Below are 57,424 nucleotides of genomic sequence, written 5' to 3' on the forward strand. Positions count from 1 at the left end.
GGCGGTCGGATCGGGCTGATGTTCTTGACCTTGGTGGCAGCGAGCCCCTTTCCGGCCTGGTGGTTACCATTGCAGTCCGCGCCTTGCCATAGCAGGCCGTGCCGCTCGCATTCCTGGCCGACCCGACCGAACAGCGTGCGCACTTGGCCCCGCCACGCCATCATGGCGAACTTGTCCACGGTGGCGATCATCATCGTCGGGGGACGGTGGTAGATCTCCTCGTCAACGACCAGTACCGGAATGCCCGCGTGCGGGAGCTTGCTGGACTTGCCTTTCGAGAAGTCGCAACGGCCCTTCTTGTCGCCGCAGTAGACGAAGGTGCGCCCACGCCCCTTGTCGACCTCCACGTCGCGCCCTGGGGCGACTTCCGAGCCACACCAAGGGCAACTGGTCAGTTGCGCAGGAGACGCCGCGCCGGCGTTGTACTTACCGGGATTGCGGATGTCCTCGATGGCCCGATGACTGTCCTCGGTCGTGCCAGGGGTCACCTTGTTGCCCACCCACAGTCCGATGGTGAAGGGTTCGATGCCGAGCGATTCGTCACCCTTGGCCAGCGCCTCGCGACGCAGCACCTCCATCGCACAGATCAGTGCCGTGGCACGCTGAAACTGCTGCAGCGTCAGCAGGCGCAGGGTGTAACGCATGATCACGGCCAGACCGCGCGAGCCGTCGTAGCCGCCCAGGTTGCCCTGCATGCGCCGAATGGCCATGGTGAAGGCGGCTACACCTAGGTACGCCTCCGTCTTGCCACCGCCGGTAGGGAACCACAGCAGATCGGCATAGGCTTCGACCGGTTGCACACGATCCGGGTGCGTCGGGTTGGCCAGCGATGGGATCGACAGCAGCAGGAAAGCCAACTGGAACGGGCGCCAGCTGCGGTTCTTCAGTACGTCGAACTGGTCGACGGTGACGTCCTTGCCACGCCGGATTTCGAGGGCGTATTGGCTACGCACGCGCTGCGTGGCCATTGCCCGGTTGGCGAAACGGAAGGCCGCCAGGGCATTCGCGTCGCTCTTCAGCGTATCGATACCCTGCTGCAGGCGAGTGTGGATCTCCTGGCATCGATCCATTGCCTGTTGCGACTGCGCGTCGTAGCCAAGCACGTCGATGCCGACCCGAGCACGCTGCTCATCGATCCACGCGGCGTAATCCTTGGTCAACAGGTTGAGGGCGTCGACCAGCGGATCGATGTCCAGTGTGGCGAGGCGCTGCATGTCGAGCAGGCCACTGCTCACCATTTCCTTCATCGCCGGCCGGTCGGCGGGGTCCAGCCCCGGTGTCTCGGTGACCTGCACCTCGTACTGCGGCATGACAGTGATGCGCACCTCGGTGGCCAGCGTCACGTCATCCGCCGCTTCGGCATGGACGGCGACGCCGTGCCCCACCGCGAACTCCACCCGGTTGCGGTAGATCATCTCCAGCGATTCACGCTCCGGGTCCATACCGTCCGCATCCAGCACAGGCCGGCGGCGGAAGATTGCGCGCTTGGGTGCTTCAGCTTCCGAACGCACGATCAGCTCCGGCTGGAAGACCCAGGCGGTATCGCGGTTGGTCTCGGGTTCTTCCTGTGCGTTGACCAGGAACAGCGTCACCAAGCGATCGCCATTCGCGTTCTTGGCGCGCACGGAGCCCTGCACCCGCACTTCGGGATAGGTCTTGTCCGGCGCCTGATGAGGGATCACGCCTTCGGTGAGCGGCAGCACCAGCTTGCCGCCACAAGGGATGCGTTGCCAGACCTTGGCCTTGGTCTGCTCCTCGGCGCCGGTCTCCTTGTTCTTGCGGATGCGGAAGATCTCGTGCTCATCGCTGCGCTCGTAGCGACCCCAGCGCACCTCGATTTCGATCCGTTCGGCGTCACCATCCACACAGAAGGTCATGCCCAGGCTGCTCGGTACCAATGATTGATTGCTGGCAGCGTCGATCTCATCGGCGGCGTCAGACTCGGGCTCGACACGCCCCGTCGCGGTGCCGAACTCCGCACCGGGTTCATGCTGGCCGGGCGCCTTCGGGTCGGTGGGCTCTTCGACCTCGTCGTTCGCCAGTGGCCCTTCGAGCCCTTCGATGCCACCCTGTGCCGCCTCACGCGGGGCGAGCTTGCCCACCAGATAGCGATCCCGCACACCCATGTCGACGATGCGCTCATGAGGGCCGCCAGCCGGGCCGAGCAAGTCGTCCATCACGGCCAGTTGCAGCAGTTCGCGGATGTAGGCGAGTTCCTGCTGATGCTGGGGAGATCTGGGATCGGAACCGACCGTCGGCACTTCGGCGATGGTCTTGTGCAATGCCTTGGGCAGGGCTTCGACGAAATCGGTCCACTGGACCCGACCGATGCTGCTCGAAGACGGTGGCGTGAGTGCAGTGAGGCCGATCGAGACGGGGTCTGTGATCGACAGCAGTCGGTCGAAATAGAGCGTGGTGGTTTCGAGATCGGAACGAACCCGCAGCACACGCCCGACACGGGTGATGCTACCAACGGGGTTCAGGACCAGAGCCCAGTCGTCCTCCTCAATGGCCTGATAGAGAGAACGCTCACCCTTCAGAACCAGGATATAGGGCGCGAGCCTGTGGTCGGTGCCGAGGCCATGATCGATGGCGATCCATGCGTTGGAAGTTTTCGTCATACCTTGGTCACCTCAAATCCTGTCCACGATCTTTTCGAGCTTGTCGAGTGACTTGCTCTTCTCGATGTATGCCGAATACGCCTCTTGAGCGCCCCGAATCAAGGTGTCGTAATGGACGATGCGGCTGCCCGGTGAGATCGATGTCATCGATGACTTGAGGCGGTCGGGGTTCGATGCCTCTTCGTTGACGGTCTTGCCAAGGACGAAGATCACCTCGATATTGGGGCTGACATCGTTTTGCTCGCGCAGGATCTTTTTCAGCTTGTCGACGTAGGTCTGACCTTGCTCCACCAGTTCGAGCAATCCCATCTTGCGGCCGACCTTCTTGAGCTCGACGATGACGTGCTTGCCCGCATTGGTGCGATAGGCGATGTCGACGCGGCCCAGGCGCTCTTTCTCGGTCATGTCTTCGATCAGCACGCCTTCCGTCGTCAGGCGCGATTCCATGATCGGGCTGCCCGTGGCACGCTCCCATGCCGGGTCCAATAACCAGAGGTGATCGAACAGGTACTTCTGGAGCACCCGTTCCTTTGCGTCCTCATCGATGATGGTCTGGAAATCCCGGATGGCATCCAGACGCGATTTGACGATGTCCCGGTAGAGGGATGCCTCAAGCGAGTCTCTGTCGGCGAGCACGGCCAGCAGCCTGTCGGCACTCTCGATGCTCGTCACAAACTCCTCGGTCGAGCCGCGCAGCTTCATGCGCTCGAATGCCAGGATGCCGTGCCGGTACATGAGCTTCCGATCCTCTTCCTCATCGACCGGCAGCGCACTGAGTTTGGCGATCAGCGTCTCCGCGCTCTTTTTGTATCCCTCGGGGAGCGTATCGAGCCACTCGGCGAGGGCGGGCGATGTTTCCTTCGCTTTCTCGACCTCGTGCTTCTTGCGCCATTCCGTCCAGCGCTTCTCGACTTGCGTAAGACGTGATTTCAGGAAAGCGATCAGCTGCCCATATCGGGGGTCATCCTCCTGCACGCGCTGCCGATCGCTGGTCGCGATGTCTGGTGCGTCGTCGGCGTCTAGGAAATCGGCCTCGATCTGCCCGGTGAGGTACTTCGTGTAGAGCCGCCCGTCGTTCAGTTTGTCGAGGATGTTCTCGTGAAACAGGCGGCCACGGGCGAACACGACGATGCCATTCAGATTGCCGGCATCCTCACTATCGAGTTGCTTGGGGAATCTGGCGGTACCGATCCAGCCGCTGACCCGCCAGCCCATGTCCCAAGCATCGAAGCGGTTCGGAAGCGATTCCTTCTCCAGGAGCTGACCGGCGGGACTCAGGTCGAGTGCGTCGTCACCGAACTGCCAGAGGAACTGCACCATCGGCAGGTCGCCACGATCGGAGGGTGTGATGGGCTGCCCATCGAGATCGATCTTGAACCCGTGGGCCTCCCCGATCACAGAGAAGCGGCGCGCCAGGCGCTTGCGAAGAGCCAGCGCACCACGACCGAGCCGCTGGCGCTTGATATCGCGCAGAACGATTCGTGTTCCCTTGGTTACCGCGATCTGATCGGCGGGCAGGGACTCGGGGCTGTAGAAGGGCTCCCTCTTCTGAACCGATTCGTGGATTCCGTCCACGGTCATACGAAGGCCATGAGCTGAGCCATCTCTGGCTGACTCGACTTCGATGACGTTAGCAATCGAGAACAGCGAGAGTTTTCCCAGCCCTTTGCGGCCCATCACCGGTCGGCCCTTGGCAGTCGTCTTGCCATGCTCGAGATCTTCATCTCGCCGTCGATAACCGACCCGCAGGTACTTGCCGTTCATGTCATCGACCGACATACCGATACCGTCATCGAGGATCTCGATCCGGTTGCCGTCCGAATCGATCTTGATGTCGACGGTCTCGGCGTCGGCATCCCAGGCGTTCGCGACGGCCTCGGTCAGAACGGCGGCGATGTTGCTGTAGAGGTTGATCCCGAGGTGGTCGAGCACGTTCAGGTCGACCGTCATTCTGTATTTGTCGCTCATAGCTCTCCCTCACCGAACAGCCCGTCGAGGGTGGCGGGAGAGGCCGCCTTCGGTCTGCGTCCGCGTTTGGACTTTGTTGTTGTGGACGCGCCGCTGCTGCTACTCGCAGCTGCTTCGAAGCGTTCACGATTGAGTGCGGTCAGCCGTCCAAGGAGGTCGGCGGTGACGTCTTGCGACAGTGACCATAGCCAACGGTCATTGGCGGAGCCTCCATTGATCTCACGGAAATCGTAGGCGATCTCCAGCTCATCCCACCCATAGGCCGCTGTCACCTCGTTATCGATTACGACCAGTAACTGCCGCAGCTCGACGATCGTTGCATCCTCCTCGCCAGGGGTATGGATGGCGTTCATGACGTCGGTCAACCCGCATTCGTGCGCAGCGCCGAATGCAACCGCCAAGTCGTTGAAACGCTTTGCCGCATCGATGCCCGCCCGGGAGACTTCACTGCTCGGAACTGGGTACTTGGCGACCGACTCGCTGATGGAAAGCGATAGCGTCTCGCCCAGATTCCCACCGCTGAATCGTTCGAGCCACGCACGAAAGCCTGTGCTTAGCGAGATGGCATAGAGGTCATCCCGCTCCATTCCGATCAGAAGTACCTTGTTCGTGTAGATCCAATCGGACGGAGCGAGCATGCCAACCGGGTACTTTGTGTTCTTTGAGTAGCCGATGAAATTTCCGCGCTGCCGTATGCGCCGCATCAGGTCGGCGCGGTGGTTCCAGAATTGCCACCAACGATCGATCAAACCTTTGTAACTCTTGAGAGCGGCGACCGTGCGAGTCGGTTGCACTTCTTCGACGATGAAGCGATGGGCGATCGGCCATCGTCTGGCGATCTCGTCCAAACTGCGATCACCGATATCCAGCGCCCATCGACCGATGCGATTGAGCGCCGAGCTCGTGATGTCGTCACCTGTGATGTAAGGACGGAGCATGCTGTCCGGTTCATTCTGGAGTCGCTCAAACCAGGGGCTGTCCGGCGTGATGACGAATGCCAGACCTTTGCTGTTGTTTACACCTTCGAAAGCAAAGAGTGCATCCGGCAGGGTTTGTGGGGCCCAGACATCCGAGGCTTCTGGCTCCAGCCTCGGTCCGATGCGAGCACACTTCCGGCCATCGGCATCGCATTCGGCCGGCCATTCGCCCTTGATGAAACCAACGATGGCAACCACCACGGCTGCCGTGCCGGGCCAAGGCATGCCTTTCTTGGCGAAATAGATCATGCCGTTCTGAACCACTACACCGAGGCCGACATCGATGGCACTACCCTCGGCGATGTTGCTGGTCGCGAGCAGCCCATAACAGCCATCGGTTCGCAGCAGGTCGACGGCGCGACGATGGAAGACCACGCACAAGTCGATCTTGCCCGGAGATGCACCCAAAACCATCTGGCACTGCCATTGCAGCTTGTCACCCATTGCGCTTTTCCAGAGGCGGTTGCCCAGGAACGGCGGGTTGCCGACGAGAGCATCGAATCCGGAGAGCGATCTCGCAAAGACCTCTGGAAATTCCAGTGGCCAATGGAACGGCAAACGTCTTGTCTTTTCAGGAGGGAGATCGGCGCTCAATGCGTTGTGCGCTCGCCGAATCATGGTTTCTATCGCGTCGCGCTTACCATCGACGGCCTGCCCGGCGTGAATCGCGAGCGTGCCGACGGTACTGGACAGGACGTTGGCATTCCCTCCCGAAGAAAGCACTTCGGCGATGAACGCATCGGCGATGCGCTCCGGCACGTCGAGCTTCTGGCGTGCATCGGCATCCAGTCGCGCCATAGCCTCGACGTCACGGATGTCCCGGATGGGCATCTGGCGCAGCGCTTGCCGCAATTCGATCGCCTCGCGCACGGCTTGTTCGATGTTCTGCCCGAACAGGCGTTGCTGACCTTTCCCGGTCGGCGTCATGGTGAGTTCGGTGAGCTGATCCAGCCGATGAATACCGAGCAGGCTGTCGCCACAACGTAGGTTGTGGTCCAGAAAGCCGAACGGCCTCCCCTTGGCCAGCGTCACCAGCCAGATGGAGAGCTTGGCGAGTTCGACCGCCAGCGGATTTAGGTCCACGCCGTAGAGGCAGCGCTCGGCGATGAGGCGGCGGGCGATCACGGTGCGTGCCTCGGTGTCGCGGGGCAGAGGCTCCTTGGTGTGCGGCACATCCAGGACTTCGCCATCCACGCTCACCGGATTTCCACTGCCTTCAGCCAGTGACCAGGCCTCGACCAGGCGATCGGCCAGCCAGCGGCAGGCCTGCACCAGGAAGGCGCCTGAGCCCATGGCAGGGTCGCAGATCTTCAGGTCCAGCAGTTCGGCGGGTGACTTCAACACCCACTGCTCACGCGGGGTACCTTCGGATGGCCCTACGTACGCTATCGGCGTCAACGTCTCGGTGACGATGGTCTCGGTCAGCGATTTCGGGGTGTAGTGGGTGCCAGTCTCGCGACGGTCAGAGCCGGTGGTGACGATGAAGGCCCCGGCGGGGTAGACCAGCGGATAACCCCATGGATCGGTGCGTACCAGGTAGGCAAAAGGCTTGATGCGATTACGGAGGTTGGTGTCCCCATGGCAGGCGGCCAGCAGACGGTCGGCGAGCGTATCGTCGACAGGCTTTACCAGATCGTTGCGCACGCGGCTGGCAGAACTGCCGGAGCGCTCCTGGAGCAGTTCGGCAAGGCGTTCGGCACCGTCGAGGCGGGCGGATTCCAACTCGGCCAACTTGACCCAGGGGGCTTTGGCATTCTTGGTCCCATCCAGTTCCAGCGTGACCTCGGCGGTGCGCTTGACGGTGCGTTCCAGCAGGCCCTCGTAGACGTAACCGATCTGTTCGACGTCCAGCGCACGGTAGGACAATGTCCTGCCCTGAAACTGCTGGATGGCTTCGAGCAACAGCAGCACGGTGCGGTTGTCGATCGGCAGCGGCTTGGCCGGGTCGGTGCGCCAGTCGGAGCCCTTGGCGCGGCCCTCGAGGAAGGGAAAACGATCCGGGTCGAACAGCGAGCCGCCCAGCGCTGGAAGGCGCAGGTTCTCGTGTTCGATGCCACCAAATACGGCACGGAAGATCGCCAGCAGGCGCGACCAGGCGTCCCAGCGGCGTTCGAGAATCTCCTCTGATTCCTTGCGCAACTGCATGCGCAGCGTCGAGAGCGCGTAGTTGGCCTCGTAGCGCTCATCGCCGAGCAACAGCAAGCCGCGCTCCTCGGCGGAGAGCAGGAACACTAGCCGCATCATCACCGTCAGCGCGGCTTCGTAGAGTTCCGGCTCCTTCACGTCGCGCAGCAATTCGCGGTCGCGGTCCTGGTCGGCCTTGTCGAGCGCTTGGATCAGCACTTCGACAGCGCGACGCACCTGCTCGCCGAGGGCGTCGGTGACTTCGTCCTGATATTTCAGCGAGCGGTCGAACAGTGCCGGCAGTTGCTCGGTTTCATCGACGAAGAAGCGACGAATACCCAGCAGGTGCACGAAGGCTTGCAGGGTGATGGGTTCCTGACTCCAGATGCGGGCGTACCAGCTGGCAAAGGTGGTGACGGCACCAACTGGGGCGTCGATCAACATCCAGTGCTCGCCATTGCTCACCAGCCCGAGGCGGCAGCCGGTGGCGCGGCACAACTGAACCATGCGCTCAGCTGGAGTAGCGGCCCATCCGTCCAACTTCTGGGTGGCGTCGAGGTCGACATCCTGCCCATAGGTATGGATGAGCATCAGCGGTTTGTTGCCACGTTGCTCGTCGATGACTGCCAGATCCGGAGACAGCGTCACGCCATGCTCAGGCAGGGTGACATTCAGGTTGGCCGCACACCAGTCGGAGCGCTTCAGGACGTCGCCTTTGCCATCCTCATCGAGTTCCAGCCCGCGCGCCAGCACCTCGTCGATCCAGGCGGCGTGCAATTCGTCCAACTGCGGGTCGTCCGTCTCCAGTGCCTCGCGCCATTCCTCGTAAGCTTGACGCAGCCGCTTGCGCTTGGTTCCGTCGAGTTCTTCCAGACCTTGGGGAAAGGCCTCCTTCAGAACGGGAACGGCGAGGAACGGTCCGGAGATCTCGATCAGTGCCAGCCAGTCGTGGTGCAGGTCGTGATTGCTCATGCCGCGCCCCCATTCATGGCTGAATCGGGAAGCAGGAAGACGACGGCGACTGGGAAGGTGCGGTCATCGAGCTTGGCATAGCGGGTCTCGATGGCCTGATATTCCTGGATGCGCTCGGCCGGGATGCGCGCGAGGCGCGCCTCCAGTGCGGCGGCATCACGCCTGAGCTGGGTACGTTCATCCTCGGTGAAGAGCGACATCTGCTCGGGTTGCTGGTCCCTTTTCAGTTCACTCTGGATCGCCTTCTCCAACTCGTCGAGCACGGTACCGATGTCATCCATCTCTTGTTGCTTGCGGGTCTGCAGAGTATTGGCCAGAAACTTGAGTCGATCCTTCGAGCGGGCGTCGACCGCTTGCAGGATGGCGGGCTGGGCGCGATCGAAGCGCACCCGAATGGCATCGAGCAGCGAATCGCTTGCAGTGACTGGCTGCGCCTCGTCCAGCCACTGCTGGACACGCGTGACACCCTCTTCGCGCCGGAACGACTGATCGCGCAGGTAGCCGCCCGAGATGGTCAGTTCCTCGTGAAGTCGATGGTGGTTGCCGCCGGTGATGACCAGCCGCGAGATGACGACCACGGCCGGGCCGTCGATGCTGCCATCCGGCAATGTGCGCACGGTGATGCGATGCAGCTTTTTCACGTCGTCCTGCGCCCAGACCTCGGCACGCAACAGGCGCAGGCACATCTGCACCAGTCGATGGTTCAGGTGGACCAGCACGACATCGTCTCGTCCCTTCGCCACGGCATGGTCGAAGGTGATGGGACGTATCTGTTGGGTATGGGGGTGGCGCAAGCCTTCCAGGCAGCGCGCCCATGAGCCTGAAAGGGGTGGCATACGGAACACGCTGCCTTGGGGAGCATCTGCGAGGGCGACGGGTTCAAGTGGGGGGCGGCCTGCCAGCGCGAGGCCGGTCTTCACCGCCATTTGGATGTGATCGGGCGTGAGGTGGAAATCCTGCTGGGTGGCGAGAAGCCGTTCGTGGAGTTTGGCGACGCGCTCTTTCAGTTCACGTTCGGCGCGCACAAAGCGCCTGGCTTTGGCGATCTTGGCGTCTGCGAGGCGCGTGTCCAGATCCTTCAGCGAACCTTCGATGAGGCCGGACATCTGGGGCGCGATCACCGGATTGACGCTGCCCATGTCGGCGCGCATCGACTCCAGTTTGCGCAAGGCACGCAGGATGTCTTCGCCGTGGCCACCGACCGATGCATGGCCTTTGTCCCCGCCGTCGACCGGGTGCCAGATCAGCACCTCTTTCTCGCGTTGCCCGTGACGGTCGATACGCCCGTTGCGCTGCTCCATCACGTTGGGGTTGTAGGGGATCTCCAAGTGGATGAGGCAGTTACAGTGGTTCTGCAGGTCGATACCTTCGGAGGCCGCATCGGTGGCGAGCAGGATGCGGACAGGGGAATCCTTGGGGGATGCCTGGAAGGCGGCTTTGATGGGTTCCCGTTCATCCTGAGTGAGTCCGCCGTGGAGCAGGCCGAGACGTTCGCCGCCGAAGCCGTGGCTGGCGAGGATCTCGTGCATCCATTGGTGTGTGGTGCGGTACTCGGTGAACAGGATCACGCGGCGATCGTTCCACTGGCCGCCAGCTTTCAGGTTGGCCGAGAGCCATTCGATGATGGCCCTGGCCTTGGAGTCGGTCTGGTTCTTGGCTCGCTGCGCCCATTGCCTCAGATCGGCCAGCATCCGCTGCTGTTCCGGAGTCAGAGGCTGGGCTCGGCGCGAAGCCTCTTCGACAGCCTCCGATTGGGAGTTCTCGACCTCCTGATCGTTGGCGTAGTCCTCGTCGACCTTCAGGATGGCCTTGCGCAGGATGCGCTCGGCCATCGCGTCCTGCGCTTTGGGTTTGGCGCCATGCGATAGCGAGGCGATGTGTTTTTCGAGCGTAGAAGCGAACGCAGCGGGTGACGAGAACAGGCGCTTCTTGAGCAGTTGATTGACGAAAGAGGTGCCGAACGTGCTGCCGGTCTTCTCCGCGTCTTTCTCGCGAGAGGTGCAGTAATCGTTGAGCTTCTGGTGGATCTCCCGTTCTTCATCCGTATACGGAACCGCCAGCGCCTGTAGCTTGCGTTGGGCATACAGCGGCTTGCCGTCGGCGTCGAGCAGATCGCTCTTCAGGCGCCGGATCATCACCTGGCTCAACTGCTTTTCGTCGGGAAGGATGTTACGGGCGAAGCGCTGATCGTCTAGCAGCTCCAGCAGCGAGGTGAATGACTCGGTGTAGCCGTTGTGCGGTGTCGCCGTCAGGAACAGCCGATGCTGAAAGTGCGGGCTGATTGCACGAACAAAACGCGTGCGTTGGCTCTCCAGCGCGTAATGCGCGCCGGCGGCTGGGGCGATGTTGTGCGCTTCGTCGACGACCAGGAGATCGAACTTGCGCGGATGACCTGCATGGGGCGGAAGAACGTCGCGCATCGCGCGCAAACCCTCGCCACTCTTGACCCAGTCCATCGAGGCGATGAGTCGTGGGTGGGATGTCCACGGGTTGGCATGGATGCCACGTTCGCGCCGCAGTTGTTTGATATAGGCGGTGTCGACCACGCGGAACTCGAGGCCGAACTTCTCAAGCATCTCGACGCGCCATTTCTCCTGGAGCGAAGCGGGGCAGATGATCAAGACGGTACGGGCGCGGTGCCGGAGCAGCATCTCCTGGATGACCAGTCCGGCCTCGATGGTCTTGCCCAAGCCGACGTCGTCGGCGATGAGCAGGTTGACGCGCGCCATGTCGATGGCGCGCACCAAAGGATCGAGCTGAAAGTCCTCGATGCTGACGCCGCTACGGAACGGCGCCTGCAGAAATCCCCTGTCGGCATTGGTGGCAGCACCCCAACGGACGGCATCGAGGAAAGCTTCGAGCGTGTCCGAGTCGTCCTGACCGGTAATGGATGGCAAGCCTGCGCGCTCAATGACTTGTGCGCCGGGTTCGATCTCCCAGATGACTTCCAGTTCTTCGCCGAGGCCATCCTCGTCGATGGAAGAAAGCGTCACGCAGTTCTGCGACGCCGAAGCCGATTCCAATTTCGAGGAGGCGACATCCGCCACGACCCACTGGCGCCGGCGAACCTCGACCAGCTGGCCGGGCTCCGGACGGGTACGGTAGGTGTGGTGCTTCTGATCGTTCGAGATTTCCATGCGGTCTGCCATCTTCCTGTTCAGTTCTTCTTGTGCGCGCCAGCAGGCGATGTGCAGTGCTTCGCTCTCGCCATGGCGACCGCCTGTGCGACGGTTTCCGTGGCTTCGATCGGGGACTCGTGTTCCCAGAATCGCAGTACCGTCCAACCGACTTCGAGAAGCCTCGAATTCGTGTCGGCGTCCCTGAGGCGATTCGCCTCGATCTTCTGCCGCCAGAACTCGGCGTTCTGCTTCGGCCAGGTGGCATGCTCGGGGCACCCGTGCCAGAAGCACCCGTCGACGAAGACGGCGATCCTCAAACCCGGAAATGCCACATCTGCCACGCGGCGAGGTTTCTTCATGACCTCGTAGTCGATCCGGTAACGCAGGCCCCTTCGGTAAAGCTCTCTTCGCAATGCGATCTCGGCATCGGTTCCCTTCTGCCGAACCTTCGCCATGCGGCGACTGGTCTCGGGGGACGAGGGCTGAATGCGCGGCATCGGAAGGCCCTCATCAGCTCGTCATCGGGCCGCGACCGACGCGATATGCGTGTTGATGCTGCGCGCGATGGCACGACCGAGATCGACGGGAACCGCATTACCGATGAGTCGCCCCAGTGCCTTGAAGCTCACTTCGCCGTCATTCGGCACGAAGGCGTAGTCGCGCGGAAAGCTCTGGAGGATCGCGGCCTCCCTCAATGAGATGGCTCGATCTTGCTCCGGGTGCCCGAAACGCCCATTGCCGAAGCCGTAGCACTGCGTGGTCATGGTCGGGGCTGGCTTATCCCACTCCATGCGGCCGTAGACGCCCGGGTAGGTGCGTCCGCTCTCGGCGCGGTGACAGTCGGCGACCAGATCATCCGGCCAATCGCGCCAGGTGCCACCGGGTTTCGATACCTTGATCCGTTTGAGATTCTTTTCCGATAGCGTCGAAGTGACGTGCAATTTGTCCCTCGGAGCCGCTTCACCAGCACTCAATGGGCGCAAGCGGCCAATGGCTTGACGAACCGTCTTCGGTTTTTCGTGGGTCGGTTCGATCATCGTGATGTCACCATGTTTTGATGCCAGCAGCACCATGCGTCGCCGCATCTGCGGCACGCCATAGCGGGAGCTGTCCACGACATCAAACCAAACGTTGTAGCCGAGCCGTTTCAGCGTATCGACAAAGTCATGAAACACTTCGTGCTTCGCGACGGTAGGGACGTTTTCCATCGTGATGACATCGGGCTTGGCGCCTTTGGCGAGACGCGCGAACTCATACAGCAAGCCCCACTTGCCATCCTTTCCGTCGAGTTCGTAGCGCTGTGCGTAGGTCGAGAAAGGTTGGCACGGTGCGCAGCCCGCGAGAATCGTCAAGTCGGCGTCGCCGAACAGCGCTTTCAGTTCAGACGCGGTGACCTTGCTGATGTCACGTTCGACGAATCGGGCCTGGTTGTTGGCTTCATAGGGAAAGCGGCAGGCCGGGTCCAGATCGATACCGGCAACCACGGGCAGCCCCTCCAGCACGAAGCCGTGCGTCAGCCCGCCCGCTCCGCAGAACAAATCCACACAAGAAATCGTTGTCACATCAAATCTCCTGCTTCCACTTCGATACTTGAACGAAGTAGGCGAAACCCATGGCAAACCAGTACCTCATTCCTTGCCCTTGCTCTCGGCATCCGCCGCCCCTCCAGAACGGACCCATTCATCCACTTCTTCGGTCTTGAATTTCCACAGCCGGCCGATACGGTGAGCCGGCATGTTCCGCTTGCTGATCCATGCATAGACGGTGTCCTTGCTGACGCCGAGATACTCTGCGATCTCCTCGACCGACAACCAGCGATCTGACATGACATGAGCTTCCATCACAGGGTGGGGCGGAGTACGGGCAATGTTGAGATATTACATTAGCCGGCCCACTTGAACAGCCAAATTAGCCCGATTGGACCTGGTTTGAGCGGATTTCATCGGACTTGACGGCCTCATATCTCACCCGGGCTCAGCATGTAGACGCAGCCAGTCATGACGTGAAGCTTCGGGCCTGACATATGGAGGTGAGACCGGGAATCCGGTACGGCACCGGTTCCGATTCTTTGCAGCATGGACATCCGCTCTTCCACACCATCACGCCATTGCCTTAGCTGGAAGGAATGGCACGATGGGACAGACCAACCGCCGCGCATCCGCATGGCCTTCGCTGGTCGTGCTGCTGGCCGTGTCGCTCTCGGCCCTGCAGCCCGCCATTGCCGACGACGCTCCTGAGCGTGAGCAGCTCGCTGCGCTCGCCCGCCAACTCGACCTGATCGACCGCATCGCCGAGCACGCCGCCAGTACCGCTCCCCAGGAACGCGCCCGCTACCACTTCGACTACGCCCGGCTGCGCGCAGACTTGAAGCGCGTTCGCGCCGGCCTGCAGGACTACCTCGTGCCCCAGCGCGCCCAGCCGCGCGATCCCGTCCCGTTGGCCGGCGATTACGTCCGCCACGACCGCGCCGACGACGAGGAGCCGTCGCCATGACGCCCTCTGCCGATCAGGTCGCCGCCTTCCAGGCCAACGGCGGCTTTGCGCCTTCGGCCGTCGCTGCCGTGGTGCTGGGCGTCGTGTTCGCCGTGTTGCTGCTGTGGGGCGTGTGGGCCATGCGCACCGCCTACGTCGGCTGGGCCGAGCACCGCATCACCGAACGTCAGTTCCTCGCCGTCGTCGTGCGCTTCGTGGCGATGTACCTGGTGCTGACGTTCTTCCTCCTCTCCTGACCGTCACGAAGGGCCATACGCCATGAACACGCCAACGACATCCCATCGCATTCCGTCCCGCATCGTCGCACCGCTGCTGCCGCTGGCGCTCGCGGGCCTGCCGCTGTCGGCCTTCGCGCAGGGCCTGCCGACCATGGAGGACCCTTCGCGCGGCCAGGGCAGCGGCATCCTGCAGACCTTGCAGAACTACGGCTACGACATCGTGCTGCTGATCGCGCTGCTCGTGGTCGCCTCGATGTTCGTCGGTGTCTGCTATCACGCCTACACCCGCTACTCGGAGATCCACACCGGCCGCGCCACCTGGGGCCAGTTCGGCCTGACGGTCGCCGTGGGCGCGATCCTGCTGGTGGTCGGCATCTGGCTGCTCACCAAGGCCACCGGCGTGCTGTGAGGGCGGCAAGCGATGGCCGTCCCTTCGGAGACCCCGCGCGACACCCTGGTGACCTTCCTGCCGCACCGGCTGAACCGCCAGCCGGTGGTCGTGCGCGGGCTGACCGCCGACGAGTTGTGGATCTGCGCCGGCCTGTCGGCCGCAGCCGGATTCGTGCTCGGCCTGCCGCTGGCCTGGCTCACGCACAGCATCGCCATGGTGCCCACGCTGATCGTCGCCGGCATCGCGCTGGGCGTCTTCGTCGGCGGCGGTTTCCTGCGCGCACAGAAGCGCGGCCGGCCCGACACCTGGCTGTACCGGCAGCTCCAGTGGCGGCTGGCCCTGCGGCACCCGGCGCTGGCGGCACTCCTGGGCGGGCAGCGCCTCATCACCCGCTCGGGCTTTTGGACTACCCGGCGCAATGCCGATCGAGGTGCGCCATGAGCCGTTTCAAGAACGAGGTTGCGCACTTGCAGGCGCACGTGAAGACGCTGCGTCTGGGGGCCGGCGCGTTGTTCGTGGTGGCGCTGCTGCTCGGCTTCGGTTGGTGGAGTGCGCCGAAGAGTCTGACCATCCATGTGCCGCCGGACTTGCGCTCGGGCAGCACGCGCAAGTGGTGGGACGTGCCGCCCGAGAGCGTGTATGCCTTCTCGTTCTACATCTGGCAGCAGGTGCAGCGCTGGCCCACGAACGGCGAAGAAGACTACCCGCGCAACCTGCGCGCGCTGTCGGCCTACTTCACGCCGAGCTGCCGGGCCTTCCTGCAACAGGACTACGAGTACCGGCGCGCCAGTGGCGAGCTGCGTCAGCGCGTGCGCGGCATCTACGAGATTCCCGGCCGCGGCTACGGCGATGATCCGGCCACGCGCGTCAAGGTGCTCTCCGACCGCGATTGGATCGTCACGCTCGACGTGAGCGCGGACGAATACTACGGCTCCGAGCAGGTCAAGCGCGCCCTGGTGCGCTACCCCATCAAGGTTGTCCGGCTGGACATCGACCCCGAGCACAACCCCTTCGGCCTGGCGCTGGACTGCTACGCCAGCGCACCCCAGCGCATCGAACCGTCGCCGACGCCGACCGAGGCCGGCGTGCCCGCCAATGCCTCCGGCCATCTGCAGGGAGACTCCCCATGAAGCCCGTTAACTGGTCGGCCCTGGCCGGCGTCCTGCTGATCCTCGGTTTCGTGCCGGCCAGCCAGGCCGTGGAAATCCTGCGCTGGGAGCGGCTGCCCCTGCCGGTGCCGCTGGTGGTCGGCCACGAGCGCGTGGTCTTCATCGACCGCAATGTGCGCGTCGGCGTGCCGGCCAGCGTCGGCGACCACCTGCGCGTGCAGAGTGCGGGTGGCGCGATCTACCTGCGGGCGAGCGAGCCGATTCCGTCCACGCGGCTGCAACTGCAGGACGTGGAATCCGGCGCGCTGATCCTGCTCGACATCGCCGCCGAGCCGGCGAAGGACGGCCAGGCGCCGCTGGAGCCGGTGCGCATCGTGGAGGCGGAAGCCCCCGCGAAGCGCTACGGCGGCGGTGCAGCAAGTGGCGCGGACGAGCAGGCCGATGCGCCCGCAGACAAATCCGTTCCCCGGCGCGAAACGCCGGTATCGGTCGTGCTGACGCGCCATGCCGCGCAGAACCTGTACGCGCCGCTGCGCACCGTCGAGCCGGTCGCCGGCATCGGGCGCGTAAACCTGCGCCGCGACCTCGCGCTGGACACCTTGCTGCCGACGCTGCCGGTGCACGCGCGGGCATTGGCCGCGTGGCGCCTGGAAGACCAGTGGGTGACGGCCGTGCGCCTCACCAACACCTCGGCGCGTTGGCTCGACCTCGACCCGCGCGCCCTGCAGGGGAACTTCGTGGCGGCGACCTTCCAGCATCCGAACCTGGGGCCGGCCGGCACCCCGTCCGACACCACGGTGCTCTACCTGGTCACGCGCGGCCACGGCCTGGCCGAGTCGCTGCTGCCGGCGCTGAGCCCGATCGATGCCACCGCGAACCTGCCGCCGGCCGCCGCGGCCGGCTCGACCGGAGGAGCGCGCGATGAAAAGTAATCCGCTGCTCAAGTGGCTGCTGATCCCGATGGCGCTGCTGCTGGTGTTCGTCGGCGTCAAACTGTTCTCCGGCGCCCCCGGCGGCCAGCCCGCCCCCAAGGGCACGGCCAGTACGCTCACGCCCGAGGAGATGAAAGCCCTGGGCATCGCAGGCGACACGCCGCGCGATACCGTCGCCACGCTGGTGGCCCAGGTGAAGCAGTTGCGCACCGAGCTGCAGAGCGCGCTCGGCGACAACAAGCAGCACAAGGCCGAGAACGAGCGCCTGCGTGCCCGGGAAAGCGCGATCGACCAGCGCATCCAGAGCGCGCTGGAAGGCGAGCGCAACCGCCTGGAGCAGGAGCGCACCCAGGTGGCCAGCGACAGGCAGCAGACCCAGGGGCTGCTGCAGGATCTGCAGCGGCAACTGGACGGCCTTGCCGGCAAGGGTGGCCCGTCCGACCTGCCCGTCGGGCTGGGGCTGGAAGAGGGTGACGGCAAGCGCTTCAACCGCGGCGTCGGTGGTACGCAGTGGGTCGAGCCCGACGATGCCAAGGTCGACGCCAAGAACGGCAGCAAGGAGCCGAGCTTTCCCCTGAGCTTCGGGCCGGCCCAGAAAAGCCTGTCGGCCGCAGCGGAATCCGTCGCCGACGTCGGCAGCCGCGCGGTGGGTGCCTCCACGAAGGCGGTCTACACCGTGCCGTCGAACTCGACGCTCATGGGGTCGATTGCCATGACGGCGCTGATCGGGCGCGTGCCGATCGATGGAACGGTCAACGACCCGTACCCGTTCAAGGTGCTGATCGGCCCGGATAACCTCACGGCCAACGGCATCGACATCCCCGACGTGGCCGGCGCCGTGGTCAGCGGCACGGCCTCGGGCGACTGGACGCTCTCGTGCGTGCGCGGGCAAATCCGCTCGGTCACGTTCGTGTTCCAGGACGGCACCATCCGCACGGTGCCGGAGGACAGCGGCAAGGGCGGCAGCAGCGGCGGCAACTCGGGTCACAACGGCGCCAGCATCCAAGGCGGCCTGGGCTGGATCAGCGACCCCTACGGCATTCCCTGCGTCAGCGGCGAGCGGCGCAGCAACGCCCAGCAGTACCTGGGCAGCCAGGCACTCATCACCGCGGCCGGCGCCGGCGCGGCCTCGCTCATCAAGTCCGACAACGGCAGCGTGGCCGTGGTCGCCAACAGCAACGGCTCGCTGGGCACCGTCGGCATCAGCGGCAACGAAGCGATGGGCCGCATCCTCGCGGGCGGCGTGCGCGACATGGCCGATTGGGTCAACAAGCTCTACGGCCAGGCCTTCGCGGCGGTCTACGTGCAGCCTGGCGCCAGGGTGGCCGTGCATCTGGAGCAGCCGCTCGACATCGACTACGACGCCAAGGGGCGTCGGGTCCACCACCGCACCGGAGAAGCCCATGCCTCGGATCTGGATTGACGCGGCCGCCGTGCTGCTGGCGGCCACCCTGCTCGGCGGCTGCGCTACCAGCAAGGAGAAGCTGCTGCCGCACGGCGACAGCACCATGCTCGACATCTGGCATCGGGAGACCGGCGGCAGCGCGGGCGGCGGCCAGGCCGCGCGGCAACTGCTCGATGCGCGCCAGGGCCTGCGCCGGCCGCTGGTCGAGGCCGATGTGCAGGCGGCGCCCGGCGTGCAGGCGCGCTACACCCGTACCGCGCAGAACGAGATCTACCGCCAGTTCCACCGCCTGCCGAACCCCGACCTGGTGATGTACGTGTTCCCGCACCTGGCGGGCACCGACCCGGTGCCGGTGCCCGGCTACAGCACGGTGTTCCCGCTCTACCAGCGCGTGCAGTACGCGATGCCGGGCGAGCGCGTGGAGGACTACTGATGGCCTGGTCGCTGTCGTGGTCACGCAAGGGCGACGCATCGCCTGCTGACGCCGTGGATGCGACCGATGATGCCTGGGCACGGCACGTGGCGGCCTTGGTGGCACAGGGTGTCGCCGAGCCGGGCAGCGCGCTCGGCCGGGGCCGGCGCAGGCCGGCCACCCAGGCCGACCACGATGCGCTCTATGGCGTCGCGCCGTCGTTCGCGGACTTGCTGCCCTGGGTCGAGTACCTGCCCGGCAGCAAGTGCATGTTGCTGGAAGATGGCCAGTCGGTGGCGGCCTTCTTCGAGCTGGCGCCGGTCGGCACCGAGGGCCGCGAGATGGCCTGGCTATGGCAGGCGCGCGATGCGCTGGAGAACGCCCTGCAGGACTCCTTCGACGAGTTGGACGACAACCCCTGGGTGGTGCAGCTCTACGCCCAGGACGAGGCCGACTGGGACAACTATCTGCGCTCCCTGGCGAACTATCTGCAGCCGCGTGCGCAGGGCAGTGCGTTCAGCGACTTCTACCTGCGTTTCTTCGCCCATCACCTGCGGGCCATCGCCAAGCCGGGTGGCCTGTTCGAGGATACTGCCGTGACGCGCCTGCCTTGGCGCGGCCAGGTCCGGCGCGTGCGCATGGTCGTCTACCGCAGCACGTCCGCGGCCCCGGCCTCGCGGCGCGGCCAGTCGCCCGAGCAGGCGCTGACGACGATCTGCGACCGCCTCGTCGGCGGGCTGGCGAATGCCGGCGTGAAAGCCCGGCGTCTCGGCGCGGCGGACATCCACGCCTGGCTGCTGCGCTGGTTCAACCCGAATCCGACTTTGCTCGGCGCCACTGCCGAAGATCGGGAACGCTTCTACGCGCTGACCCGCTACCCGGGAGAGCGGGAGGAGGGCGAGATCGAACTCGCCAGCGGCACCGACTTCGCGCAGCGCCTGTTCTTCGGCGAGCCCCGTTCGGACGTGCCCAACGGCCTGTGGTTCTTCGACGGCATGCCGCATCGGGTGATCGTGATGGATCGCCTGCGCACGCCACCCGTGACGGGCCATCTGACGGGCGAGACGCGCAAAGGCGGCGATGCCATGAACGCGCTGTTCGACCAGATGCCCGAGGACACGGTGATGTGCCTGACGCTGGTCGCCACGCCCCAGGACGTGCTGGAGGCGCACCTCAACCACCTCGCCAGGAAGGCCGTCGGTGAGACCCTGGCCTCGGAGCAGGCCCGCCAGGACGTGCAGCAGGCGCGCGGCCTGATCGGCAGCGCGCACAAGCTCTACCGTGGCGCGCTGGCGTTCTACCTGCGCGGCCGCGACCTGGCCCAGCTCGATGCGCGCGGCCTGCAGCTCGTCAACGTGATGCTCAACGCCGGCCTGCAACCGGTACGCGAAGAGGACGAGGTGGCGCCGCTGAACAGCTATCTACGCTGGCTGCCGTGCGTGTTCGATCCGGCGGCCGACAAGCGCCAGTGGTACACCCAGCTCATGTTCGCGCAACATGCGGCGAACCTGGCGCCGGTCTGGGGCCGCAGTCAGGGCACGGGGCATCCGGGCATCACGTTCTTCAACCGCGGCGGCGGCCCGATCACCTTCGATCCGTTGAACCGCCTCGACCGGCAGATGAACGCGCATCTATTCCTGTTCGGCCCCACGGGTTCGGGCAAGAGCGCGACGCTCAACAACATCCTGAACCAGGTGACGGCGATCTACCGGCCGCGCCTGTTCATCGTCGAGGCGGGCAACAGCTTCGGCCTGTTCGGCGACTTCGCGGCACGGCTGGGCCTCACCGTGCATCGGGTGAAGCTCGCGCCGGGCGCGGGCGTCAGTCTGGCTCCGTTCGCCGACGCCTGGCGCCTGGTCGATACGCCGAGCCAGGTACAGACGCTGGACGCCGATGCGCTCGACGAAGACCAGACCGATGCCGGCATGGCCGTGGAAGGCGACGAGCAGCGCGACGTGCTCGGCGAGCTGGAGATCACTGCACGGCTGATGATTACCGGCGGCGAGGACAAGGAAGAAGCGCGCATGACGCGCGCCGACCGCAGCCTGATCCGCCAGTGCATTCTCGATGCGGCCCAGCATTGCGTGGCGGACAGACGCACGGTGCTCACGCGCGATGTGCGCGACGCGCTGCGCGAGCGCGCCCGCGACGCCACGCTGCCGGAGATGCGGCGCGCACGGCTGCTGGAGATGGCCGACGCCATGGATATGTTCTGCCAGGACGTGGACGGCGAGATGTTCGACCGGTCCGGCACGCCGTGGCCCGAGGCGGACATCACCATCGTGGACCTGGCCACCTTCGCGCGCGAGGGCTACAACGCCCAACTCTCGATTGCCTACATCTCGCTCATCAACACCGTCAACAACATCGCCGAGCGCGACCAGTTCCTGGGCCGTCCGATCATCAACGTGACGGACGAAGGCCACATCATCACGAAGAACCCGCTGCTCGCGCCCTACGTGGTCAAGATCACCAAGATGTGGCGCAAGCTCGGCGCCTGGTTCTGGCTCGCCACGCAGAACCTCGACGACTTGCCGAAGGCGGCCGAGCCCATGCTCAACATGATCGAGTGGTGGATCTGCCTGTCGATGCCACCCGATGAAGTGGAGAAGATCGCGCGCTTCCGCGAACTCAACGCTTCGCAGAAGGCGCTGATGCTCTCGGCGCGCAAGGAGGCCGGCAAGTTCAGCGAGGGCGTCATCCTGTCCAAGTCGATGGAGGTGCTGTTCCGCGCCGTGCCGCCCAGCCTCTACCTGGCGATGGCGATGACCGAGCCCGAGGAGAAGGCCGAACGCTTCCAGTTGATGCAGCAGCACGGCATCAGCGAACTGGATGCCGCCTTCCGCGTGGCCGAGAAGATCGACCGCGCGCGGGGCATCGAACCTCTGACGCTGGACACGCTGGCCTGACGGGAGCAACACGATGCGCATGCCTTCATTCGCCCGCCGTCATCCCTGGATCGGTCTGCTGATCGTGGTGACGATTGGGGTTGCCTCGTGGATGCTGCTGCGCGCGCCGCATCCGGCGACCGAGCCCATGTCCCTGGCCGCCGCCGGGTCCGAAGCGCCGAAACCGGCCGGCCCGCCCTGGCTGTATGGCCGTGCCGATGCGCGCTTCACGGTGGTCGGGTACGCCGACCTGGAGTGTCCGTACTGCCGGGCCTACTTCCCCGCGCTCAAGCGCTGGATCGACGCCCATCCCGAGGTGAACTGGCAGTGGCACCACCTGCCGCTGTCCATGCACGAGCCGGCCGCGACTGCCGGGGCACGCCTGGTCGAGTGCGCGGGCGAGACGGGCGGACATGCCACGTTCTGGCAGGCCGTGGCGTGGCTCTACTCGAACACCCGCGGCGACGGCCACGGCCTGCCGGAGGGCCTGCGCTATCCCGACCTCACGCCAGCCATGCAGGGTTGTCTCGACAGCGATCGCCCCGATGCCGTCATCCGCGCCCAGGCGGTGGAAGCCGCAGAGCAGGGCATCGCGGCCACGCCGGCCCTGCAACTGCGCGACCGCGAGTCCGGCAAGACCCTCCTGCTGCACGGCCCCGTCGAAGGCGATGCCTTGCTGTCGGCCATCGACCTGCTCGCTGCCGGCAGCACGACCGCAGCCGAACCTGCCCATTCCCCAGACATGCCCGCCGGCGTTGCCGGTGACATGCCCAGGTAGCCATCGATCTTCAAGGCTGCGGCGCGGCTCGTCCGCGTTGATCGAAACCCGTTCGCATCGCATCCCTTGACGCGAACGGCCACCGCATCCGCGGTGGTGGATGCCCGCTCGTCACCCGTTCCATCCCCATCGTCCCCAGGAGGGTTTGCCCTCCAGGGGCAGGCGCCCTCCGATCTCATCCATTGGAGGTTCGCCATGTCTCTTGTCATCGCCGACTCCCGCCCGGAGTCGCTCACCCTGATCGCCGCCCAGCACGAAGACTGGATCATCCGGCAGGCCATCACCCTGCTGGAGAACCGCGTGTTCAAGGCCGGTCCAGCGCTGGGCAGTCCCGCCGCCGTGCGCGACTACCTGCGCCTGAAACTGGTCGCGGAGCCGAACGAAATCTTCGCCGTCGTGTTTCTCGACAACCAGCACCAGGTGCTCGCCTTCGAGCCGCTGTTCAAGGGCACGGTCGACCAGACTTCGGTGTATCCGAGGGTGGTGGTCCAGCGTGCGCTGGCGCTCAACGCTTCGGCGCTGATCCTGGCGCATCAGCATCCCTCGGGGAACACCGAGCCCTCGGCCGCTGATCGTGCGATCACCGAGCGGCTGAAGAGCGCCCTGGCCACCGTCGATGTCCGGGTACTGGATCACTTCATCGTCGGCAAGGGCAGCCCGTACTCGTTCGCCGAAGCCGGCTTGTTGTAGTCCGCACCGCAGGCGTCCCTTCCGGGGCGCCTGTGGAATTTCTAGCCGGCATGGACGCGGGGCCGTGGCGTCCCAATGACGGACCACTGGGGTCACCCAGCTACTCAGGCGGTATTGCCTGCACGACGCACCTTTTGCGACGCACCTCGCTTGACAATCTACATATAGTGTGTTGATCGTCAGTAGATTCGTATATATAGTGTTAGCACTCTCGGTGGTAGAGTGCTAAATAGCAAAGCTGCCACTTATCCTGAACAAGGAGTACTCCGTGGCAGACGTGCATAAGGTTGTCTTTTACCCGGTCGGAAACGGGGACACCACCCAGATTGTCCTGTCTGGCGGCCGCCGCGTTCTCTTCGACTTTTGCCACCGCGAGAGAGCCGAAGATACCGACACCCCGGAAATCGACCTGAAGTCCCGTTTCAAGGACGAACTGAAGGCAGTCGATCGCGACTACTTCGACGTGGTGGCTTTCACTCATGCGGACCTGGATCACATCCAAGGCAGCACCGACTTCTTCGAGCTTCAGCATGCCAAGAAGTACCAAGGCGAAGGCCGGATCAAGATTCGGGAGCTTTGGGTTCCAGCCGCCATGCTGCTGGAGGAGGCCGACAAGGACCATCAGCAGGAAGAGTTTGTACTGCTCCGGCAAGAGGCGCGACACCGCCTACTGGAAGGCAAGGACATCCTTGTGTTCTCGAAGCCGAAGGCGCTCGCCGATTGGCTCGAACCTCGACTGAACGAACGGGGAGAAGCGGCTTCGGCGCGCGATCATCTCTTCATAGACGCCGGCACAATTGTCCCCGGATTCTCGCTGGCCAGCGATGGGGTTGAGTTCTTCTGCCACTCGCCTTTCATCAAGCATTGTGACGAAGGAGACATCATCCGCAACCGCGCCTCGCTGGTGTTCAACGTACGTTTCCTGGCAGATGGCGCGTATTACGACTACCTAGAAGTGGGCGATGCCACCTGGGAGGAAATGGAAGACATCGTCCGCACGACGAGGTACCACAAGAACGATGATCGCCTCGCCTGGGATCTGTACAACATCCCGCACCATTGCAGCTATCTGGTACTCAACGAGGAAGGCCAGAAAGGTGACAAAGAGACTGAGCCGAAGCCGCTGGTCAAGGAACTGTTGCTCCAAGGGAAGCGCGACGCCTACATCGTCAGTTGCAGCAAGCCCATTCCAGACATCAAGGAGTCCTACGAGCAAGTGCAACCACCGCACATCCAAGCCCGCAACACCTACGAGCGCTACTTGAAGGAAGTCGGCGGACGCAAGTTTCTGGTGACGATGGAGGAGCCGAACGCCAACAAGCCAGAACCGATCGTTTTCGAGATTGCCAGCGGCGGCGTTACCTGGAAGCGTTCAGCGTCCATCGGCGCGCCGGCCATCATCACCTCAACTCCGCCGCGCGCAGGCTGACGAGCTGGATGATGCCGGATGCGTACCACGAGCTCGCGAACGTCGTAGAGGTCAAGGACGCCAGCGAACTAACGATCCCCCGTGCGAAAGCGCTGTTTGGCGCGGTCCAGCGTCAGCGCGACTATTCGCTTGTCCAGATTCTCCGCCATCCCGTTGACGGCGATCCGACGCTCGAATGTCTCGTCGTGGAGGTCGAGTGTGACGACGTACCGCCGAAGAATCCGGTCGGCATCCGGTACCGTGAGCGCTTGGCGCTGTGTGTCCCCAATGACCCCAAGAGGCTGATCGAGGTGTTGGCGCTGCGTCAGGACTTCCCGATCCTGATGCATCAGAACCAAGGCGTACCCGGCACCCCTGCGAGCCTATGCCTGTATTTCGAGCCAGCCGGAGCGGTAATGCGCACCTGGACGCCCGAAGCATTCCTTCGTCGCATCCAGTGGTGGCTGGAGAAGAGCGCCCGAGGCGAGCTACACGCGGCGGACCAGCCGGTTGAGCATCTCTTCTTTGCCAGCAAGTACGAACTCGTTCTGCCGTGGAATCTGACCGAACTCCGCAAAGATCCCGCTCTGCGTTTCGCCATCGTTCTCCGGCATGAACGCCCTGACGGCGGTTTCACTTGCTTTCTGGAACCCATTGCGAAGACCGCCCCGCGTGTCAAGACGACCAAGCACATTGAACTGGCGCTGCCCCCCATCGTGCACGGCCTCGTCGAGCGTGATCCTGTGACGCTGGGGCAACTGGCGGATGTACTGGCACGACGCGAGGTAGACCTGATTGGTCCTCTACGGGAAGCGCTACAGGCTGACATCAATGAAGCAGGCACGACCGCCTCGGCTGACGACAAGGGCACGATCATCCTCTTGCATATCCCCATTCGCCGAAGCGTCGAAGCCGAGCCCGATGGCGTCGCGCATCGGGCATTCCTTGTACCGATTGGCGGCCTCGAACTCGGCATCGCCTGCGGTGCATTGTTTGTCCATGAAAAACGGTACTACAAGGACCTGCTGAACCAGCAACCAGCAACGGCATGGCGCGAGCAGCCCATCCTGCCCATGGCTGTCCTGACTCAAAACGACCGAACGGCGGCGATGCGTCAATCCGGCGTCACGGAAGAAGGGCCAGCGGGCGTATTGGTCGGCGCAGGCTCGCTCGGCAGCGCTCTGCTGAATCTATGGGGCCGCAGCGGCTGGGGACGTTGGACGGTTATCGACAAGGATCACATCAAGCCGCACAACCTCTCTCGGCACGGTGCCTACGCGCAACACATTGGCGAGACCAAGGCCACGGTAGTCGCAGGATTACATTCCGCCGCAATGGAAGGAGCGACCGAGATCGTCCCACTAGCGGCTGATGCCTGCGACTTTGCACAGGTGGATTTCGCACAGGCGCTCGCCGGCGCCGCACTGGCCATCGACGCCTCGACCACACTTGAATACCCACGAGCGGCCAGCGCGGTCGATACCCTTCCGCGACATTTCTCCGTCTTCGTCACGCCGAACGGCAACGCTGCAGTGCTGCTTGCCGAGGATGCGAAGCGGATGCAACGGCTTCGCACACTGGAGGCGCAGTACTATCGCGCACTGATCCAGCAGGACTGGGGGAGAGTCCACCTCGACGGCCACGCGAGCACCTTCTGGAGCGGGGCGAGTTGCCGCGACATCTCACTCGTGATGCCTTACTCGCGCATCTTGGGCCAGGCAAGCACGCTGGCGGAGCAGATCCAGGCCGCTGTGGCGCGCGAGGATGCCCTGATTCGGATCTGGCAACGCGATCCTGCGCGTGGCGGCGTCGAGGTGCATGATGTGCCAGCAGTGCCCGAGCGGCGTATCGCGCTGGGTGAGCTTGACCTCTACATCGACGACGGTGTCGAACAACAGTTGCGGGTTTTGCGCCAGCAAAGCTTTCCCAACGAAACCGGTGGCGTGCTGCTCGGGTACTACGATTTCAACATCGAGGCTGTTGTCATCGTCGCCGGTTTGCCAGCGCCCTCCGACAGCAAGGCCAGCCCCGACTCCTTCGAGCGTGGCGTCGCCGGACTTGCTGAAGCGGTCAAGGACGCCGCCAAGCGCACCGCGGGCATGGTCGGCTACGTCGGCGAATGGCATAGCCATCCGCCTGGCCACTCCGCATCTCCGAGCCGGCACGATCTCGTGCAACTCGTCCATCTGGCACTCGGCATGGCCGATGACGGCCTGCCGGCTGTTCAGCTCATCGTCGGAGAGCAAGACCTGCAAATCCTGCAAGGTGCGGTGCAGTGATATGCCAGGCGAGATGATCTTGAAGATATGGGACGTTGAACATGGCGCCTGCGCCATGCTCACACATCGCTCTGCCTACGGCGTGGAAGGGCGCTTGGCGATGATCGACTCGGGTGACAACAGCACCACAGGCTGGAAGCCGAGCACCTACATCAAGCACTACCTGAAGCGCAACGTTCTGGACTACCTGTTCGTGACGAATGCGGACCTCGACCACATCAGCGATCTGAACAACCTGTGGAAAGAAGGAATCACGGTATCCACGTTCTTCCGCAATCGCAGCGTGTCACCCGAAGTCATGAGGATCATCAAGGAGGCCAGCGGCGAACTGACCGAGGACATCGAACGATACTTGGACATTCATGCCGGCTACGTCAACCCCGTGGACGTCCCCTTCGATGAGAGTATGGGAGGCATCTCGGTGCGGACGTTTTGGAACTCGACGCCACCCTTTTACGACACGAACAACCTGAGCATGGTGGCATTCTTCAAGTACGGGCCATTCAAGATTCTGTTTCCCGGTGACCTCGAAGAAGACGGATGGCTGGCGCTGCTCGAACAGCCGGCATTTCGAGCGGAGCTCATCGACACGACCGTGCTCGTGGCATCCCACCACGGCCGAGAGAACGGCTACTGCCGGGCGCTATTCGGCTACTGTCACCCGCGAGCGATCGTGATGTCCGACAAAGCAATCGTCCATGATACGCAGGGGATGACTCAGACCTATCGCCAGCGCGTCATAGATCACTGGCCGAACGGAGTTCTTGTCGCCACGACTGGAAAACAGCGTCGTGTGCTCACGACGCGACGCGATGGCTGGATTCAATTCAACGTCAATGATCGTGGCGATTTCACCATCTATACGGAGTGCTATGGATGAGGGACACCAAAAACTACGGCAGCAAGACACTCAAGGGCCGCAACCTCGCATGGCTGGTGGCGACGCTCATCCTGGACTTCCTCGTCCTTCTGGTCCTTGCCTTCCACACCGCGATCGAGGATCTGACGCCGACTCGACTAGCGGCCGTTCGCGCCAGCCTGACCGCACTGTTGCCGATCCCGGTGTTGATCTTCTCGTCGCTGATCTCGGCCGACCACAAGGCCATCCTCGTATTCTGGCGCTGCAAGCATCCGTTGCCGGGTTCGCGTGCCTTTTCCGTGCACGCGCCGGCGGATCACCGCATCGACCTGACGAAGCTGAAAAAGAACGTCGGCGAGTTCCCTGTGGGTGAACGCGACCAGAACGCGAAGTGGTATGGCCTCTACAAGCAGGTCGATTCAGACCCCTCGGTCGTGGACAGCCACAAGAACTATCTGCTGTTCCGCGACATTGCCGCTATGTCGCTGCTGCTCGTGCCCATAGTACCCGCGGTGATGTATTTCAGCGGGTTGGATACGCCTCGCATTCTGATCTCGACCGCTTGGTTCCTGGGTCAGTATCTGGTCGCGGCATTCGCTGCGCGCACGACAGGCATCCGCTTCGTGCAGAACGTGCTGGCCGTGCATGCCAGCCGGAAAGTGACGAACTCGCGGAAGAAGGAGGCTGATGGATAGGTTCTGGCGCAGACTCGTACACAAGGTCCTCCAGATGGCAGCGTATTGATCTTGACGGGAGCTTCCAGCTTCCCCGTTTTTTTGCATCCTGAGCAGCCCATAACGCTCGCTGCTGTTGTCGCATCAAACCGGAGAGTGCCGATTCCGGTTTGACAGTCGCTTCCATCCCCCCCCTGGAGTCGACTACCCACCCTGATCGTTTTCACGGTGGCTCGACATGCCAGCTCCCATATCCAACCCATCTGTAGCGCAGTGGCGCCTGCTTGCGGCCGGACTCTTGGCTGTGCTGCTCGGCCCCTCCGCCTGGGCCGCCGATGTGCTCGTCGTCACCGACAGCCGTCATCCGGTGCAGGCCCCGGCCGGCGTGCGGATCATCGAGCTGGACCAGGCCACGCGCATCAAGGTCGAACTCGCCGCGCACCTGCCGGCCGACCCGCAACAGGCCGCAGCCCTGGTGCGGCAGCGGTTGCATGACGGCGGCGAGGCCCTTCAACGCCGCATCGGCCACGCCTACCAAGGTGTCGCGGATGCCTGGGGACTGGGCATCGCCAAGATTCCCGCCGTGGTGGTCGATCGACGCTATGTGGTCTACGGCGAGCCCGACGTGTCCCGCGCCGTCGCGCGCATCAACGCCTACCGGAGCGCGCAGCCATGAGCCTCCTGCTGGCACGCCGGCGCCTGCGCGCCACCGCCGCCTCGCTGCTGCTGAGCGCGGCCACGTCGACGTTCGCCCTGGACACCGCCACCATCGTCTCGTCGGCGCTGTCCCCCGACTGCCTCGAATACCGCGTGGTCGGAATCTGCTACTGGCTGTACTGCACGCCCTTCGGCTGCTCGGTTCGCACCTCCGTCAAGGTGCGCCACTACGTCCCCGATGCGGTGGTGTCGAGCTACTCGAACACCGGCGAGAACCCGTGGCTGGAAGTCAGGGCGATGAGCATGCCCAACCCGAGCGCCAAGGCTGGCGGTGACGGCACGACCAATCACGACAACGAGAACAACCTCGCCAAGTTTAAGAACGCCGATGTCATCGGCCATCCGGCCGGGATGGTGTTCAGCCAGTTCGCCAGCGCCTCCGGCTACACCTGCGAAGGCGCGGGCACGGCCTTCATGCCGTATCTGCTGAGCACGCTCGACACGATCGCCTGGCGCTACAACATCCCGGAAGCGTTCTACCCCGAAGCGCTCATCCCCGGCCGGCGCGAAATCGGTACGCGCACCGGCCTGAACCTCTGGGGCAACGTGTATCCCCGCGGTGGCTTCCTGCACCAGACCGACGACCACAAGAGCGGCGCCGTGGTCGCGCAGCGCGCGGGCGACATCGTGACGCGCCGCGGCCAGATCCACGTGTACCAGCCCCTGCTGGCCAACGCCCGCGACGGGTACTGGCCGGCCGGCGCGTTGATGGAGACCGACGCCTCGACGGGCAAGTGGCAGGAGCTGACGCCCACGCTCTCGAACAGTTGCGTGGTCTTCCCGCACAGCCGCACCCGCGTGCAGGCCCAGCAAGGCGACTACGCCTGGGCCTTGTGGCGGCCTTACTCCTGCTGCCGGCGCCGTGGCCAGGTCTTCCTCGGCAGCGTCGATTTCATGTGAGAAACCCACGATGAACGCCTCCCTCCCTGACTTCCTGCACCGCGCGAAATCGCCCTTGCGGGCCACGCTGCTCGTGGCGGCCATCACGCTGGTCGTCGGCGTCGCCTGGGCGCAGACGCGCATCGATCCCAATGGCGTGAACGTCAGCGGCAGCGTGATCGGCGACGACGTGCTCTACAGCATCGGCGGCGGCCGGGCCGTGTCGATGGGTGGTGCCGGCAACATGCAGAGCATCGGCGTGGGGATCGGCTGGAACAGCAACCTGATCTGCGGCGACATGAGCATCACCACGACGCTGCAGAACCAGCTCAACGGCATCACCAACGGCTTCCAGACGATCATGAGCAACGTGATCCAGAACGCCACCAGCGCCGTGGCCTCGCTGCCGGCCCTGATCATCCAGCGCGCCGACCCGGGGCTCTACAACCTGCTGACCAACGGCATCCTCCAGGCACGCATGGACTTCGACCGCTCGAAGATGACCTGCCGCGCCATCGCCAATCGGATGGCGGACATGGCCGGCGGCCAAGCCGGCTGGGACCAGCTCGCCGAGGGGATGGCGCTGCGGGATGCGGTCAGCAGCACCGATGCCGTCTCCGCCATCGAGCAAGCCGAGTCCAACAAAGGGAACAACGGCGTGCCCTGGGTCGGCGGCGGCAACGCGGGCGGCTCCGGCCAGAGTTCGATCAAGGTGGTCGGCGACGTGACGCGAGCGGGCTACAACCTGCTCAACGGGCGCAGCGCCACCGATAGCTCGTCGATCGCGCGCAGCGCCTGCGGCAACCGCCTGACCTGCCAAACCTGGTCCTCGCCCCAGGCGGCCGCGGACTGGGCGACCCGCGTGTTGGGCGAACGCGAGCAGCGCACCTGCGAAAACTGCACGAAGACCCAGACCACGCCTGGCGTCGGGCTGACGCCAATGATCCAGGAAGAGTACGAGACCAAGCTGCAGGCGCTGCAGGAACTGGTGACGGGCGCCCGGCCGACGACGCTGGCCAATCTCGACGCAGCCGGCAGCAGCTCGCTGCCGATCACCCGCGGCGTGATCGAGGCCCTGCGTGACGAACCCGACCAGGACGTGCTGGGCCGGCGCCTCGCGTCCGAGGCGGCGCTGTCCAGCGTGCTGGAGAAGGCCCTGCTGCTGCAACGCACGTTGCTGACCGGCAAGAAGGAGCCGAACGTCGCTGCCAACGAGCTGGCCGTGCAGGCGGTCGACCAGGAGAACAGCGCGCTGGAGCAGGAGATCAACAACCTCAAGACCGAACTGGAGCTGCGCCGCACGCTGGCCGGCAACTCGGCGATGGCGATCATCCAGCGCCACAGCACCCGCGCGGCCGGCTCGCGCGGCGTCTTCGAGGGCGACACCACACGCGACCGTCTGCGGGAAGTCCAGAAGCCGCGGAGCGGTACGCCATGAGCCGGCTGGCCTGGCTGCGGCTGCCATGGCTGTTCAACCGCCGCGTCGGCGTGGCGCTGCTGTGGACCTTGCTGGTGGCCGCCGCCGCGGTGGCGGTGAACATCGCCGGCATCCACGTGGTCGGCGGCGTCGAGGGCTGGCAGCACTGGCTGCAGGCGCACGCCGGCCACTTCTTCGTGTGGCGGCTGTGCCTCTACGGAGCGACGGCTTACGGCTGGTGGTGGATGCGTCGGCGCCTGTTGCGGCGGGAGCCGTCCCGCGAGACGCATCAGCGCCTGCTGCGCACGGCGATCGCGGCCGTGATCGCCGTGGTCGCGCTGGAAGTCAGCCAACTGTTGCGGCACGGCTGAGACCGGGAGGCAGGCATGACGCTCTACACCACGGACTACCTGGAGTATTACCTGACCCTGGTGGCTTGGGTGGTCAACAACGGCATCTGGAGCATTCTCGTGGCCAGCGGCGTGTTCGCGCTGCCGTTCGTGGCCATCGTGATCCAGGAGTGGCTCAAGGCCCGCAGCGAAGGTGCGGACGAAGGCAACAAGGGCGTGCTGTCGTCGATGCGCATCGAGAACCGGGTATGGGTGGCGATCGTGGTCATCATGTTCGCCGGCATCCCGTTCATCCCGGTGGATCTCGCCACGATCAGGTTCGACACCACGCGCTCCGCGCAATGCCAGGTCAACGTCCCGCTGCCCAACGACACGGGCTGGTCCAACGTCTACACGGCGCTCAACGACCAGAGCGCGCTGGTGCCGGTGTGGTGGTTCTTCATGCACGCGCTGTCGAAAGCCGTGACGGGCTCCGCGGTGGCAGCGATTCCCTGCGGCACGGACCTGCGTCAGATTCGCATGGATGTGGATGCCACGCGCATCGACGATCCGGTGCTGGCACAGGAGGTCGCCGACTTCACGCACGACTGCTACGGGCCGTCGCGCGCCAAGCTGTTCATGAACCGGCCGACGCTCTCCGACGAGCAGATGAACGACGTCACCTGGATCGGGTCGAGTTACTTCCTCGACACGCCCGGCTTCTATGACACCTATCGCGCCAAGACCCCACGCACGGCCTGGCCCTACGACGCGACCCGCGATGCGGGGCTGGCACAGGTGGACAGCGGCGGCGGCTATCCGTCCTGCCGGCAGTGGTGGGCCGATGGCGGCCAGGGACTGCGCAGCCGGCTGCTGGCACAGGTCGACCCGGACCTGCTGACCCGCATCGGGCGCTGGGTGGGCTTCCTGTCGCAGAGCGAGGTCAATGACTCGGTGATCCGCGCCGTCGTCTCACCGCGGCAGCAGAAGATGAACCAGGGCGCCGTCTACACCGATTACGGCGGCCAGATCGACAAGACGCTGCCGAACATCGTCACGCGCGGCGCGAGCGACCTGGGGCTGACCGTCGGCTCGCTGGGCTTCTTTCCGGCGATGGACGTGGTGCGCCAGGCGCTGCCGATGGTGCTGACGATGCTCAAGATGGCGCTCGTCATCTGCATCCCGCTGGTGCTGCTGATCGGCACCTACGACCTGAAGACGGTGGTGACGGTGAGCTGCGTCCAGTTCGCGCTGTTCTTCGTGGACTTCTGGTTCCAGCTCGCGCGCTGGATCGACAGCACGATCCTGGACGCGCTCTACGGCTGGGGGTTTGGCGCCGACAGGCCGCACACGAACTTCGATCCGCTGATCGGCTTGAACAACGCCTTTGGCGACATGCTGCTCAACTTCGTCATGGCGATGATGTTCATCGTGCTGCCGACGTTTTGGGTCATGGCATTGGCTTGGGCAGGCGTTCGCACGGGAAATATCGTGCAGGGGTTGTCCACCGCCACCTCGGACGCCAAGGGCGCTGGGGGGCGTGGCGCTGGTATGGCAATGAGCGCCGTATCGAAGAAGTGACCGCCGTTCAGTCGTCGTCGGTCACATGCGGGTCGATGCGCCAGTCGCTCTTGTCATAAAGCCCGAAGCCGTTGGGGCCTTCCCTCCACTCGGGTTGCGGTTCCTCTTGATCAGAGTCGTCGTGCTGCACGAGCCATGCAGCAGTCACCGCAAAGGCAAGCAGCAGGGCCAGCCAGAACGCGGAGTAGAGCAGCGCACCGAGCACGGCGAGCTTGACGATCCAGAGCACCGCCGTCGCCGCGCCCGCGGGCACCCCGCGCGTCACCAGCCAGCCGGCGACACGCTGCTCGCGGCGCAGGTATCCACGCCAGGCACGGCCAGCCCCCCGGCCCAGCCGGTGGCTCCAGCGCCCGTTGTGCGTGTTGGTGGTCATGCTCATATGCCTCGGCTTCAGTGGTGCCTCACCTCGCGGAGCGGCCGGTCGTGGCCTGCCCTCCAGCATAGACCGCGATCAGGAGGGCGGGTTGCGGCCGGCAGAGCCGGGTTGGCTCGGGTCGCAGGGCGATTAGATTCTGCACTATAAATCAAACCTTATGCTACTTTCCATGCACGTTCCTGCGATAGCTCTAGGGGCTGATTGGATTCCGTGCTATTTTTATACCATGGATAGAAATTCTAGGCACCAGGTAATCAAGCGGCTGCAGGCGGGACTTCCCCGCGGGGCGCCGTTCGACCTTGCCACCCTGAGCCAGTTCGGGGTGTCGCCCCAGCTCGCCGCCCACTATGCCGACGGCGGGTGGCTCGTGCGCCTGGCCCATGGCGTCTATGCCTTCCCGAACGATGAATTCGGGGTCTACGGTGCGCTGAAGTTCCTGCAACAGCGCGTGCCCGGCCTGCACGTCGGCGGCAAGAGCGCCCTGGCCCTGCAGGGTGTGCGGCACAACCTGGGCAGCCGGGAGGCGCTGGTGCTGTGGGGCGACGGTCGTTTCGTGTTGCCAGCCTGGTTCACCTCGCGCTTTCCGGCCCGCTACGTCCACGCCCGCCTGTTCGACTGGCCGGACACGGCGCTGGCCAGCAAGACCCTGACCACGCCGCCTGGCCTGCCCGAGGATCTGCGGGTGGCTGCCTCCGAGCGTGCCGTTCTGGAGCTGCTGTACGAAGCCGGCGTCAAGCAGAGCCTCGAAGAGGCCCGCAACATCTTCGATGGACTGCGTTCCCCCCGCAAGGACTTGCTCGGACAACTGCTGTCCTGCTGCGCCAGCGTGAAGGCCGTGCGCCTGTTCCTGACCTGGGCGCGCGAGACCAGCCTCGTGGATGTGGATGCCCTGCTGGAGCAGTACCCGGTTCGCACCGGCAGCAACACGCGCTGGATGAGCCGGCTCGATGACGGCACCTTGCTGAGCCTGAGACCTCATGGATAAGACCTACGCGGACACCGTTCGCCTGCTGCTGGCCGTCGCGCCCGACGTGTTCGCCAACGACATCTTCGCCATGAAGGGCGGCACGGCCATCAACCTCTTCGTGCGGGACATGCCGCGCCTTTCAGTGGACATCGACGTGGTGTACCTCCCGTGGCAGACGCCGCGCGACGAAGCGCTGCAAGCCATCAACCAGGAGCTGGCCGCCATCGCCACGCGCGTTGCGCCACTGGGCGTGCAGACACGCCTGGTTCGCGCCAAGGACCTGGGAGACACCAAGCTGATCGTCGAGAACGACGCCAGCCAGGTGAAGATCGAGGTCAACGTCGTGTTCCGCGGCAGCGTGCTGCCCGTCGAGCGGCGGCCGCTGAGCGCCAAGACCAGCGATCTGTTCGGCGTCGAGTTCGAGCTGCCGGTTCTGGCACCGGACGAGCTGTACGCCAGCAAGCTGGTGGCCGCGCTGGATCGACAGCACCCCCGCGACCTGTTCGACGTGTGGCAGCTCTACGAATCGGGCGACATCAGCGACGGCATGGTCGAGTGCTTCGTGATCTATCTGGCGGGCCACAACCGGCCGCCCCACGAAGTGCTGTTCGGCAACGACAAGGACATCGCCGGCGAGTACGAGCGGGCCTTTGTCGGCATGACCGAAGTGGACTGCTCCCTGGAGACACTGCTCGATGCTCGCGCCAGGATGCGGCGCGAGCTGCCACAGCGTCTGAGCACCGCGCACAAGCAGTTTCTGAGCGGGCTGGCGCGCGCAGAACCGGACTGGTCGCTGGTGCAGTGCCAGCACGCCGCGCAACTGCCGGCACTGCGCTGGAAGCTCGCCAATCTGGAGACCTTCCGCAAGCGCCGTCCCGACGACTTCGCAGCGCAATCCGCCGCCCTCGACACCGGCTTGGGCCAGAGCTGACGAGCGTCCCGCAGCGCCCCACTTGCCGGGATTGCCCCATGCCGCATTCATCGTGGCGCCCGCGCAGCAGCGGCCCTATACCCAAAGGCTTCCGATAAAGGCCAAAGGGCTGGGAAGGGGCAAAGGAAGGGCGCCAAGGGGAAAGGCCCTATCCTGAAAAGGCCAAAAGGCGCCCCGAGCAGCCCCTCATCCGGGGTTCGCCATGCTCTCGCTGTTCCAGCGCAAAAGGGTGCCACCCACCGCCGGCACGCCGCCCACCTCCGCCATCGAAACTCCGAAAGGGTCGATGCGGCCGGAGTCGGCCGCATCGCTGCTGGCCACGCCGCGCCGGCAGAAACTGCTGGAACACATCTGGCAGCGCACATCGCTCTCGCGCCGGCAGTTCGCCACGCTCTACCTCGCCCCACTGGAGCGCTACGCCGAGCTGGTCCAGCAGTTCCCGGCTTCCGAGAACCACCACCACGCCTATCCGGGCGGCATGCTGGACCACGGCCTGGAGATCGTCGCCTATGCGCTGAAGCTGCGGCAGTCATACCTGCTGCCTGCGGGCGTCACGCCGGAGGCACAGGCGGCCCAGGCCGAAGCCTGGACCGCAGGCACGGCCTACGCGGCCTTGCTGCACGACATCGGCAAGATTGCGGTCGATCTGCACGTCGAGCATGCCGACGGCAGCGTCTGGCATCCCTGGCACGGCCCGCTGCGAAAGCCCTACCGCTTCCGTTACCGAAAGGAGCGCGAGTACCGCCTGCACAGCGCCGCCACCGGGCTGCTCTACGCGCGCCTTCTCGATCGGGACATCTTCGACTGGCTCAGCGGCTATCCCGACCTCTGGGCCGCGCTGCTGTACGTGCTGGCCGGCCAGTACGAGCACGCCGGCACGCTCGGCGAGCTGGTCGTGCAGGCCGACCAGGCATCGGTCGCCCAGGAACTCGGCGGCGATCCCAGCAAGGCGCTGGTGGCGCCCAAGCATGCTCTGCAACGCAAATTGCTCGACGGCTTGCGCTACCTGCTCAAGGAAGCGTTCAAGCTGAACCAGGCCGGCCCGGCGGACGGTTGGCTGACCCAGGACGCCTTGTGGCTGGTGAGCAAGACCGTCTCCGACAAGCTGCGCGCACATCTGCTATCGCAAGGCATCGACGGCATTCCGGCGAGCAATACGGCGGTGTTCAACGTGCTGCAGGATCACGGCATCGTGCAGCCAACGCCGGATGGCAAGGCGATCTGGAAGGCTACTGTCACCAGCGACGCCGGCTGGTCGCACGCATTCACCTTCCTGAAACTCTCGCCGGCGATGATCTGGGATGCCGCCGACCGGCCGGCGCCGTTCGCAGGCCGTGTGCAGGTCGAAGAGGAACAAGCGGAGCCGACGCCTCAGGCGCCGGCGGTGGCCGATGGGCCGCGCGCGGAAGGCATCGAAGCTGCATCCGCGAGCACGACGCCGATCGCATCCGCAGCCATGGACACCGGCGTGGCCGCGCTGCTCGACCTGCTGGGCGACACCACTCCACCCACGGCACCGGAGATCCCGAGTTCCCCTGTTGCCGAGCCCGAGCCGGCCCCTTCGACCGTGCCCCCGCCGCAGATGGGCCTCGCGCCTTCCCAGGATCGCGCGGAGCCCTCCGGGGCGCACTTCATGGCCTGGCTGCGTCAGAGCATCCAGACGCGCAAGCTCATCATCAACGACGCCAAGGCCCTGGTGCATACCGTCGCCGGTACGACCTACCTCGTCAGCCCCGGCGTGTTCCAGCGCTACGCGCAGGAGTACCTTCAAGTCGCCGCGCTGGCCAAGCAGGAGAAGCTGGAGGGGTGGCAGTGGGTGCAGAAGCGCTTCGAGAAGCTGGGACAGCACCGCAAGCAGCCGAGCGGGCTGAACATCTGGACCTGCGAAGTCACGGGGCCGCGCAAGTCGCGCCGGCTGCACGGCTACCTGCTCGTCAGCCCGGATGCGCTGTTCCAGGAGACGCCGCCAGACAACCCATACCTGCGGCTCCTCAACGAGGCCGCAAAGCGCGAAGATTCAGCCCTTGGGGCCAAGGACGACGATCAGGCGTAGGCATGCGACCGCTGTGCGGGCCGGCTTCAATCTGCGGATGGGGCCGACTCCGCCAGCTTGGCTTCGGTCAGAGTCATCAAGTGGGCGGAACTGCATTTCAGCGCACGGGCAATCTTGAGGATGAGAGGGAGCGTGGGGACATGCTCGCCGCGCTCGATCTTGCCCATGTGCGACCGTTCGATGCCGGCCATGTGGGCCAGCGTTTCCTGAGCGATGCCCTGGTTGGTTCTTTCTTCCCGCACGGCAGCCCCAAACGCGATGGCTGGTTCCGCTTCGTAGGTAGTGGTGCCGGTGGGGCGGCCCCTTTGGATCGAACGCTTTGGCATTGCCAAGAGCGTCGAACACGGTCACGATCTAAACCACGTTAAACTTAACTCATCCAACGGCTTCGAGATCAGTTGCCACGAGTTCACCGCCTGGGGGGAGCTGGACGTGGAATCGAGTGACATCACCGCCGAAATTCGCATGGCCGTCCTCGGCGAATGGGTGCCTCCCCAGCTCGCCGACGTGCTCGCCCTGCAGCGTGCCGAAGAGCCGGAGACTCATGCCGTCCTGGCCGGCTGGACAGATCCCGGTCGAGGCGCGGAGCTGCCGGACGACGGCTTCGACTTCGCCTTGTCTGCGGTTTCCCGGCAGTGGCCTGGCTGGGTATGCGAACCGCTGTGGCATGACACGCTGGCGGTCGCCGTGGCCAAGCGCTCCCACCTGCTGGCCCACCGTGAAGTGCCGTGCGGTGAAGTGCTCAAGCAGCCCTTGATCTGCTCGCAGTCCACGGCCGATGAACCATGGCGCATGACCGTGCAGCGTGTGTTCGAGAACGCGCTGCAGGAGCGAGAGCAAGCGGTGGAGACATTCGATGTGGCGATGACGTTGGTTGCCGCCGGGTACGGGATCGCCATTGCGCCTGCCGCGAGACTGGCGAGCTACCTACGCCGAGGCATCGCCGTGCGGCCGCTGGCCGGCGCACCAACGATCGTGATGGCTTACCTGCTCCGCCGCGATGCTTCCTTGTCGGACACCCAGGCAAGATTCGCCCGCCGCGCGCGCTTGGTGTCCTGACAGACGCGCGGGGATCGCGGTTCCGCCACGATCCCGCATTCCTGCTGCTAGGCGACTCCGACTCGCAGCGGGGTCCATTCGCTTTCCTTCACGGCTGTGCTCACTGCCATGACGAGCTTGTCGAGATTGCCGGCCGTCACGCCCTCCAGTGCCGAACGCCCCCGCAGCATCGAGCGCGGTTGCAGCAGTGCATGGTAGAGCTGCCAAGGGTCCGCACCCCTGGTCAGCTTGAGGACGGACTGGATCAGCTCGTGCTTGAGTGGGTCGAGGTGCCAGTCCGGCACGCGCTGGCCGCGGTTGCCCACGTTCAACGCCAGCAAGTTGCCCGCCTTGATCTCGTAGCTGATCCACCTGCGGGACTTGCCCGCCATCTTGGCAAACGCCGCGACGGGAAGGTTGTGCGGCGCTTCGAAGACATCGAACAGTTCCATCCTCTCGCGCTGAATGTCCGAAGGCACCAGCGGCGCGGCCGATCGAGGGGGCGGAACCGCCGGCAGCCGATGTGCGGCGGCAGAAACCAACGGCATGGCGTCACCCGGCTTCGTCACCAGCAGGATTGGCGAAGCGGCAACCGGCGCGGAGGGTGCGCTTGCGGTTTGCTCATTCGGGAACGCGGGTACGCCTTCCAGATGCACGGTGAGCGGCATGCTGGCCGCCTCGACCTGGTTCTGCTCGAAGAGGTCGAGCCGATCGGCCCAGTCCTGCATCATGCGGCGACGCTGCTCCACGTACTCGGCATGGTTGTAGGTCGCGCTGACCTTGTTGGGATCGACATGCGAGAGCTGTGCATCCACCCAGACCTTCGGGTAGCCGATCTCGTTGAGCGCAGTGGACATCGTGCCGCGGATACCGTGTCCCGTCAGGCGTTCCTGATAGCCCATGCGTTTGAGCGCACCATTGAGCGTGTTCTCGCTGATGCGCTTCTTCAAGTCGCTGTCGTGCCGGAACAGGTGGCGCTGGGCCGGCTTGAACTCATCCAGCAGGTGCCGGACGATCTCCATGGCCTGAATCGACAGCGGCACGATGTAGGGCGGGATGTCCTTTGGCTGCTGCCGCTTCTTGCGCATATCCAACTGGAGTTGCTTCACGACGTCGGGCGGGATGATCCACAGCCCACGGTCCAGATCGAATTGATCCGGCGTCGCCTGTCGCAGCTCGCCGGTTCGCACGCCGGTCAGCAGCAATAGCCGCAGCCCGAGCTGGGTCTGCCGCCTGCCGCGATAGCTGCGCAGCCGCTGCAACAGCTTCGGCAGCTCGGCCATGCGCAGGAACGGGTTGTGGTTGACGGGTGGCAGCGGCAGCGCCACCACATCGAGATCGGAGGCGGGGTTTTGCTCCAGGCCCGGCACGATCACCAGCGCGTAGCGAAACAGTTGGTTGAACCACGTCCTGACTTTCTCGGCGACGGAGAGTGCCCTGCGCTTCTCGATCTTGGCGATCACCTCCAAGAGGTCGGGACGCTTGATCTCATAGACCGACCGCTTGCCCAAGGTGGGCAACACATCCTTGTCGAAGATCCGTGGAAGTATCGAGAGGGTCGTCTGCCGGCCTTCCTTGAGGCTGAGCCCGCGATGCTTGAGCCACTTGCGATGCACCGCCTCGAAGGTGTTTTCGTCGGCGAGCCGGACAGCGGTGCGCTTCTGCTTGCGGTGAACGCGAGGATTGGTGCCTTTGGCCAGCAGGGCGCGCGCTTCGTCGCGTAGGCTGCGGGCCTCGCGAAGCGTCACCTCCGGGTAGGTGCCGAGCGACATCCGCTTCTGCTTGCCCGCCCAGTAGTAGCGGAAGTGCCAAGTCCTGCCCCCTGCAGCCGTGACGGCCAGGGAGAGGCCATCCAAGTCAGGGAGGGTGTATGCCTTGCCAGTTGCCTTGGCCTGTCGAACGGCCAGGTCTGAGAGTGCCATGCTCTTGCTCCTGAACATGAGTCAGGAACCAGATGCTGGTCACGTCGACCTCGCCCCTCCATCAACAATCCGGAATCAGCCGCGCCCGCAAAAATGGACTTGTTTGTGGACTTAAAAGTCCCGGCTGTAGGCGGATCGCAGTGGACTACGGCAGAACGTCAAAGAGAGGAAAAGTCCTTGTGTGGCAACGACTTGCAGACTCTCTTGGACTTCTGCGGAAGTCCGCAGAATGATGCGGTGGAGCGGGCGAAGGGAATCGAACCCTCGGCTCTAGCTTGGGAAGCTAGGGTATTACCATTATACGACGCCCGCGAAGGTCGCCATTCTACGCTGCTTGTGGCGCTCGCCACAACGGCGAAAGCGGCCGAAAGCTGACAGCTGCCGGCGAGCGTGTCTATAATGGCCCGATGGACATCCCTGCCGCCCTCCTGTACACCATTCTCAGCAGCGTCGCCGAGATGGCAATGGAACCCGCGCCCGACCCACGCATCCTCAACGAGCCGGCCGGACTCGCACGAGCGCTGCCCGACGAAGCCCACAAGGGCGTCATGCAGCCACCCACCGGAGACGGTTTCCTGATCATCGACGGCCAGCAATGGCGGCTCGCCCCGACGGCTCAGATCCGTAGCCGGCAAAACCTGATCGTGATGCCGATGCAGGTCCAGAGCCCGGTGGAAGTCGTCTATCTCCCCAACGCTTCGGGCGCGATCCATCGCGTCTGGATGCTGACGCCGAGCGAATCCTCGGCGCCTCGCCCACGCTAGTCACCTCATTCACGCAAGTAAAACATGGCCAAAAAACTGTTCATCCGCACCTTCGGGTGCCAGATGAACGAGTACGACTCGGACAAGATGGCCGACGTACTCGCCGCATCGGAAGGCATCGTCAAGACCGACACCCCCGACGACGCCGACATCATTCTCTTCAACACCTGCTCGGTACGCGAGAAGGCGCAGGAACGCGTTTTTCACGACCTCGGCAGGGTCCGCCTGCTGAAACGCGCCAATCCCGACCTGATAATCGGTGTTGGCGGTTGCGTAGCCAGCCAGGAAGGCGCGGCGATCGTTGCGCGCGCCCCCTACGTGGACGTCGTTTTCGGACCGCAGACGCTGCACCGCCTGCCGCAGTTGATTGCCGAACGGCGACGCCTGGGCAGGGCGCAGGTCGACATCTCGTTCCCGGAGATCGAGAAGTTCGACAAGCTGCCGCCAGCGACCGTCACGGGCGCGACCGCTTTCGTCTCGATCATGGAAGGCTGCAGCAAGTTCTGTTCGTTCTGCATCGTTCCCTACACGCGTGGCGACGAGGTCTCGCGCCCCTTCCACGACGTATTGACCGAGGTCGCCGGCCTGGCCGACCAGGGCGTCAGGGAAGTGACCCTGCTCGGCCAGAACGTCAATGCCTACCGCGGCGCGATGAGCGGCAACGGCCAGGCGCTACCCGGCGAGGAAGCGGCCGACCTGGCGCTGCTCATCGAATACATAGCCGAGATCCCGGGAATCGAACGTATCCGATACACCACCTCGCACCCGCGCGAGGTGACCCCACGGCTGATCGACGTGTACGCCAGCGTGCCGAAGCTGGTCTCGCATCTGCATCTGCCCGTTCAGTCGGGCTCCGACCGCGTGCTGGCGGCGATGAAGCGCGGCTACACGGCGCTCGAATACAAGAGCCTGGTACGCAAGCTGCGCGCGGCGCGCCCCGACCTGTCCCTGTCTTCCGACTTCATCGTCGGGTTTCCCGGCGAAACCGCCGAGGACTTTGAAAAGACGATGAAGCTGATCGACGACGTCGGCTTCGACGCTTCGTTCTCGTTTATCTACAGCGCACGGCCGGGGACGCCGGCGGCCGATCTGGCCGACGACACGCCGCCAGCACTGAAACTCGAACGCCTGCAGCGCCTGCAGCAGCGCATCGACGGCCTGGCGCAGGAAGTTTCGCTGGCCATGGTCGGCAGCGTGCAGCGGGTGCTGGTCGAAGGACTGGCGCGCAAGGACAAGAGCGAGCTGGCTGGACGCACCGACAACAACCGGGTGGTCAACTTCGCCAGCGATTCTGTCGACAACAGTGAGTGGCTCGATCGATTCGTCGATGTGCGCATCAGCGCGGCGCTGCCGCACTCGCTGCGCGGCGAGATCGTCGGCCACAGCGCAGGGCAGGCCGCATGAGCGCCAAGACACCCGAAACCAAGAGCCGGGCCATCGAACTGCTGCTGTCACCGGTCAACAACAAGCACCTGGCCAACCTGTGTGGCGCACTCGACGAGAACCTGCGCCAGATCGAAACCGCCCTCGACGTCTCGATCGCCCGCCGCGGCGAGCGCTTCACGCTGCGTGGCGACAGCGCGCAGACGACGCGCGCCTCGGAGGCACTGCAGCAGTTCTACGCGCAGGCCAAGGAGGCGCTGTCGGTCGACGAAATCCAGCTCGGCCTGATCGAGATCCTCAACCGACCGGTGCGCAAGACGTCGTCCGGCGGCGGTGTCTCGCCGGCGCTGATGACGCGCAAGAGCGAGCTGCACGGCCGCACGCCACGGCAGATCGAATACCTCAAGCACATCCAGGAACACGACATCACTTTCGGCACCGGCCCGGCGGGCACCGGCAAGACCTACCTGGCCGTGGCTTCGGCGGTCGACGCCTTCGAGCGTGAGCTGGTGCAGCGCATCGTCCTCACCCGTCCGGCGGTCGAGGCCGGCGAACGCCTCGGCTTCCTGCCTGGCGACCTGGCCCAGAAGGTCGATCCGTATCTGCGCCCGCTTTACGATGCGCTCTACGACCTGATGGGCTTCGAGCGTGTGGGCAAGCTTTTCGAGCGCGGCTCGATCGAGATCGCGCCACTCGCCTACATGCGAGGCCGCACGCTGAACCACGCTTTCATCATCCTCGACGAAGCGCAGAACACGACGCCAGAGCAGATGAAGATGTTTCTGACGCGCATCGGCATCGGCGCCAAGGCGGTGGTCACCGGCGACGTCACGCAGATCGACCTGCAGCGGGGCCAGAAAAGCGGCCTGATCGAAGCGCGGCTGATCCTCCAGGAGGTTCGCGGCATCGCCTTCACCGAGTTCCTCAAGGAAGACGTCGTCCGCCACCCCCTGGTGGCACGCATCGTCTCGGCCTACGAAGCGCACACCGCCGCACTGGAAGCGCTCGAGGCCAAATCAAGGGCCCGCCACCATGCCGAAAAAAGCTGAGCCGCTGGAAATCGAAGTCCAGTACGCCTGCGACCGCCAGGACCTGCCGAAGAAGCCGCGCGTACGCGCCTGGGCACGCGCGGCGCTGGCCGAGAGCGGGAACCACGACGGGCGGGTGACCGTGCGCTTCGTCGCTGCCGACGAAGGGCGGCGGCTGAACCGCGAGTACCGCAGCCAGGACGACGCGACCAACGTCCTCTCCTTCCCCTACGCGCTCGAGCCGCAACTTTGCGGTGACCTGGTCCTCTGTGTGCCGGTCGTCGCCCGCGAGGCCGCCGAGCAGGACAAGTCGCTGGACGCGCACTACGCGCACCTGATCGTGCATGGCATGCTGCACCTGCAGGGCTACGACCATGAGGAAAGCGAGGAACAGGCGACCGCGATGGAGGACCTGGAGCGCAGCATCCTGGCTGACCTCGGCTATCCGGATCCCTACTGCAGCGAGGAGTGATGCGAAAGTGGCGCCGAACCTCGGGCAGCGCCCAGGCCATCGCCGCTATCGCCTCAGTCCTCAAAGATCAGCCTATGACCACCAGTAGCAGCACCCCGGGTTTTCTCGAACGCCTTTCCTCTCTTCTCATGCGCGAGCCGGAAGACCGCGAACAACTCATGAAACTGCTGCAATCGGCGCACCAGCGGAAACTGCTTGATGCCGACGCGCTGAGCATCACTGAAGGAGCCCTGGCCGCGTCGGAAGTCACCGTGCGGGAAGTCATGGTCCCGCGCCCGCTGATGGAAGTGATCGACGCCAAGGATTCCCTGGAAACGATCATCGCCCAGGTCAATCGTACGGCACACTCGCGTTTTCCGGTCGTCGAGGGCAATCGCGACCAGGTAATCGGCATCCTGCTGGCCAAGGATCTGCTGCGCGTGCAGCGCGGGGACGATTTCCGCCTGCGCGACTGGGTGCGGCCGGCGATCTTCGTCCCGGAATTCAAACGCCTCGATGGCTTGCTGCGCGAGTTTCGTGTCTCACGCAACCACATGGCGGTGGTCATCGACGAATACGCTGGCGTCGCCGGCCTGATCACCATCGAGGACGTGCTCGAACAGATCGTCGGCGAAATCGAGGACGAGTACGATTTCGCCGAAGAGGACGACAACATCCACCTTGACCAAAGCGGCCTCTACCGGGTCAAGGCGAACACCTCGGTAGACGACTTCAACGACGCTTTCGGAACCTCCCTCGGCGACGGAAAGAGTGCCACGGTCGGCGGCCTGATCCTGCGTCAAACGGGACGCGTGCCGGACGTCAACGAGACAATCGTCATCGACGGCACCAGCTTTCAGGTCCTGCGGGTCGACACTCGCCGCATCTACACCCTCCTCGTCTCCGGGTCCCGGCATGCCGACGCGCCTGCCTAGCAGGCCCTTGCGCTGGCGGCTCCTGGCAGCGCTGGCAATCGGCGCCGTGGGCGTCTTCGCTTTTGCGCCATTTGGCTGGTTTCCGATCAACTGGCTGAGCCTCGGCGGCCTTTTCGGCCTGCTCTGCGCCGAGGCCGCCGGCCAGCGCAGCCCGCTCCGCGGGGCCCTGCTCGGCGCCGCTTTCGCCTTCGGCCTGTTCCTCGCCGGCGTGACCTGGGTCTACGTCAGCCTCAGCGTCTTCGGTGGCATGCCCGCCTGGCTGGCGGGCCTGGCGACGGTTCTTTTCTGCCTGGTGCTGACCCTGTTTCCGGCGCTTGCCGGGGCGCTCTTCGTTCGTTTGGCGGCGCTCGGCTGGCTGCCGCGGGCGCTGCTCTTCGCCAGCCTGTGGACGCTGGCCGAGTGGCTGCGCGCCTGGGTGTTCAGCGGTTTCCCGTGGCTCGCCGCCGGCTACGCGCAGCTTCCGCATAGCCCGCTCGCCGGCTATGCGCCAGCCCTCGGCGTCTATGGCGTATCGCTGTCGGCGGCACTTGCCGGAGCGCTGCTTTATGAGCAGGTGAGGCGCGCCCTCCGCTCGCCGACGCACGACAGTGGCCGCCACGCGCGCCGCCTGCCGGCGCTGCCCCTGCTGACTCTGCTCCTGCTCCTTGGCGCTGGCGCCTTGCTGCGTGAAGTGCGCTGGACGCAAGCGGTCGGCGAACCGCTGTCCGTAGCCCTCTTACAGGGCAACGTGGCACAGGAAATCAAGTGGCGTCCCGAGCGCTTCGTCGATTCGCTGCGCACCTACCACCGGCTGGCGCAGGAAAACCCCGCACAGTTGACGATTCTCCCCGAGACCGCCCTGCCCGCCTTTCTCGACCAGGTTCCCGCCGAATATCTCGACGAACTGCGCAAGCTGGCCCTGCGCCAACAGGGCGAGCTGCTGCTGGGCATCGCCGTCGCCGAAGGCGGGCAATATTTCAATGCTGCGGTGAGCCTTGGTGCCAGCGCGTCGCAGCGCTATAGAAAGGTGCATCTGGTGCCGTTCGGCGAGTTTGTGCCACCCGGCTTTGCCTGGTTCATGGCCATGGCCAACATCCCGATGTCCGACTTCACCGCTGGCATGGCACGCCAGCCACCCCTGCAGCTGGCCGGGCAGCAGGTCGCCGTCAACATCTGCTATGAGGACGCCTTCGGCGAAGAGATCATCGGCGCATTGCCGGCGGCAACGCTACTCGTCAATATCTCCAACGTTGCCTGGTTCGGCGACTCGCTGGCGCCGGCACAACACCTGCAGATTGCCCAGATGCGCGCCCTGGAAAGCGGCCGCATGATGCTGCGCGCCACCAATACCGGGATGACCGCGATTGTCGATGTCGATGGCCGCGTGCGCTCGCTCCTGCCACCGTTCACCCGCGGGGCATTGGTCGACAAGGTGCAGGGCTACGCGGGCGCAACGCCTTTCGTGCGTTGGGGAAACTGGCCGGCGCTGACCCTGGCGGCCCTGCTGGTGATCGTGTTGGCCGGCGCGAGACGACGGCACGGATACTCGCCCTGAGCGTCCCGCCCGCGCCTGCAGACGAGTGACGGTGGCCGCAGCGCGCTGACGCTGATCGTCGCCGGTGCGCTTGAACACGGTTCTTGTCGGGCCAGAAACCAAGTAAAATCCCGGCTTTTCGTTCGTTCAGAAACTTTCCCATGCCTACGTTCCAGGAAGTCATCCTGCGTCTCCAGAATTTCTGGGATCAACAGGGCTGCGTGCTGCTGCAACCTTACGACGTCGAAGTCGGTGCCGGCACCTTCCACACGGCGACCTTCCTGCGTGCCATCGGCCCGGAACCGTGGAACGCGGCCTACGTACAGCCGTCTCGCCGCCCGAAGGACGGTCGCTACGGCGAGAATCCGAACCGCCTGCAGCACTATTATCAGTATCAGGTGGTCATGAAGCCCTCGCCGGCGAACATCCAGGATCTCTACCTCGAATCGCTGCGCGCGCTCGGCATCGATACCGCCGCGCACGACATCCGCTTCGTCGAGGATGACTGGGAAAGCCCGACGCTGGGTGCCTGGGGACTCGGCTGGGAAGTATGGCTGGACGGAATGGAAGTCACTCAATTCACCTATTTCCAGGAAGTCGGTTCGCTGGCCTGCAAACCGGTGCTGGGCGAGATCACCTACGGTATCGAGCGACTGGCGATGTACCTGCAAGGGGTGGAGAACGTTTTCGACCTGGTCTGGGCCGAGGGCCCAGGCTACCGGGTGACCTATGGCGACGTTTTTCACCAGAATGAGGTCGAGCAGTCGAAGTACAACTTCGAATACGCCAACGTCGAAATGCTCTTCCGGCACTTCAGCGAGCACGAATCCGAAGCCCGCCGCCTGATCGCCGCCGGCCTGGCGCTACCCGGCTACGAAAAGGTGATGAAGTGCTCGCACGTCTTCAACCTGCTCGACGCCCGCGGCGCCATCTCGGTGACCGAGCGCGCGGCCTACATTGGCCGCGTGCGCGCGCTGGCGCGTGAAGTCGCGCAGGCTTACCTTGATTCCCGCCAGGCCCTCGGTTTCCCGATGTGCAAGACGGCCACCGGCGACGAGGGGCAATGAGATGAACGATACCGTCCTGATCGAGCTGCGCACCGAAGAGTTGCCGCCCAAATCTCTGCGCCAGCTCGCCGAGGCTTTCGCCGACGCCGTTCTTGCGGCCCTGAAAGGGCAGCAGTTCACTGCCGACGACAGCGTCTGCACGCCGTATGCCACTCCCCGCCGGTTAGCCATGACGATCACCGGCGTCGCCGCACGCCAGCCCGACCGCGTCCTGGAACGTAAGGGCCCGGCGGTCGGCGGAGCGCTCGACGCGGCCGGCAAGCCAACGCAGGCACTCGAGGGCTTCATGCGCTCGGCAGGCGTCAGTTTCGAGCAACTGCACAAGGCCGCCGACGGCAAGGGTGAGTATTTCGTTGCCCGGCTGGAGAAGAAGGGCGAGAACCTCGACGTGCATCTCGCCGAAATCGTCGCCCAGGCACTGAAGAAGCTGCCGATTCCGAAAGTGATGCGCTGGGGTGACTCCGAACACCAGTTCGTTCGCCCGGTGCACAGCCTCATCCTCCTGCACGGTGACACGATCGTCGCCGGCAACGTGCTCGGCCTGCGCAGTGGCCGCAGCACCCTCGGCCACCGCTTCCTGTCGACCGGAGAGATTGTCGTCGGCAGCTCGGCCGAGTATGTCGCCAAGCTCGCTGCCGGCAAGGTCATCGCCTCGTTCGCCGAACGGCGCGCCACGGTCGCCGCTCAGCTCGACGCGGCCGCAAAGCGGCTCGACGCCAGCATCAATCCGGCCGCTGGCCTGCTTGACGAGGTCACGGCGCTGGTCGAATGGCCGGTCGTCTATGCCGGTGAGTTCGAGGCCGAATACCTCGAAGTGCCACAGGAATGCCTGATTCTGACCATGCAGCAGAACCAGAAATACTTCCCGCTGCTCGACGCCAACGGCAAGCTTCTCAACCGCTTCCTGATCGTCTCCAACATGCAGGTCGACGATCCCGGCGCCATCATCAGCGGCAACGAACGCGTCGTGCGCCCACGCCTGGCCGATGCGCGTTTCTTCTACAACCAGGATCGCAAGAACGGTTTCACCACCCGAGCCGTACGTCTCGGTGAAGTCGTCTATCACAACAAGCTCGGCTCGCTGGGCGACCGGGCCCAGCGCCTGGGCCGCATCGCGCGCAGCATTGCCGAAAAACTCGGTGCCGACGGCCAGGTCGCCGAAGCGGTCGGCCAGCTCGCCAAGGTCGACCTGCTGACCGACATGGTCGGCGAGTTTCCCGAGTTGCAGGGGACCATGGGCCGCTACTACCTGCTCCACGAAGGCAATCCGCCGGAACTGGCCGACGCCGTCGAGCAGCACTACCGGCCGCGCTTTGCCGGCGATGCCCTGCCGCAGGGGAACATTGCCTGCGCCGCCGCTCTGGCCGACAAACTCGACGCCTTGGTCGGTTTCTTCGGCGTCGGCCAGCTGCCCACCGGCGACAAGGATCCCTTCGGCCTGCGCCGCGCCGCCCTCGGCGTTCTGCGCATCCTGATGGAGACGCCGCTGCCGCTCGATCTGGCGGAATTGATTGGCCAGGCGAGCCAGGCGCTGAGCGCGCAGGGAATCAAGCTCGAAGCGGTCGAGCAGCCGCTCCTGGCGTTCATGCTCGACCGTCTGCGCGGTATGCTGAGAGACGCCGGTCACGCGATCGACGTCGTCGAAGCGGTGCTGGCGCAGCAACCGACGCGGATCGACCGGGTCCCCGCCCGCCTGGCGGCGGTGCGCGAGTTCCAGCAACTGCCCGAGTCGCTGGCCCTGGCCGCGGCCAACAAGCGCATCGGCAACCTCCTGAAAAAAGCCGACGCCAGGCTGCCCGAACCGGACGTCGCGCTGCTCGAGGAAGACGTCGAGAAAGCGCTCTTCGAACGCGTGCTGCTGATCGCCCCGCTGGTCAAGTCGCACGTCGCCAACGAGGACTACGCCGACGCGCTAAAAGTGCTCGCGTCGGTACGTACCGAGGTCGACCGTTTCTTCGCCGAAGTGATGGTCAACGTTCCCGAACCCCTGCTGCGTGGCAACCGTCTGGGCCTCCTGAAAACGCTTTTCGACCAGCTCAATGCGGTCGCCGACATCTCCAAGCTGGCCGTATGAAACTCGTCATTCTCGACCGCGACGGCGTCATCAACTACGACTCGAAGCAGTTCATCAAGTCGCCGGCCGAATGGCGGCCGATCCCGGGCAGCCTGGAAGCGATCGCCCGCCTCAATCAGGCGGGCTACAAGGTGGTGCTGGCCACCAACCAGTCCGGCGTCGGCCGCGGACTCTTCGACATGGACACGCTGAACGCCATCCACGACAAGATGTGCCGTGCGGTGCAGGGCTGTGGCGGGCGCATCGACGCCATCTTCTATTGCCCGCATTCGGTCGACGCGCATTGCGCCTGCCGCAAGCCCAAGCCGGGGATGTACGAGCGTATTGCCGACTGCTTCAACGTCGACCTGAACGGCGTCCCGGCAGTCGGCGACACGCTGCGCGACCTGCTTGCCGCCGCGGCGGTGGGTGCCCAGCCGCTGCTCGTCCTGACCGGCCTGGGAGCGCAGACCGTCGAGGCCGGTGGCCTGCCGGAAGGCACGCTGGTCTTCCCTGATCTGGCGGCGGCCACCGAGCATATTCTGCTCTCCTCGTGATGGTCGCCATCCGCTCCACACTGTTCCTGCTCCTGGTCAGCGTGTGGACGATCCCGTTCGGGGTGCTCGTCTCGCTGGCCATCGCCTTGCCGATCGCTGCGCGCTATACGATCATCGCCTTCTGGCGAAGCGGCTTCATGGCCCTCTCGCGCCACGTTCTGGGCATCCGCTACCAGGTGATCGGCCGCGAAAACATTCCCGCCACGCCGTCGGTGGTGCTCGCCAAGCATCAGTCGGCGTGGGAAACGGTCGGCCTGCAGGAGGTCTTTCCGCCACTGGTCTTCGTGCTCAAGAAAGAGCTGCTGCGCGTGCCTTTCTTTGGTTGGGGCCTGGCGGCGCTGAAAATGATCTCGATCGACCGTGCGGCGGCCAAAGACGCGCTCAAGCAGATATTCGACCAGGGACGCGACCGCCTCGCCGCTGGCTACTGGGTGGTGATCTTTCCCGAAGGCACCCGTGTCGCACCCGGCGAGACCTGTCGTTACAAGCCCGGCGGCGCGCATCTGGCGGTTCGCGCCGGCGTTCCGGTGGTGCCGGTGGCGCACAACGCGGGTGAAATCTGGGGAAGGAACGCCTTCCGGATCAAGCGCGGCCTGATCACCGTCAGCGTCGGCCCGCCGATCGACCCGGGCGAGAAATCGGCGGCCAGGATCAACGCCCTCGCCGCGGCCTGGATCGAGGAAGAAATGCGCCGCATCTCGCCGCACCGCTACCCGGCGCCCGCCGCTGCCGTAGATGCCGTGGCTGCCTGAAGCCGCGTCCTCCGGCGAGCATTCTCTGCCCGCCGGCGAAACGGCACGCACCATCGAACTGGGTGAGCGCACGGTTGCCTACGTCCTGCGGCGAGCAAGCCGGCGCACCATCGGCCTGACCATCGACCATCGCGGCCTGCGCGTCGGCGCGCCACGCCGCGCCTCGCTGCGCGACGTCGAGACGATGCTCCAGCGCCATGGTGAATGGATCGGCGAGAAACTCGACGAATGGTCGACTCGCCGCGCTCCCGAAACGCTGTCGATCAGCGATGGACTGCAACTGCCGGTGCTCGGCAGGCCGCTGCGCATCCGTCTGGCCATCGGCGCCAATCGCTGCGTCTGGAACCTGCAGGCCGGCGAGCCGACGCTCACCCTTTGTCTGCGCGCGCCGACAGAAGCGCCGCGCGTACTCGAGAAGGCGCTGCGCGAAAAAGCCCGCGAGCTGTTCGCCGAGCGCCTCGCTCACTACGCGCCGCTCCTCGCCGTCGCACCGCCCCGCCTGTCGCTGTCATCGGCGCGAACGCGCTGGGGGAGTTGCAGCCTGCGCAGCGGCATTCACCTCAACTGGCGGCTGATCTATTTCCCGCCAGCGGTGACCGACTACGTCGTCACCCCGAAGACGGGCACCACGTGCCTGGAGATTGAAACACGCAGGGTGCCCCGCGTCTCGGGGCGTGCGCGCACGGCCTGTACCCGCCGATGTACCGGCTGCACGCCCCGTGGCACGTGACTGACGCGCGGCAGACTTTCCCGTCGACTGTGTAGTTCCCGGGTCGTACAGCGTCAATATTCGGTACGTCTGCGCTCAGCCGTGCTGGCGAGCCTCTCCCGACGCGTGCGGGCGCGGCGACAACCGCCATTTCCACGGGGCGCGGTCCCTCAGACCCGCCCGGTGACATGCGCTGGCTTGTCGGCGATTGTGTGCGGTCCCTGTGGACACCACGGGCCATCGCTGGCGTATGTCGGGCCGTCGTCTACGCTCGTCGGCGCGACGGATACTTTCGTCTCGCGGTGCGTGCGCGGTCTCGCCACGGTCAGCCACTGCCAGTCAGATTGGGTTCTCGGGACTGATCTCTAGCGGCTTGCCCGCTGGCTATGTCGGCGGTCGGGTAGGAGAGTCGCTGTCTTCATCGTGTCTAACGGGTCTGTCACCCACGGGGCACTTTGCGCGTGTGTGCTGTCCGCCTCGTAACGTGTGGGCAGGGTGTGGCCGGCGGATCGGCCCCACACCGGGCTGGCGTCGCTGTTGTCGCGGTGTCAGCGGGCCGTGACCCCTTGTTGTACAATGGAGTCCGTTCGTGGCCACACGCTGGAACGTGTGACCCCGGGCCGGGGAGCAACGTGCCCAAGAGCGCTACCTTAGTGCGTCGGGGTCTGCTGCTGCTACAATGAGGGCGCGAGAGTTTGGCGGTCCGGGAGTGGTGGGCTACTGGCAGCCTCTCAGCAAGGGGGGAACCGCGTCGGGACACCAATGAGCACACATATAACAACCACATCTGTGAACTGGTGGTGTAAGTGGCCGCTCCGCGAGGCGGCGGTTGATGCATAGTCGCTGGTTTCGGTGCCCTACCAAAAGCTTAGCAACCGGATCGCCTCTGCAGCCGCACACCCATGGCGACTCGTTCCACACACAACAGCGGTTGGTACAATAGACGCAATAGCCCAAAAAGTGGAGGGAAGACGGAAATGGGGTTGAAGCCGTCTGGCCGGAAGCGCGACGATACCGCTCTTCAGCGCGACTGATCGGTAACCCAATGGCGGCACCGGTTCCTGTATCGCGCTGCGTTTCGCTCATGTTGGCGCAACCGGACAGTCCGGTTGCAGCAAGGGCCATCGTTACCAGCGAGATGACAATCTTTTTCATGCTCATTACCTCCGTCGCGTGTTGAAAAGCGTCGCAGCATCGCCGCGAATGGTTGGCGACACGCTGACACTGCCCGATCCTTCGACCGAGGGAACCACGTTATGCCCATCGTCATCCCGGCGCAAGGCCGCTCCCCGCCAAGAACGCCCCGCGCGTGGCGGCCGCTGCAGCGCGCCCGTCTTGCGGCCTGCAGAGGGACACCTGGAAATCTTCGCACGCCCCTCGTCAGACCGGCGCCAAAGCCAGGTGGACCACAGACCACACTTCTGGTGTATCTTTTCCGGCAGTCGCGCGCATCGCAAGTCCTGCTCTGCTCTTCCACGCAGGTTCGCGCGCCTGGAACGCCGATCGGAAGCGAAACCCAAGACAGCGCCTGACGATCGCCAGCCCAACCCGGCAAGGAAAAATCATGAGAATTCTGCACACCATGTTGCGCGTTGGCGATCTCGACCGCTCGCTGGCTTTCTATACCGAGGTCCTGGGAATGCAGCAACTGCGCCGCCAGGATTATCCGGGCGGTCGCTTCACGCTGGCTTTCGTCGGTTTCGGCCCGGAGTCGGAAGAAGCGGTCCTTGAACTGACCCATAACTGGGATACGCCGGCTTACGAACTCGGCAATGGCTTCGGCCACATCGCCATCGAAGTCGCCGACGCCTACGCCGCCTGCAAGGAGATCAAGGCGCGTGGCGGAAAAGTGGCGCGCGAAGCGGGTCCCATGAAACACGGAACGACGGTGATCGCCTTTGTCGAAGATCCCGATGGCTACAAGATCGAGCTGATCCAGAAGAAAGGCTGAGGCGGTGACTTTCCCCAACTTCTTCGCCACCGCGCCGGCCATCGTCATGCGCCTGCGGCGAATCCTCATTGAGCACGTCAGCGACCCCGGCCTGGTCGGATCGGGCTGAAGACGCCGCTGGCGGAAGACTGGTGAAACGCTACCCAGCCGCATCCTCCAAACGACTGCCCGCAAGGAAAGAACCATGCTTGACGAAGCGCGCTCCTTTGCTCTGGCTGCCCACGGCAGCCAACGCTACGGCGACCTGCCGTACTCCTTTCACCTCGACGAGGTCGTCACTCTGCTCGCCCCCTACGGCAGCCAGGCACAGGTCATCGGCTACCTCCACGATGTGGTCGAAGACACCACCGTCACCGACATCGAAATCCGCGACCGCTTCGGGCCCCTGGTCGCCGAATGCGTCTGCTTGCTGACCGACCTGTCGGGAGCCAGCCGCGCCGAGCGCAAGGCGGGGACCTACGCCCGCCTGGCCACGGTCAGCGGCGCCGCCGAACTGGCGCTGGTGGTCAAGGCCGCGGATCGCCTGGCGAACGTCAGAAGCTGCGTGCTCGACGACCGGCGTGGCCTGATGACCGTCTATCGCAACGAACACGCGAGCTTCCGGCGCTCGGCCTACCGCGAAGGCCTCTGCGACCCCCTTTGGCTGGAGCTCGATGTCTTGCTGGCCGTGACAAGCGGTGCCGTCGATCACGCCTGAGCGGCGACGCGGAGCAAGGAAAACCAGGAGAGAACGAGGTGTTCGAGATCCAGAACTACGCGAGCTTCATCGCCGCGATCGTCGTGTTCCAGCTGATTCCAGGCCCGGGAACGCTGGCTATCCTCAACGCCACGGCGCGCAGTGGCGTCGGCGCCGGTCTGGGTGCCGTCGGCGGCACGCTGCTCGGCGATCTGGTCTACATGATTGCCGCACTGGCTGGCTTGGCTGCGCTGATGAACGCCCATCCCGCCCTGTTCCAGGGCTTGCAGTGGTTCGGCGCTGCCTATCTCGGCTGGATGGGTGTGCAGCTGCTGCGCCCGCCAGTTGCCGGCGCCGACGTCGAACGTGCGCCACGCCAGAGTGGCTGGCGGTATTTTCGCCAGGCCTTCGCGGTCAGTCTGACCAACCCGAAGGTGATGCTCTTCTTCGTCGCTTTTTTTCCCCTCTTCCTGCATGCCGACGCAGCGCCGCTGACCCTCGGGGCGATGGTTGCGCACGTCACGCTGCTCAGCCTGCTCTACCAGGCCGGATTGGTGCTGATCGGCAACCGCGTGGCCCGCAAGCTTTCGGTCCTGCCCGGTGCACGCCGGCTGGCGACTCGCCTGGCCGGTGTCGCCTTGCTCGCCTTCGGCATCAAGCTGGCGCTGAACAACCGCTGACGCCGAACAGCGGGCCCGGCCAAATCGTTCAGCTCCAGCGCAGTGCTGCCCGCGCATGCCGCGGCCACACGTGCTCCCGCAAAAGGACGCCATTCAACGCGCCCGGCAGGCACGCCGTCGGTCCCTGATGTACAATATCGCCCTTTTTGCAACCCGATGATTTTCCCGAGGTTTCTTAGTGCTCGTCGCCAACAACATCACCATGCAGTTCGGGGTCAAGCCCCTTTTTGAAAACGTCTCGGTCAAGTTCGGCGAAGGCTACCGCTATGGCCTGATCGGCGCCAACGGCTCCGGCAAATCGACCTTCATGAAGATTCTCGACGGCGAACTCGAACCCACCGCCGGCAACGTCTCGAAGGACGCGCACGAACGCATGGCTTACCTGCGTCAGGATCAATTCGCCTTCGAAGAGCAGCGTGTCATCGACGTGGTGATGATGGGCCACGAGGCAATGTGGGCGTGCATGGTCGAAAAAGACGCCATCTACGCCAATCCCGAGGCGAGCGAGGAGGACTACCTGCACGCGGCCGAGCTGGAAGGCCGCTTTGCCGAATACGACGGCTACACCGCCGAGGCGCGTGCCGGTGAGCTGCTGCTCGGCGTCGGCATCCCGGCCGAGCAGCATTTTGGCCCGATGCGCGACGTCGCGCCTGGCTGGAAGCTGCGCGTCCTGTTGATTCAGGCGCTGTTCGCCAACCCGGAGATCCTGCTCCTCGACGAACCGACCAACAACCTCGACATCGCCACCATCCGCTGGCTGGAAAACGTGATCAACGACCGCGACAGCACGATGGTCATCATTTCCCACGACCGGCACTTTCTCAACCAGGTGTGCACCCACATGGCCGACCTGGACTACGGCAAGATCACCGTCTATCCGGGCAACTACGACGATTTCATGGAAGCCTCGGCGCAGGCCCGCGAGCGCCAGCAGAACGCCAACGCCAAGGCCAAGGAGCGGATTGCCGATCTGCAGAACTTCGTGCGCCGTTTTTCGGCCAACGCCTCAAAGGCCAAGCAGGCAACTTCGCGCGTCAAGCTGATCGAAAAACTCAAGCCGGAAGACGTCAAGCCGTCCTCGCGCCAGTACCCCTGGATTCGCTTCGAATACGACGAGCGCGAGAAGCTCCACCGTCAGGCGGTGGAAATCGAAAACCTGACCTTCGCCTACCCGGGAAGCGAGCAGAAGATCTTCGACAAACTGAATCTGGCACTCAACGGCGGCGATCGGCTGGCGATCGTTGGCGAGAATGGCGTGGGCAAGACAACGCTGCTCAAGCTGCTGATGGGCGAGTTGCAGCCGCAACGCGGCAGCATCAAGTGGGCCGAGAAGGCACGCCTTGGCTACTACGCCCAGGACCACGCCAGGGATTTCGACAGCGAGGTCAACCTGACCGACTGGATCGCCGGCTACGCGCGCGCCAACGCCGCCGAGGGAGACGACCTCGAGACGCTGATCCGCGGCACCCTCGGACGCCTGCTCTTCTCCGGCAACGAAGTGCGCAAGGCGGTGAAGGTGATCTCGGGTGGCGAGCAGGGACGCATGATTTTCGGCAAACTGATGCTCATGAAACCGAACGTGCTGGTCATGGACGAGCCGACCAACCACCTCGACATGGAGTCGATCGAATCGCTCAACACGGCCCTGGAGAAATTCAAGGGAACGCTGGCCTTCGTTTCCCACGACCGCGAATTCGTCTCGTCGCTGGCCACGCGCATCCTGGAGATCCGCCTCGACGGCACGCTGGTCAATTACCTCGGCACCTACGAAGAGTATCTCGACAGCCAGGGCCTTGCCTGAAGCGGCAGCGATCAGGGCGACGCGTCGGACCGGTGCAGGGCAGAAGGATCGGCGGGGCACCCGCTCCCCGGCAGGACCGTCTGCGCGATCAGTTGACCGCGCCGGTCGACGCCTTGCTTCCTTCCTTGCTCGCCGATTCCGCCGCTTGCGCCGCTTTCCTGGCTTCTCTTTCGGCGTCCTGGCGAGCCCGCTTGTCGAGCTTGGCCTGCCGCTTGGCCTGTTCGGCCGCCATTTTCTGGCGCCCCTCCTCTGCTTTTTTCGCCTTGGCGGCCAATTTCGCCTCGCGCTCGGCTAGCTTCGCCGCGTGTTCGGCGCGGTAAAGCTCTGCCCGCCCGTGGTCTTCGGCCTGACGGCTGAGACTATCGGCAGCGCGCTGCGCCTCACGCGCGTCGAGATCCTGGCGGCGCGCCGAGCGCTCGAAATCGATCGCTGGCTGGTCGAGTCGACGCGCCGCGACCCTCGCCTCGGTGTAGCGTTTCTTGGCCGCCACCAGGCAGTCGCTGACCAGAAATTTCCGGTAGCACTCGTTCTGCTCGAACAGGTAGCGCTCCTCGGCCTGGTCGCGCAGCGCGTCGGC

Annotated in this window: 50 protein-coding genes and 1 tRNA gene (2 of these 51 only partly in view); 39 read left to right on the plus strand and 12 right to left on the minus strand. The window is 64.7% G+C overall.

The window, feature by feature from the left end; genetic code table 11:
* The 7 genes from drmA to QZ634_RS09600 all read right to left on the minus strand — a co-directional run.
* A protein-coding gene (drmA, locus tag QZ634_RS09570) for a DISARM system helicase DrmA (protein ID WP_291987552.1) crosses the window boundary here: on the minus strand, positions 1-2,621 show its 5' portion. The gene continues 1,399 nt to the left of window position 1, outside the view; 2,621 of the gene's 4,020 nt are visible here — the first part of the coding sequence; its start codon is at positions 2,619-2,621; its stop codon lies off the left edge, out of view.
* Between the two features lie 12 nt (positions 2,622-2,633).
* On the minus strand, positions 2,634-4,589 hold the full coding sequence (locus tag QZ634_RS09575; RefSeq protein ID WP_237264684.1) for an ATP-binding protein: 1,956 nt from the start codon (positions 4,587-4,589) through the stop codon (positions 2,634-2,636).
* Positions 4,586-8,662, minus strand: a complete 4,077-nt coding sequence (locus QZ634_RS09580; RefSeq protein WP_291987555.1) for a DNA methyltransferase — start codon at positions 8,660-8,662, stop codon at positions 4,586-4,588. The genes QZ634_RS09575 and QZ634_RS09580 overlap by 4 nt, the downstream gene beginning before the upstream one ends.
* A complete protein-coding gene (drmD, locus tag QZ634_RS09585; protein WP_291987557.1) occupies positions 8,659-11,799 on the minus strand; it encodes a DISARM system SNF2-like helicase DrmD in 3,141 nt (1,046 codons plus the stop codon). The genes QZ634_RS09580 and drmD overlap by 4 nt, the downstream gene beginning before the upstream one ends.
* A gap of 20 nt (positions 11,800-11,819) precedes the next feature.
* Positions 11,820-12,278 carry a very short patch repair endonuclease gene (locus QZ634_RS09590; RefSeq protein ID WP_212181387.1) on the minus strand — a complete coding sequence of 153 codons (459 nt, stop codon included), beginning with the start codon at positions 12,276-12,278 and terminating at the stop codon, positions 11,820-11,822.
* Between the two features lie 21 nt (positions 12,279-12,299).
* Complete coding sequence (locus tag QZ634_RS09595; RefSeq protein ID WP_212181388.1) at positions 12,300-13,343, minus strand: DNA cytosine methyltransferase; 1,044 nt, start codon at positions 13,341-13,343, stop codon at positions 12,300-12,302.
* A 66-nt stretch (positions 13,344-13,409) separates the two neighbouring features.
* On the minus strand, positions 13,410-13,607 hold the full coding sequence (locus QZ634_RS09600) for a helix-turn-helix domain-containing protein (protein ID WP_212181389.1): 198 nt from the start codon (positions 13,605-13,607) through the stop codon (positions 13,410-13,412).
* Between the two features lie 307 nt (positions 13,608-13,914).
* Here QZ634_RS09600 and QZ634_RS09605 point away from each other — a divergent pair, with 307 nt between their 5' ends.
* The 20 genes from QZ634_RS09605 (at position 13,915) to QZ634_RS09700 (ending at position 33,240) form a co-directional block, all read left to right on the plus strand.
* Positions 13,915-14,274: an RAQPRD family integrative conjugative element protein gene (locus QZ634_RS09605; RefSeq protein WP_274496000.1), complete on the plus strand. Its 360-nt coding sequence runs from the start codon at positions 13,915-13,917 to the stop codon at positions 14,272-14,274.
* Positions 14,271-14,510, plus strand: a complete 240-nt coding sequence (locus tag QZ634_RS09610) for a TIGR03758 family integrating conjugative element protein (protein WP_291987566.1) — start codon at positions 14,271-14,273, stop codon at positions 14,508-14,510. The genes QZ634_RS09605 and QZ634_RS09610 overlap by 4 nt, the downstream gene beginning before the upstream one ends.
* Positions 14,511-14,532: 22 nt before the next feature.
* The gene (locus QZ634_RS09615; RefSeq protein ID WP_011805412.1) at positions 14,533-14,901 is read left to right on the plus strand and encodes a TIGR03745 family integrating conjugative element membrane protein; all 369 of its coding nucleotides are present in this window, start codon (positions 14,533-14,535) and stop codon (positions 14,899-14,901) included.
* A 12-nt stretch (positions 14,902-14,913) separates the two neighbouring features.
* Positions 14,914-15,324: a TIGR03750 family conjugal transfer protein gene (locus tag QZ634_RS09620; RefSeq protein WP_237264677.1), complete on the plus strand. Its 411-nt coding sequence runs from the start codon at positions 14,914-14,916 to the stop codon at positions 15,322-15,324.
* Positions 15,321-16,013: a PFL_4703 family integrating conjugative element protein gene (locus QZ634_RS09625; protein WP_004254909.1), complete on the plus strand. Its 693-nt coding sequence runs from the start codon at positions 15,321-15,323 to the stop codon at positions 16,011-16,013. Before QZ634_RS09620 ends, QZ634_RS09625 begins: the two co-directional genes overlap by 4 nt.
* A complete protein-coding gene (locus tag QZ634_RS09630) occupies positions 16,010-16,924 on the plus strand; it encodes a TIGR03749 family integrating conjugative element protein (protein WP_004254907.1) in 915 nt (304 codons plus the stop codon). Before QZ634_RS09625 ends, QZ634_RS09630 begins: the two co-directional genes overlap by 4 nt.
* Entirely contained in the window at positions 16,914-18,347 is a 1,434-nt protein-coding gene (locus QZ634_RS09635; protein WP_291987590.1) for a TIGR03752 family integrating conjugative element protein, read from the plus strand. The genes QZ634_RS09630 and QZ634_RS09635 overlap by 11 nt, the downstream gene beginning before the upstream one ends.
* A complete protein-coding gene (locus tag QZ634_RS09640; protein ID WP_004254902.1) occupies positions 18,328-18,762 on the plus strand; it encodes a TIGR03751 family conjugal transfer lipoprotein in 435 nt (144 codons plus the stop codon). The genes QZ634_RS09635 and QZ634_RS09640 overlap by 20 nt, the downstream gene beginning before the upstream one ends.
* Entirely contained in the window at positions 18,762-21,650 is a 2,889-nt protein-coding gene (locus tag QZ634_RS09645) for a conjugative transfer ATPase (protein WP_291987594.1), read from the plus strand. Before QZ634_RS09640 ends, QZ634_RS09645 begins: the two co-directional genes overlap by 1 nt.
* A 13-nt stretch (positions 21,651-21,663) precedes the next feature.
* Positions 21,664-22,407 carry a thioredoxin domain-containing protein gene (locus QZ634_RS09650; protein ID WP_291987596.1) on the plus strand — a complete coding sequence of 248 codons (744 nt, stop codon included), beginning with the start codon at positions 21,664-21,666 and terminating at the stop codon, positions 22,405-22,407.
* A gap of 195 nt (positions 22,408-22,602) precedes the next feature.
* Positions 22,603-23,097 (plus strand): DNA repair protein RadC, encoded by a 495-nt coding sequence (gene radC / locus QZ634_RS09655; RefSeq protein WP_003292123.1) that lies wholly within the window; start codon positions 22,603-22,605, stop codon positions 23,095-23,097.
* Positions 23,098-23,365: 268 nt separating this feature from the next.
* Positions 23,366-24,526 carry a hypothetical protein gene (locus tag QZ634_RS09660; protein ID WP_110267048.1) on the plus strand — a complete coding sequence of 387 codons (1,161 nt, stop codon included), beginning with the start codon at positions 23,366-23,368 and terminating at the stop codon, positions 24,524-24,526.
* An 8-nt stretch (positions 24,527-24,534) separates the two neighbouring features.
* Positions 24,535-26,784, plus strand: coding sequence for a Mov34/MPN/PAD-1 family protein (locus tag QZ634_RS09665; RefSeq protein WP_291987619.1), 2,250 nt, complete (start codon positions 24,535-24,537; stop codon positions 26,782-26,784).
* Positions 26,785-26,797: 13 nt separating this feature from the next.
* On the plus strand, positions 26,798-27,664 hold the full coding sequence (locus QZ634_RS09670; protein ID WP_237723398.1) for a hypothetical protein: 867 nt from the start codon (positions 26,798-26,800) through the stop codon (positions 27,662-27,664).
* On the plus strand, positions 27,661-28,338 hold the full coding sequence (locus QZ634_RS09675) for a hypothetical protein (protein ID WP_010792116.1): 678 nt from the start codon (positions 27,661-27,663) through the stop codon (positions 28,336-28,338). Before QZ634_RS09670 ends, QZ634_RS09675 begins: the two co-directional genes overlap by 4 nt.
* Before the next feature lie 217 nt (positions 28,339-28,555).
* Positions 28,556-28,993: a TIGR03757 family integrating conjugative element protein gene (locus QZ634_RS09680; RefSeq protein ID WP_291987632.1), complete on the plus strand. Its 438-nt coding sequence runs from the start codon at positions 28,556-28,558 to the stop codon at positions 28,991-28,993.
* Complete coding sequence (locus QZ634_RS09685; RefSeq protein ID WP_003292117.1) at positions 28,990-29,934, plus strand: TIGR03756 family integrating conjugative element protein; 945 nt, start codon at positions 28,990-28,992, stop codon at positions 29,932-29,934. Before QZ634_RS09680 ends, QZ634_RS09685 begins: the two co-directional genes overlap by 4 nt.
* Positions 29,935-29,944: 10 nt before the next feature.
* Positions 29,945-31,351, plus strand: a complete 1,407-nt coding sequence (locus QZ634_RS09690; protein WP_062838311.1) for an integrating conjugative element protein — start codon at positions 29,945-29,947, stop codon at positions 31,349-31,351.
* Entirely contained in the window at positions 31,348-31,701 is a 354-nt protein-coding gene (locus QZ634_RS09695) for a hypothetical protein (RefSeq protein WP_003140982.1), read from the plus strand. Before QZ634_RS09690 ends, QZ634_RS09695 begins: the two co-directional genes overlap by 4 nt.
* Positions 31,702-31,716: 15 nt before the next feature.
* A complete protein-coding gene (locus QZ634_RS09700) occupies positions 31,717-33,240 on the plus strand; it encodes a conjugal transfer protein TraG N-terminal domain-containing protein (protein WP_023083160.1) in 1,524 nt (507 codons plus the stop codon).
* 7 nt (positions 33,241-33,247) lie between these two features.
* On the opposite strand, the gene QZ634_RS09705 is transcribed toward QZ634_RS09700, so the two are convergent.
* The gene (locus QZ634_RS09705; protein WP_008906272.1) at positions 33,248-33,619 is read right to left on the minus strand and encodes a DUF3742 family protein; all 372 of its coding nucleotides are present in this window, start codon (positions 33,617-33,619) and stop codon (positions 33,248-33,250) included.
* 223 nt (positions 33,620-33,842) lie between these two features.
* On the opposite strand from QZ634_RS09705, the gene QZ634_RS09710 reads away from it, so the two are divergent.
* The 3 genes from QZ634_RS09710 (at position 33,843) to mobH (ending at position 37,567) form a co-directional block, all read left to right on the plus strand.
* Positions 33,843-34,601 carry a type IV toxin-antitoxin system AbiEi family antitoxin domain-containing protein gene (locus tag QZ634_RS09710; protein WP_291987647.1) on the plus strand — a complete coding sequence of 253 codons (759 nt, stop codon included), beginning with the start codon at positions 33,843-33,845 and terminating at the stop codon, positions 34,599-34,601.
* Positions 34,594-35,514: a nucleotidyl transferase AbiEii/AbiGii toxin family protein gene (locus QZ634_RS09715; RefSeq protein WP_019373846.1), complete on the plus strand. Its 921-nt coding sequence runs from the start codon at positions 34,594-34,596 to the stop codon at positions 35,512-35,514. Before QZ634_RS09710 ends, QZ634_RS09715 begins: the two co-directional genes overlap by 8 nt.
* Positions 35,515-35,716: 202 nt before the next feature.
* Positions 35,717-37,567 (plus strand): MobH family relaxase, encoded by a 1,851-nt coding sequence (mobH, locus tag QZ634_RS09720; RefSeq protein WP_291987652.1) that lies wholly within the window; start codon positions 35,717-35,719, stop codon positions 37,565-37,567.
* Between the two features lie 26 nt (positions 37,568-37,593).
* On the opposite strand, the gene QZ634_RS09725 is transcribed toward mobH, so the two are convergent.
* Positions 37,594-37,893: a helix-turn-helix transcriptional regulator gene (locus tag QZ634_RS09725; protein WP_003282197.1), complete on the minus strand. Its 300-nt coding sequence runs from the start codon at positions 37,891-37,893 to the stop codon at positions 37,594-37,596.
* A gap of 106 nt (positions 37,894-37,999) precedes the next feature.
* Here QZ634_RS09725 and QZ634_RS09730 point away from each other — a divergent pair, with 106 nt between their 5' ends.
* Entirely contained in the window at positions 38,000-38,626 is a 627-nt protein-coding gene (locus QZ634_RS09730; protein ID WP_291988095.1) for a substrate-binding domain-containing protein, read from the plus strand.
* A gap of 47 nt (positions 38,627-38,673) precedes the next feature.
* Here QZ634_RS09730 and QZ634_RS09735 read toward each other — a convergent pair whose 3' ends face one another.
* Together QZ634_RS09735 and QZ634_RS09740 are read right to left on the minus strand one after the other, a co-directional pair.
* Complete coding sequence (locus QZ634_RS09735; RefSeq protein WP_291987655.1) at positions 38,674-40,527, minus strand: integrase arm-type DNA-binding domain-containing protein; 1,854 nt, start codon at positions 40,525-40,527, stop codon at positions 38,674-38,676.
* Between the two features lie 238 nt (positions 40,528-40,765).
* Positions 40,766-40,839, minus strand: a tRNA-Gly gene (locus QZ634_RS09740).
* Between the two features lie 95 nt (positions 40,840-40,934).
* Between QZ634_RS09740 and QZ634_RS09745 the strand changes: the two genes are divergently transcribed.
* The 15 genes from QZ634_RS09745 to QZ634_RS09815 all read left to right on the plus strand — a co-directional run bounded on the left by QZ634_RS09745 (position 40,935) and on the right by QZ634_RS09815 (position 56,847).
* Positions 40,935-41,291 carry a hypothetical protein gene (locus QZ634_RS09745; RefSeq protein ID WP_291987657.1) on the plus strand — a complete coding sequence of 119 codons (357 nt, stop codon included), beginning with the start codon at positions 40,935-40,937 and terminating at the stop codon, positions 41,289-41,291.
* Between the two features lie 24 nt (positions 41,292-41,315).
* Complete coding sequence (miaB, locus tag QZ634_RS09750; protein WP_291987659.1) at positions 41,316-42,695, plus strand: tRNA (N6-isopentenyl adenosine(37)-C2)-methylthiotransferase MiaB; 1,380 nt, start codon at positions 41,316-41,318, stop codon at positions 42,693-42,695.
* Positions 42,692-43,723 (plus strand): PhoH family protein, encoded by a 1,032-nt coding sequence (locus tag QZ634_RS09755; protein ID WP_291987661.1) that lies wholly within the window; start codon positions 42,692-42,694, stop codon positions 43,721-43,723. Before miaB ends, QZ634_RS09755 begins: the two co-directional genes overlap by 4 nt.
* Positions 43,707-44,174, plus strand: coding sequence for an rRNA maturation RNase YbeY (gene ybeY / locus QZ634_RS09760; protein ID WP_291987663.1), 468 nt, complete (start codon positions 43,707-43,709; stop codon positions 44,172-44,174). Before QZ634_RS09755 ends, ybeY begins: the two co-directional genes overlap by 17 nt.
* 74 nt (positions 44,175-44,248) lie before the next feature.
* Positions 44,249-45,088: a transporter associated domain-containing protein gene (locus QZ634_RS09765; protein ID WP_291987665.1), complete on the plus strand. Its 840-nt coding sequence runs from the start codon at positions 44,249-44,251 to the stop codon at positions 45,086-45,088.
* Positions 45,089-45,095: 7 nt separating this feature from the next.
* Positions 45,096-46,622, plus strand: coding sequence for an apolipoprotein N-acyltransferase (gene lnt, locus QZ634_RS09770; protein ID WP_366145372.1), 1,527 nt, complete (start codon positions 45,096-45,098; stop codon positions 46,620-46,622).
* Positions 46,623-46,762: 140 nt separating this feature from the next.
* Complete coding sequence (glyQ, locus tag QZ634_RS09775) at positions 46,763-47,668, plus strand: glycine--tRNA ligase subunit alpha (protein ID WP_291987669.1); 906 nt, start codon at positions 46,763-46,765, stop codon at positions 47,666-47,668.
* 1 nt (position 47,669) lies between these two features.
* Complete coding sequence (gene glyS / locus QZ634_RS09780; protein ID WP_291987671.1) at positions 47,670-49,742, plus strand: glycine--tRNA ligase subunit beta; 2,073 nt, start codon at positions 47,670-47,672, stop codon at positions 49,740-49,742.
* Complete coding sequence (gene gmhB / locus QZ634_RS09785; protein ID WP_291987673.1) at positions 49,739-50,278, plus strand: D-glycero-beta-D-manno-heptose 1,7-bisphosphate 7-phosphatase; 540 nt, start codon at positions 49,739-49,741, stop codon at positions 50,276-50,278. The genes glyS and gmhB overlap by 4 nt, the downstream gene beginning before the upstream one ends.
* Positions 50,278-51,030 (plus strand): lysophospholipid acyltransferase family protein, encoded by a 753-nt coding sequence (locus tag QZ634_RS09790; RefSeq protein ID WP_291988097.1) that lies wholly within the window; start codon positions 50,278-50,280, stop codon positions 51,028-51,030. The genes gmhB and QZ634_RS09790 overlap by 1 nt, the downstream gene beginning before the upstream one ends.
* Positions 51,014-51,760 carry a YgjP-like metallopeptidase domain-containing protein gene (locus QZ634_RS09795; RefSeq protein ID WP_291987675.1) on the plus strand — a complete coding sequence of 249 codons (747 nt, stop codon included), beginning with the start codon at positions 51,014-51,016 and terminating at the stop codon, positions 51,758-51,760. The genes QZ634_RS09790 and QZ634_RS09795 overlap by 17 nt, the downstream gene beginning before the upstream one ends.
* Positions 51,761-53,303: 1,543 nt before the next feature.
* Positions 53,304-53,690, plus strand: a complete 387-nt coding sequence (gene gloA / locus QZ634_RS09800) for a lactoylglutathione lyase (protein WP_291987677.1) — start codon at positions 53,304-53,306, stop codon at positions 53,688-53,690.
* A gap of 184 nt (positions 53,691-53,874) precedes the next feature.
* Positions 53,875-54,387 carry an HD domain-containing protein gene (locus QZ634_RS09805; RefSeq protein WP_291987679.1) on the plus strand — a complete coding sequence of 171 codons (513 nt, stop codon included), beginning with the start codon at positions 53,875-53,877 and terminating at the stop codon, positions 54,385-54,387.
* 38 nt (positions 54,388-54,425) lie between these two features.
* Positions 54,426-55,046, plus strand: a complete 621-nt coding sequence (locus QZ634_RS09810) for a LysE family translocator (RefSeq protein ID WP_291987680.1) — start codon at positions 54,426-54,428, stop codon at positions 55,044-55,046.
* A 178-nt stretch (positions 55,047-55,224) separates the two neighbouring features.
* Positions 55,225-56,847 carry an ABC-F family ATPase gene (locus QZ634_RS09815; RefSeq protein ID WP_291987682.1) on the plus strand — a complete coding sequence of 541 codons (1,623 nt, stop codon included), beginning with the start codon at positions 55,225-55,227 and terminating at the stop codon, positions 56,845-56,847.
* Between the two features lie 88 nt (positions 56,848-56,935).
* Here QZ634_RS09815 and QZ634_RS09820 read toward each other — a convergent pair whose 3' ends face one another.
* Positions 56,936-57,424, minus strand: the 3' portion of a protein-coding gene (locus tag QZ634_RS09820) for a hypothetical protein (RefSeq protein ID WP_291987684.1). Its footprint extends 123 nt past the window's final position; only the last 489 of its 612 coding nucleotides appear in the window; its start codon lies off the right edge, out of view; its stop codon occupies positions 56,936-56,938.

Source organism: Candidatus Accumulibacter sp. ACC007 (genome assembly GCF_907163205.1).
GTDB lineage: Bacteria > Pseudomonadota > Gammaproteobacteria > Burkholderiales > Rhodocyclaceae > Accumulibacter > Accumulibacter regalis.

What these genes read in the sequence shown, in the direction of transcription:
- QZ634_RS09690 (WP_062838311.1), top strand. Translation starts at nt 29,945, where the DNA reads ATGAACGCCTCCCTCCCTGACTTCCTGCACCGCGCGAAATCGCCCTTG.
- QZ634_RS09700 (WP_023083160.1), top strand. Translation starts at nt 31,717, where the DNA reads ATGACGCTCTACACCACGGACTACCTGGAGTATTACCTGACCCTGGTG.
- QZ634_RS09615 (WP_011805412.1), top strand. Translation starts at nt 14,533, where the DNA reads ATGAACACGCCAACGACATCCCATCGCATTCCGTCCCGCATCGTCGCA.
- QZ634_RS09645 (WP_291987594.1), top strand. Translation starts at nt 18,762, where the DNA reads ATGGCCTGGTCGCTGTCGTGGTCACGCAAGGGCGACGCATCGCCTGCT.
- QZ634_RS09630 (WP_004254907.1), top strand. Translation starts at nt 16,010, where the DNA reads ATGAAGCCCGTTAACTGGTCGGCCCTGGCCGGCGTCCTGCTGATCCTC.
- glyS (WP_291987671.1), top strand. Translation starts at nt 47,670, where the DNA reads ATGAACGATACCGTCCTGATCGAGCTGCGCACCGAAGAGTTGCCGCCC.
- gmhB (WP_291987673.1), top strand. Translation starts at nt 49,739, where the DNA reads ATGAAACTCGTCATTCTCGACCGCGACGGCGTCATCAACTACGACTCG.
- QZ634_RS09675 (WP_010792116.1), top strand. Translation starts at nt 27,661, where the DNA reads ATGAGGGACACCAAAAACTACGGCAGCAAGACACTCAAGGGCCGCAAC.
- QZ634_RS09600 (WP_212181389.1), bottom strand. Translation starts at nt 13,607, where the DNA reads ATGTCAGATCGCTGGTTGTCGGTCGAGGAGATCGCAGAGTATCTCGGC.
- miaB (WP_291987659.1), top strand. Translation starts at nt 41,316, where the DNA reads ATGGCCAAAAAACTGTTCATCCGCACCTTCGGGTGCCAGATGAACGAG.
- QZ634_RS09695 (WP_003140982.1), top strand. Translation starts at nt 31,348, where the DNA reads ATGAGCCGGCTGGCCTGGCTGCGGCTGCCATGGCTGTTCAACCGCCGC.
- QZ634_RS09680 (WP_291987632.1), top strand. Translation starts at nt 28,556, where the DNA reads ATGCCAGCTCCCATATCCAACCCATCTGTAGCGCAGTGGCGCCTGCTT.
- QZ634_RS09580 (WP_291987555.1), bottom strand. Translation starts at nt 8,662, where the DNA reads ATGAGCAATCACGACCTGCACCACGACTGGCTGGCACTGATCGAGATC.
- QZ634_RS09725 (WP_003282197.1), bottom strand. Translation starts at nt 37,893, where the DNA reads ATGCCAAAGCGTTCGATCCAAAGGGGCCGCCCCACCGGCACCACTACC.
- QZ634_RS09745 (WP_291987657.1), top strand. Translation starts at nt 40,935, where the DNA reads ATGGACATCCCTGCCGCCCTCCTGTACACCATTCTCAGCAGCGTCGCC.
- QZ634_RS09710 (WP_291987647.1), top strand. Translation starts at nt 33,843, where the DNA reads ATGGATAGAAATTCTAGGCACCAGGTAATCAAGCGGCTGCAGGCGGGA.
- QZ634_RS09705 (WP_008906272.1), bottom strand. Translation starts at nt 33,619, where the DNA reads ATGAGCATGACCACCAACACGCACAACGGGCGCTGGAGCCACCGGCTG.
- drmD (WP_291987557.1), bottom strand. Translation starts at nt 11,799, where the DNA reads ATGGAAATCTCGAACGATCAGAAGCACCACACCTACCGTACCCGTCCG.
- QZ634_RS09620 (WP_237264677.1), top strand. Translation starts at nt 14,914, where the DNA reads ATGGCCGTCCCTTCGGAGACCCCGCGCGACACCCTGGTGACCTTCCTG.
- radC (WP_003292123.1), top strand. Translation starts at nt 22,603, where the DNA reads ATGTCTCTTGTCATCGCCGACTCCCGCCCGGAGTCGCTCACCCTGATC.
- QZ634_RS09590 (WP_212181387.1), bottom strand. Translation starts at nt 12,278, where the DNA reads ATGCCGCGCATTCAGCCCTCGTCCCCCGAGACCAGTCGCCGCATGGCG.
- QZ634_RS09735 (WP_291987655.1), bottom strand. Translation starts at nt 40,527, where the DNA reads ATGGCACTCTCAGACCTGGCCGTTCGACAGGCCAAGGCAACTGGCAAG.
- QZ634_RS09650 (WP_291987596.1), top strand. Translation starts at nt 21,664, where the DNA reads ATGCGCATGCCTTCATTCGCCCGCCGTCATCCCTGGATCGGTCTGCTG.
- QZ634_RS09685 (WP_003292117.1), top strand. Translation starts at nt 28,990, where the DNA reads ATGAGCCTCCTGCTGGCACGCCGGCGCCTGCGCGCCACCGCCGCCTCG.
- QZ634_RS09765 (WP_291987665.1), top strand. Translation starts at nt 44,249, where the DNA reads ATGACCACCAGTAGCAGCACCCCGGGTTTTCTCGAACGCCTTTCCTCT.
- ybeY (WP_291987663.1), top strand. Translation starts at nt 43,707, where the DNA reads ATGCCGAAAAAAGCTGAGCCGCTGGAAATCGAAGTCCAGTACGCCTGC.
- QZ634_RS09605 (WP_274496000.1), top strand. Translation starts at nt 13,915, where the DNA reads ATGGGACAGACCAACCGCCGCGCATCCGCATGGCCTTCGCTGGTCGTG.
- mobH (WP_291987652.1), top strand. Translation starts at nt 35,717, where the DNA reads ATGCTCTCGCTGTTCCAGCGCAAAAGGGTGCCACCCACCGCCGGCACG.
- QZ634_RS09715 (WP_019373846.1), top strand. Translation starts at nt 34,594, where the DNA reads ATGGATAAGACCTACGCGGACACCGTTCGCCTGCTGCTGGCCGTCGCG.
- QZ634_RS09610 (WP_291987566.1), top strand. Translation starts at nt 14,271, where the DNA reads ATGACGCCCTCTGCCGATCAGGTCGCCGCCTTCCAGGCCAACGGCGGC.
- QZ634_RS09805 (WP_291987679.1), top strand. Translation starts at nt 53,875, where the DNA reads ATGCTTGACGAAGCGCGCTCCTTTGCTCTGGCTGCCCACGGCAGCCAA.
- QZ634_RS09755 (WP_291987661.1), top strand. Translation starts at nt 42,692, where the DNA reads ATGAGCGCCAAGACACCCGAAACCAAGAGCCGGGCCATCGAACTGCTG.
- QZ634_RS09790 (WP_291988097.1), top strand. Translation starts at nt 50,278, where the DNA reads ATGGTCGCCATCCGCTCCACACTGTTCCTGCTCCTGGTCAGCGTGTGG.
- QZ634_RS09625 (WP_004254909.1), top strand. Translation starts at nt 15,321, where the DNA reads ATGAGCCGTTTCAAGAACGAGGTTGCGCACTTGCAGGCGCACGTGAAG.
- gloA (WP_291987677.1), top strand. Translation starts at nt 53,304, where the DNA reads ATGAGAATTCTGCACACCATGTTGCGCGTTGGCGATCTCGACCGCTCG.
- QZ634_RS09665 (WP_291987619.1), top strand. Translation starts at nt 24,535, where the DNA reads ATGATGCCGGATGCGTACCACGAGCTCGCGAACGTCGTAGAGGTCAAG.
- QZ634_RS09575 (WP_237264684.1), bottom strand. Translation starts at nt 4,589, where the DNA reads ATGAGCGACAAATACAGAATGACGGTCGACCTGAACGTGCTCGACCAC.
- QZ634_RS09635 (WP_291987590.1), top strand. Translation starts at nt 16,914, where the DNA reads ATGAAAAGTAATCCGCTGCTCAAGTGGCTGCTGATCCCGATGGCGCTG.
- QZ634_RS09640 (WP_004254902.1), top strand. Translation starts at nt 18,328, where the DNA reads ATGCCTCGGATCTGGATTGACGCGGCCGCCGTGCTGCTGGCGGCCACC.
- QZ634_RS09795 (WP_291987675.1), top strand. Translation starts at nt 51,014, where the DNA reads ATGCCGTGGCTGCCTGAAGCCGCGTCCTCCGGCGAGCATTCTCTGCCC.
- glyQ (WP_291987669.1), top strand. Translation starts at nt 46,763, where the DNA reads ATGCCTACGTTCCAGGAAGTCATCCTGCGTCTCCAGAATTTCTGGGAT.
- QZ634_RS09670 (WP_237723398.1), top strand. Translation starts at nt 26,798, where the DNA reads ATGATCTTGAAGATATGGGACGTTGAACATGGCGCCTGCGCCATGCTC.